The organism is Caldovatus sediminis (assembly GCF_014644455.1).
GTDB classification, from domain to species: Bacteria; Pseudomonadota; Alphaproteobacteria; order Acetobacterales; family Acetobacteraceae; genus Caldovatus; species Caldovatus sediminis.
In genome coordinates, this window is the sequence record NZ_BMKS01000017.1 from 1 (window position 1) to 54,931 (window position 54,931).

52 protein-coding genes and 2 pseudogenes (1 of these 54 cut by a window edge) are annotated in these 54,931 nt (G+C 76.1%); 32 read left to right on the plus strand and 22 right to left on the minus strand.

What is annotated here, in order from left to right; translation table 11 throughout:
* Nucleotides 1–43 precede the first annotated feature (43 nt).
* Complete coding sequence (gene badH, locus IEX99_RS19150; RefSeq protein WP_188903282.1) at nt 44–811, minus strand: 2-hydroxycyclohexanecarboxyl-CoA dehydrogenase; 768 nt, start codon at nt 809–811, stop codon at nt 44–46.
* 1,118 nt (nt 812–1,929) lie between these two features.
* On the opposite strand from badH, the gene IEX99_RS19155 reads away from it, so the two are divergent.
* On the plus strand, nt 1,930–3,603 hold the full coding sequence (locus IEX99_RS19155; RefSeq protein WP_229678149.1) for a thiamine pyrophosphate-binding protein: 1,674 nt from the start codon (nt 1,930–1,932) through the stop codon (nt 3,601–3,603).
* 37 nt (nt 3,604–3,640) lie between these two features.
* Here IEX99_RS19155 and IEX99_RS19160 read toward each other — a convergent pair whose 3' ends face one another.
* From IEX99_RS19160 to hemC, 4 genes are read right to left on the minus strand one after another with little or no spacing between them, the layout of a single operon-like run.
* Nucleotides 3,641–4,957, minus strand: a complete 1,317-nt coding sequence (locus IEX99_RS19160) for a heme biosynthesis HemY N-terminal domain-containing protein (RefSeq protein ID WP_188903287.1) — start codon at nt 4,955–4,957, stop codon at nt 3,641–3,643.
* Between the two features lie 6 nt (nt 4,958–4,963).
* Nucleotides 4,964–6,418: a coiled-coil domain-containing protein gene (locus tag IEX99_RS19165; RefSeq protein ID WP_188903289.1), complete on the minus strand. Its 1,455-nt coding sequence runs from the start codon at nt 6,416–6,418 to the stop codon at nt 4,964–4,966.
* Nucleotides 6,415–7,263, minus strand: a complete 849-nt coding sequence (locus IEX99_RS19170; protein WP_188903291.1) for a uroporphyrinogen-III synthase — start codon at nt 7,261–7,263, stop codon at nt 6,415–6,417. Before IEX99_RS19170 ends, IEX99_RS19165 begins: the two co-directional genes overlap by 4 nt.
* Nucleotides 7,260–8,321 (minus strand): hydroxymethylbilane synthase, encoded by a 1,062-nt coding sequence (gene hemC, locus IEX99_RS19175; protein ID WP_188903293.1) that lies wholly within the window; start codon nt 8,319–8,321, stop codon nt 7,260–7,262. Before hemC ends, IEX99_RS19170 begins: the two co-directional genes overlap by 4 nt.
* Before the next feature lie 44 nt (nt 8,322–8,365).
* Here hemC and tsaD point away from each other — a divergent pair, with 44 nt between their 5' ends.
* Nucleotides 8,366–9,475 (plus strand): tRNA (adenosine(37)-N6)-threonylcarbamoyltransferase complex transferase subunit TsaD, encoded by a 1,110-nt coding sequence (gene tsaD, locus IEX99_RS19180; RefSeq protein WP_188903295.1) that lies wholly within the window; start codon nt 8,366–8,368, stop codon nt 9,473–9,475.
* Nucleotides 9,476–10,206: 731 nt separating this feature from the next.
* On the opposite strand, the gene IEX99_RS19185 is transcribed toward tsaD, so the two are convergent.
* Nucleotides 10,207–11,163, minus strand: coding sequence for an FkbM family methyltransferase (locus IEX99_RS19185; RefSeq protein ID WP_188903297.1), 957 nt, complete (start codon nt 11,161–11,163; stop codon nt 10,207–10,209).
* Between the two features lie 136 nt (nt 11,164–11,299).
* On the opposite strand from IEX99_RS19185, the gene IEX99_RS19190 reads away from it, so the two are divergent.
* The 4 genes from IEX99_RS19190 (at nt 11,300) to IEX99_RS19205 (ending at nt 15,664) form a co-directional block, all read left to right on the plus strand.
* Entirely contained in the window at nt 11,300–12,130 is an 831-nt protein-coding gene (locus IEX99_RS19190; protein ID WP_188903416.1) for a 23S rRNA (adenine(2030)-N(6))-methyltransferase RlmJ, read from the plus strand.
* A 5-nt stretch (nt 12,131–12,135) separates the two neighbouring features.
* Nucleotides 12,136–13,140, plus strand: coding sequence for an NAD(P)H-dependent glycerol-3-phosphate dehydrogenase (locus IEX99_RS19195; protein WP_188903299.1), 1,005 nt, complete (start codon nt 12,136–12,138; stop codon nt 13,138–13,140).
* Nucleotides 13,141–13,364: 224 nt separating this feature from the next.
* Complete coding sequence (otsB, locus tag IEX99_RS19200) at nt 13,365–14,249, plus strand: trehalose-phosphatase (protein WP_188903301.1); 885 nt, start codon at nt 13,365–13,367, stop codon at nt 14,247–14,249.
* Nucleotides 14,246–15,664 (plus strand): alpha,alpha-trehalose-phosphate synthase (UDP-forming), encoded by a 1,419-nt coding sequence (locus IEX99_RS19205; RefSeq protein ID WP_188903303.1) that lies wholly within the window; start codon nt 14,246–14,248, stop codon nt 15,662–15,664. Before otsB ends, IEX99_RS19205 begins: the two co-directional genes overlap by 4 nt.
* A gap of 43 nt (nt 15,665–15,707) precedes the next feature.
* Here IEX99_RS19205 and IEX99_RS19210 read toward each other — a convergent pair whose 3' ends face one another.
* Nucleotides 15,708–16,334, minus strand: coding sequence for a glutathione S-transferase family protein (locus IEX99_RS19210; RefSeq protein WP_188903305.1), 627 nt, complete (start codon nt 16,332–16,334; stop codon nt 15,708–15,710).
* Between the two features lie 101 nt (nt 16,335–16,435).
* Here IEX99_RS19210 and IEX99_RS22585 point away from each other — a divergent pair, with 101 nt between their 5' ends.
* From IEX99_RS22585 to IEX99_RS19220, 3 genes are all read left to right on the plus strand, one after another.
* The gene (locus tag IEX99_RS22585) at nt 16,436–16,933 is read left to right on the plus strand and encodes a disulfide bond formation protein B (RefSeq protein WP_229678151.1); all 498 of its coding nucleotides are present in this window, start codon (nt 16,436–16,438) and stop codon (nt 16,931–16,933) included.
* Nucleotides 16,930–17,517 carry a demethoxyubiquinone hydroxylase family protein gene (locus IEX99_RS19215; RefSeq protein ID WP_229678152.1) on the plus strand — a complete coding sequence of 196 codons (588 nt, stop codon included), beginning with the start codon at nt 16,930–16,932 and terminating at the stop codon, nt 17,515–17,517. Before IEX99_RS22585 ends, IEX99_RS19215 begins: the two co-directional genes overlap by 4 nt.
* A gap of 91 nt (nt 17,518–17,608) precedes the next feature.
* Entirely contained in the window at nt 17,609–18,784 is a 1,176-nt protein-coding gene (locus IEX99_RS19220) for a 2OG-Fe(II) oxygenase (protein ID WP_188903309.1), read from the plus strand.
* A 102-nt stretch (nt 18,785–18,886) separates the two neighbouring features.
* On the opposite strand, the gene IEX99_RS19225 is transcribed toward IEX99_RS19220, so the two are convergent.
* A complete protein-coding gene (locus IEX99_RS19225; protein ID WP_188903311.1) occupies nt 18,887–19,318 on the minus strand; it encodes a DUF488 domain-containing protein in 432 nt (143 codons plus the stop codon).
* A 228-nt stretch (nt 19,319–19,546) separates the two neighbouring features.
* Here IEX99_RS19225 and IEX99_RS19230 point away from each other — a divergent pair, with 228 nt between their 5' ends.
* From IEX99_RS19230 to IEX99_RS19280, 11 genes are all read left to right on the plus strand, one after another.
* The gene (locus IEX99_RS19230) at nt 19,547–20,101 is read left to right on the plus strand and encodes a DUF2889 domain-containing protein (RefSeq protein WP_188903312.1); all 555 of its coding nucleotides are present in this window, start codon (nt 19,547–19,549) and stop codon (nt 20,099–20,101) included.
* A 130-nt stretch (nt 20,102–20,231) separates the two neighbouring features.
* Entirely contained in the window at nt 20,232–22,448 is a 2,217-nt protein-coding gene (gene uvrB, locus IEX99_RS19235) for an excinuclease ABC subunit UvrB (protein ID WP_188903314.1), read from the plus strand.
* Entirely contained in the window at nt 22,441–23,265 is an 825-nt protein-coding gene (locus tag IEX99_RS19240; RefSeq protein WP_188903316.1) for an SDR family oxidoreductase, read from the plus strand. Before uvrB ends, IEX99_RS19240 begins: the two co-directional genes overlap by 8 nt.
* Entirely contained in the window at nt 23,262–23,693 is a 432-nt protein-coding gene (folB, locus tag IEX99_RS19245; RefSeq protein ID WP_188903318.1) for a dihydroneopterin aldolase, read from the plus strand. The genes IEX99_RS19240 and folB overlap by 4 nt, the downstream gene beginning before the upstream one ends.
* A 306-nt stretch (nt 23,694–23,999) precedes the next feature.
* Nucleotides 24,000–25,913, plus strand: coding sequence for an excinuclease ABC subunit UvrC (gene uvrC, locus IEX99_RS19250; protein WP_188903320.1), 1,914 nt, complete (start codon nt 24,000–24,002; stop codon nt 25,911–25,913).
* Nucleotides 25,914–25,942: 29 nt separating this feature from the next.
* On the plus strand, nt 25,943–26,626 hold the full coding sequence (pgsA, locus tag IEX99_RS19255; RefSeq protein ID WP_188903322.1) for a CDP-diacylglycerol--glycerol-3-phosphate 3-phosphatidyltransferase: 684 nt from the start codon (nt 25,943–25,945) through the stop codon (nt 26,624–26,626).
* Between the two features lie 70 nt (nt 26,627–26,696).
* Complete coding sequence (locus IEX99_RS19260; RefSeq protein ID WP_188903324.1) at nt 26,697–27,389, plus strand: hypothetical protein; 693 nt, start codon at nt 26,697–26,699, stop codon at nt 27,387–27,389.
* An 82-nt stretch (nt 27,390–27,471) separates the two neighbouring features.
* The gene (gene moaD, locus IEX99_RS19265; RefSeq protein WP_188903326.1) at nt 27,472–27,723 is read left to right on the plus strand and encodes a molybdopterin converting factor subunit 1; all 252 of its coding nucleotides are present in this window, start codon (nt 27,472–27,474) and stop codon (nt 27,721–27,723) included.
* An 8-nt stretch (nt 27,724–27,731) separates the two neighbouring features.
* Nucleotides 27,732–28,232, plus strand: coding sequence for a molybdenum cofactor biosynthesis protein MoaE (locus IEX99_RS19270; RefSeq protein WP_188903328.1), 501 nt, complete (start codon nt 27,732–27,734; stop codon nt 28,230–28,232).
* A complete protein-coding gene (locus tag IEX99_RS19275) occupies nt 28,229–29,731 on the plus strand; it encodes a hypothetical protein (RefSeq protein ID WP_188903330.1) in 1,503 nt (500 codons plus the stop codon). Before IEX99_RS19270 ends, IEX99_RS19275 begins: the two co-directional genes overlap by 4 nt.
* Nucleotides 29,732–29,783: 52 nt before the next feature.
* Nucleotides 29,784–31,418: an AAA family ATPase gene (locus tag IEX99_RS19280; RefSeq protein WP_188903331.1), complete on the plus strand. Its 1,635-nt coding sequence runs from the start codon at nt 29,784–29,786 to the stop codon at nt 31,416–31,418.
* 407 nt (nt 31,419–31,825) lie between these two features.
* Here IEX99_RS19280 and IEX99_RS19285 read toward each other — a convergent pair whose 3' ends face one another.
* Nucleotides 31,826–32,002, minus strand: a complete 177-nt coding sequence (locus IEX99_RS19285) for a hypothetical protein (RefSeq protein ID WP_188903333.1) — start codon at nt 32,000–32,002, stop codon at nt 31,826–31,828.
* A gap of 119 nt (nt 32,003–32,121) precedes the next feature.
* On the opposite strand from IEX99_RS19285, the gene IEX99_RS19290 reads away from it, so the two are divergent.
* Both IEX99_RS19290 and IEX99_RS19295 read left to right on the plus strand, forming a co-directional pair.
* Nucleotides 32,122–32,736, plus strand: a complete 615-nt coding sequence (locus IEX99_RS19290) for a YncE family protein (RefSeq protein ID WP_188903335.1) — start codon at nt 32,122–32,124, stop codon at nt 32,734–32,736.
* Nucleotides 32,733–33,083, plus strand: a pseudogene (locus IEX99_RS19295) (YeeE/YedE family protein); the annotation flags it as partial. The gene IEX99_RS19290 and the pseudogene IEX99_RS19295, both read left to right, overlap by 4 nt.
* A gap of 195 nt (nt 33,084–33,278) precedes the next feature.
* On the opposite strand, the gene IEX99_RS19300 reads toward IEX99_RS19295, so the two are convergent.
* From IEX99_RS19300 to IEX99_RS19325, 6 genes are all read right to left on the minus strand, one after another.
* On the minus strand, nt 33,279–33,788 hold the full coding sequence (locus IEX99_RS19300; protein WP_188903337.1) for a F0F1 ATP synthase subunit B family protein: 510 nt from the start codon (nt 33,786–33,788) through the stop codon (nt 33,279–33,281).
* 4 nt (nt 33,789–33,792) lie between these two features.
* Nucleotides 33,793–34,392: a F0F1 ATP synthase subunit B family protein gene (locus IEX99_RS19305; RefSeq protein ID WP_188903339.1), complete on the minus strand. Its 600-nt coding sequence runs from the start codon at nt 34,390–34,392 to the stop codon at nt 33,793–33,795.
* Nucleotides 34,393–34,442: 50 nt separating this feature from the next.
* Nucleotides 34,443–34,667 (minus strand): ATP synthase subunit C family protein, encoded by a 225-nt coding sequence (locus IEX99_RS19310; protein ID WP_188903341.1) that lies wholly within the window; start codon nt 34,665–34,667, stop codon nt 34,443–34,445.
* 64 nt (nt 34,668–34,731) lie between these two features.
* Nucleotides 34,732–35,487 (minus strand): F0F1 ATP synthase subunit A, encoded by a 756-nt coding sequence (locus IEX99_RS19315; RefSeq protein ID WP_188903343.1) that lies wholly within the window; start codon nt 35,485–35,487, stop codon nt 34,732–34,734.
* A 58-nt stretch (nt 35,488–35,545) separates the two neighbouring features.
* Nucleotides 35,546–35,836 (minus strand): AtpZ/AtpI family protein, encoded by a 291-nt coding sequence (locus IEX99_RS19320; RefSeq protein WP_188903346.1) that lies wholly within the window; start codon nt 35,834–35,836, stop codon nt 35,546–35,548.
* Between the two features lie 69 nt (nt 35,837–35,905).
* Nucleotides 35,906–36,223 (minus strand): hypothetical protein, encoded by a 318-nt coding sequence (locus IEX99_RS19325; protein WP_188903348.1) that lies wholly within the window; start codon nt 36,221–36,223, stop codon nt 35,906–35,908.
* 567 nt (nt 36,224–36,790) lie between these two features.
* Between IEX99_RS19325 and IEX99_RS19330 the strand changes: the two genes are divergently transcribed.
* From IEX99_RS19330 to IEX99_RS19340, 3 genes are all read left to right on the plus strand, one after another.
* Nucleotides 36,791–37,528 (plus strand): MgtC/SapB family protein, encoded by a 738-nt coding sequence (locus tag IEX99_RS19330; protein ID WP_188903350.1) that lies wholly within the window; start codon nt 36,791–36,793, stop codon nt 37,526–37,528.
* A gap of 374 nt (nt 37,529–37,902) precedes the next feature.
* On the plus strand, nt 37,903–39,369 hold the full coding sequence (locus tag IEX99_RS19335) for an N-6 DNA methylase (protein WP_229678153.1): 1,467 nt from the start codon (nt 37,903–37,905) through the stop codon (nt 39,367–39,369).
* Nucleotides 39,370–39,400: 31 nt separating this feature from the next.
* The gene (locus tag IEX99_RS19340; RefSeq protein WP_229678154.1) at nt 39,401–40,294 is read left to right on the plus strand and encodes a hypothetical protein; all 894 of its coding nucleotides are present in this window, start codon (nt 39,401–39,403) and stop codon (nt 40,292–40,294) included.
* A 22-nt stretch (nt 40,295–40,316) separates the two neighbouring features.
* On the opposite strand, the gene IEX99_RS19345 is transcribed toward IEX99_RS19340, so the two are convergent.
* On the minus strand, nt 40,317–42,032 hold the full coding sequence (locus IEX99_RS19345; RefSeq protein ID WP_188903352.1) for an electron transfer flavoprotein-ubiquinone oxidoreductase: 1,716 nt from the start codon (nt 42,030–42,032) through the stop codon (nt 40,317–40,319).
* Nucleotides 42,033–42,154: 122 nt separating this feature from the next.
* On the opposite strand from IEX99_RS19345, the gene IEX99_RS19350 reads away from it, so the two are divergent.
* From IEX99_RS19350 to moaB, 3 genes are all read left to right on the plus strand, one after another.
* Nucleotides 42,155–43,027 (plus strand): uracil-DNA glycosylase, encoded by an 873-nt coding sequence (locus IEX99_RS19350; protein ID WP_188903354.1) that lies wholly within the window; start codon nt 42,155–42,157, stop codon nt 43,025–43,027.
* A 224-nt stretch (nt 43,028–43,251) separates the two neighbouring features.
* A complete protein-coding gene (locus IEX99_RS19355; protein ID WP_229678155.1) occupies nt 43,252–45,054 on the plus strand; it encodes a lytic transglycosylase domain-containing protein in 1,803 nt (600 codons plus the stop codon).
* 219 nt (nt 45,055–45,273) lie between these two features.
* Nucleotides 45,274–45,813: a molybdenum cofactor biosynthesis protein B gene (gene moaB, locus IEX99_RS19360; protein ID WP_188903358.1), complete on the plus strand. Its 540-nt coding sequence runs from the start codon at nt 45,274–45,276 to the stop codon at nt 45,811–45,813.
* 88 nt (nt 45,814–45,901) lie between these two features.
* Here moaB and IEX99_RS19365 read toward each other — a convergent pair whose 3' ends face one another.
* Nucleotides 45,902–46,303: a hypothetical protein gene (locus IEX99_RS19365; protein WP_188903360.1), complete on the minus strand. Its 402-nt coding sequence runs from the start codon at nt 46,301–46,303 to the stop codon at nt 45,902–45,904.
* A 634-nt stretch (nt 46,304–46,937) separates the two neighbouring features.
* On the opposite strand from IEX99_RS19365, the gene IEX99_RS19370 reads away from it, so the two are divergent.
* Nucleotides 46,938–48,272, plus strand: a complete 1,335-nt coding sequence (locus IEX99_RS19370; protein ID WP_188903362.1) for a hemolysin family protein — start codon at nt 46,938–46,940, stop codon at nt 48,270–48,272.
* Nucleotides 48,273–48,294: 22 nt separating this feature from the next.
* Here the strand turns inward: IEX99_RS19370 and IEX99_RS19375 are convergent, their stop codons facing one another.
* Together IEX99_RS19375 and IEX99_RS19380 are read right to left on the minus strand one after the other, a co-directional pair.
* Entirely contained in the window at nt 48,295–48,777 is a 483-nt protein-coding gene (locus IEX99_RS19375) for a YbhB/YbcL family Raf kinase inhibitor-like protein (RefSeq protein WP_229678156.1), read from the minus strand.
* A gap of 174 nt (nt 48,778–48,951) precedes the next feature.
* Nucleotides 48,952–49,236: a hypothetical protein gene (locus IEX99_RS19380; protein ID WP_188903364.1), complete on the minus strand. Its 285-nt coding sequence runs from the start codon at nt 49,234–49,236 to the stop codon at nt 48,952–48,954.
* 212 nt (nt 49,237–49,448) lie between these two features.
* On the opposite strand from IEX99_RS19380, the pseudogene IEX99_RS19385 reads away from it, so the two are divergent.
* Both IEX99_RS19385 and IEX99_RS19390 read left to right on the plus strand, forming a co-directional pair.
* A pseudogene (locus tag IEX99_RS19385) lies at nt 49,449–49,976 on the plus strand (YeeE/YedE thiosulfate transporter family protein); the annotation flags it as partial.
* A gap of 13 nt (nt 49,977–49,989) precedes the next feature.
* Nucleotides 49,990–50,613, plus strand: a complete 624-nt coding sequence (locus tag IEX99_RS19390) for a YeeE/YedE thiosulfate transporter family protein (RefSeq protein WP_188903368.1) — start codon at nt 49,990–49,992, stop codon at nt 50,611–50,613.
* A gap of 20 nt (nt 50,614–50,633) precedes the next feature.
* Here the strand turns inward: IEX99_RS19390 and IEX99_RS19395 are convergent, their stop codons facing one another.
* Complete coding sequence (locus tag IEX99_RS19395; protein ID WP_188903370.1) at nt 50,634–52,412, minus strand: sigma-70 family RNA polymerase sigma factor; 1,779 nt, start codon at nt 52,410–52,412, stop codon at nt 50,634–50,636.
* Nucleotides 52,413–52,716: 304 nt separating this feature from the next.
* Here IEX99_RS19395 and IEX99_RS19400 point away from each other — a divergent pair, with 304 nt between their 5' ends.
* On the plus strand, nt 52,717–53,382 hold the full coding sequence (locus IEX99_RS19400) for an SGNH/GDSL hydrolase family protein (protein WP_188903372.1): 666 nt from the start codon (nt 52,717–52,719) through the stop codon (nt 53,380–53,382).
* Nucleotides 53,383–53,385: 3 nt separating this feature from the next.
* On the opposite strand, the gene IEX99_RS19405 is transcribed toward IEX99_RS19400, so the two are convergent.
* A complete protein-coding gene (locus IEX99_RS19405) occupies nt 53,386–54,486 on the minus strand; it encodes a zinc-binding dehydrogenase (protein ID WP_188903374.1) in 1,101 nt (366 codons plus the stop codon).
* A gap of 46 nt (nt 54,487–54,532) precedes the next feature.
* A protein-coding gene (locus IEX99_RS19410; protein WP_188903376.1) for a THUMP domain-containing protein crosses the window boundary here: on the minus strand, nt 54,533–54,931 show its 3' portion. Its footprint extends 168 nt past the window's final position; 399 of the gene's 567 nt are visible here — the last part of the coding sequence; the start codon falls outside the window, past its right edge; it ends in the stop codon at nt 54,533–54,535.

Here is a 54,931-nt window from a genome sequence, read left to right on the forward strand (position 1 = left end):
TGGCGTCAAACAGGATGTCCTCGTAGGTCATGTCGCTGCTCCCTCAACCCACCATGGTCAGGCCGCCGGAGACGCTCAGCACCTGGCCGGTGATGTAGGCGGCGTCGTCGGAGGCGAAGAACAGGATGGCGCCGGGCAGGTCCTCGGGCGTGCCGATGCGGCCCATCGGCACGGCGCGGCGGAACGCCTCCTCCAGCTTCTCGGGGCTGCCCGCGCCCTGCTTGTAGCTCTCGAACAGCGTGGTCGCGGTCGGGCCCGGGCAGACCACGTTCACCGTGATGCCGTGCCGCGCATGCTCGCGCGCCAGCGTCTTGGAGAAGCCGACAAGCCCGGCCTTGCAGGCGGCATAGACCGCCTCGCCCGTGGAGCCGACGCGCGCGGCATCGGAGGCGATGTTGACGATCCGCCCCGCCTTGCGCGCGATCATCCCCGGCAGCACCGCGTGGTGCATGTTCAGCGCGCCGACCAGGTTGATGGCGATCAGCTTCTGCCATTCCTCCGGCGTGCTGTCCTTGAACAGGCGGAACACGTCCCAGCCGGCGTTGTTCACCAGCACGCCGACGGGGCCGAGCTCGGCTTCCGCCGCGGCGACCGCGGCAAGGACGCCCGCGTGGTCGGTGATGTCGCAGGCGAAGGCGCGCGCGGCGCCGGCGGCGGCGGCGATGGCGGCGGCGGTCGCCTCGGCGGCCGCGCGGTTGATGTCGAAGACGGCGACCTTCGCCCCCTCCTCGGCGAAGCGCCGGCAGGTCGCGCCGCCGATGCCGCCGCCGCCGCCGGTGACGATGACGACCTTGTCCTTGAGCCCGCGCATGGGTCCTCCGTGCGGATCGGTTCGCCGGACGGACGAGAGGGAGAGATGCTGGCCCGCCCGATATGGCAAATCCATGCCATAATCCGGGCCTGTATGTCAATACATTGATGGAGCGCCTGTGGACGAGCCGCTTCCGCACCGGCACTTCCCCACGCCCCGGAAGACGCGGCAGGCCGCTTCGGTGTCCCAATCGCCTGTTTTGCGCCCCCATCAGGCTTCCAACCCGAATGCACAAAACGGGGACAAGCGCCGTCAGCCGCTTCGGCGCGACGACGCAGCAATGGGCGGTGCCCGGGGCGCCTCCGCGTGCGGCCGCTCGCGATCAGGGCATGACCGTCAAGGGGCTGACCGCCTTCCTGATTGATGGTCAGCCGGCGGAACCTCACCGCGGTGCGGGACCGCCTTGAGGCAGCGGGTCTGGTCGAGCGGGTCCGCGGCTCGCGTGATAGCGGCCTCCGCCACGTCCGGCTGGCGCCAGAGGGCGAGAGGGTGTGGGCGGAGACGCGGGAAGGCATACGTGCGTGCTGCGCGGATGCTCTGACGGGCTTCTCGACCGAGGAGTGCGTGGTGCCGTTCCGCCTGTCCGACGGCTGCACGACGGCCTTGCGCGGATGTCCGGCCCCGAGGGAGACTGAAGTCGCGACAGGATCTTGGCCGGCAACTGATCCGGGAGCCCGCGGTCCCGGATCGGCGGTGCGGCGGCATGCCTGTGCCCTTCAGGAAGGGCTGCAAGCCCGCGTCGGCGGGGCCATGTGGGAATGCGGCGGTTGTCTCGTCCGTCTGTCCGGTTGATCAGGGCGCCATCTGAGGGACCGCTGCGTCGGGGGCCAGCCCGGAGGGAAGCGCGGCCCGGGCTCCCACCGCCGCACGATCGGCCCGCCCGGCGCGGCGACGACGAGTGGCGAAGGTTCGGATCCGGGTTCGCTCCCTTCGCCAGATCAACAGGTTGCGGGGTGTTGAGCGATGCCGAAGTTGGCCGCCTCCGCAGCCTGCCGCGGCCCCGTTTGTGGCCCTGCCGCACCGGTGCTGCTTGTCCGCCGTCAGGCCGGGTTGGATCTCGTGTCTTGACCGGGGCGCGCCCGGGGTGGAGCGAGGGATCGTAGATGCCGCCGCCCGTCTTGAGCCAACGGACCGCGAAGCCGCGCAGGGGGGCGGACGCGCTGCTCGATGCGCTGGGGCGTGACGGGGCGCGCCGTCCTGTCTTCACCCTTTCCGGCAACCACATCATGTCGGTCTTCGACGCGGCGATCGGCCGCGACGACCTGGCGCTGGCCCACATGCGCCACGAGGCCGCGGCGGTGCACGCGGCCGACGCCTGGGCCCGCCTGACGGGCGAGGTCGGCGTCGCCCTGGTCACCGCCGGGCAGGGCCACGCCAATGCCGCCGCCGCGCTCTGCACCGCGATGGGCGGGGAGACGCCGGTGCTCCTCCTCTCCGGCCATGCGGCGCTGTCGGAGCTCGGCCTCGGCGGGTTCCAGGAGATGCGGCAGGCCGACTATGCCGCCCCGGTGACCAAGGCCTCGTGGATGGTGCGCTCCGCCGCGGCGCTGCCGGGGGAGGTCGCGCGCGCCTCGCGCATCGCCCGCTCCGGCCGGCCGGGCCCCGTCCACCTCAGTCTGCCGGCCGACGTGCTGGAGGCGCCGGTGGACGCCGGCGCCATCGTCTGGCCCGCCGCCGAGGCCTTCGCCGCCGAGGAGATGCCCCTCGCCCCTCGCGCCGCCGCCGCGGTCCTCGCCGAGATCGCGGCGGCGGCGCGGCCGCTGCTCGTCGCCGGCCCGGCGCTCTGCACCAGCGCCGGGCGGCGCCTGCTCGGTACGCTGGAGACCGCGCTCGGCCTGCCCGTCCCCGGCATGGAGAGCCCGCGCGGCGTCAACGACCCCTCGCTCGGCGCCTTCGCCGAGGCGCTGGCCGAGGCCGATCTCGTCGTCCTGCTCGGCAAGCCGCTCGACTTCACGCTCCGCTTCGGCCGCGCCCCCGCGGTCGCGCCCGGCTGCCGCTGGATCGTGCTCGATCCCGATCCGGCGCTGCTCGCGCGTGCCGCCAGGGCGTTGGGCGAGCGGCTGGCCTTCGCGGCCCTCGCCGACGCCTCGGCGGCGGTGCGCGCGCTGGCCGCCGCGGCGGGGGCGACCGGCACCGCCGCGGCGCATGCCGGATGGGCGGCGGATCTGCGCACGGCCCTCGCGCACCGCCCCGCCGCCTGGGACGCCGTCGTTTCCGCCCCCGGCGCGCCGGTCCACCCGATCGGCCTGTGCCGCGCCCTGCAGCCCTTCCTCGACCGGCATCCGGATGCGGTCCTGGTCAGCGACGGAGGCGAGATCGGGCAGTGGGCGCAGGCGCTGCTGCGCGCGCCGCACCGGCTGATCAACGGCGTCGCCGGCGCGATCGGGCCCTCGATCCCCTTCGCCATCGGCGCGAAGCGCGCGCGGCCGGAGAGCCCGGTCCTCGCGGTGCTCGGCGACGGCACCTGCGGCTTCCACATGGCGGAATTCGACACCGCCTGCCGCCTGGGCCTGCCCTTCGTCGCGGTGGTGGGCAACGACTCGCGCTGGAACGCGGAGTACCAGATCCAGCTCCGCCAGTACGGCGCGAACCGGGCCGAGGGCTGCGCCCTGGCGCCGGCGACGCGCTACGACCTGGCCGCCGCCGCGCTCGGCGCGCACGGCGAGTTCGTCACCGGCATCGAGCAGCTGCCCGCGGCGCTGGAGCGTGCCTTCGCCAGCGGTAGGCCCGCCTGCGTCAACGTGCTAATCGAAGGCGCGCCGGCGCCGGTGGTGCGGCGCGGCGCGGCCTGATCCGGCAGGAGGCGGGCAGGCCGCGGCCGGTTTCCGCCTATTCCGCCGCTGCCCGCGCCTGCTCCGGCCCGGCGCCGCTGGCGGCGCCCGTCACCGCCGTTCCCGGGGCCGCCCAGACGATGTGCCCCACCGACTGGCAGGCGTCGCAGGCCGGCTCCCACGCCCGGTGCTCGGCACCGCAGCTGGTGCAGCGCCAGCGCGGCTCCGGCCGCGCGTTCGCCGCGTCGCGCAGCCAGCGCGCCTGGGCGGCGCGGCCCTCGGGGCTGTCGCCGTGCTCGGCCTCCTCCAGCTCGGCGAGCAGGAGGAAGGCGCGCCGATCGGCCGCGCCCGGGGTGGCGACCAGCGCCTCGAGCTCGCTCCGCGCGCGCCCCGTCAGGCCGGCGTCGAGCGCGGCGCGGGCCATCAGCAGCCGGCTCTCGGGATGGTCCGGATTGCGCCGGACCAGCTCCTCCGCGAGCTTCACCCTGGCGAGCGCGTCCTCGCCCTCCTCCAGATAGGCGCGGCCGATCTCGGGATGCGGCGCCAGCATCCAGGCCTGCTCCAGCGTGCCGCGCGCCCGCCGGGCGCTCCCCGCCGCGCGCAGCCGGCGGGCGTAGGAGAGCGCCGCCGGGGCGAAGCCCGGGTCGGCTGCGACCGCCGTGCGCTCCAGCTCCGCGGCCTTGGCCGGATCCGGCTCCTGTGCCGCCGCGGCGAGCGCCAGCACGGCGCGCGGCGCCTCCGGCGCACCCAGCGCCAGCGCCTCGCGCCAGTCGCGCGTCAGCAGGGCGAGCCGCGCCCGCTCCTCGCGAACCCAGGCCGCACCCGGCTGCACCGCCTCGGCCTCGCGCGCGAGGCGCTGCGCCGCCGCCCAGTCCTGCCGCGCCATCGCCTGGCGCAGCAGGCCGCGCAGGCCGAGGAAGCGCGCGCTGTCCTGGCGCGCGGCCAGCGCCCGGAACAGCTCCGCCGCCGCCTCCTCGCGCCCGGCGAGGCGCTCGGCCTCGGCGCCGAGCATCAGCGTCTGCGGCGTGTCGCCGAGGAGCTGGCGGGCGCGGCGCACCTCGATGCGCGCCTGCCCGGGCGTGCCGGCGGCGAGCGCGACCAGGGCGCGCGTCACCGCCGCGTCGCCCTCGATGCGCTGGCGTGCCGCGCGGCGGGCGCGCCGGCGCGCCGGCCAGCCGCGCAGCCAGGCGATCGTCCGCAGCAGCCCGTGCAGCAGCAGGAAGGCGAGCACGAGCAGCAGCAGGGCGATGGGGAAGCTCACCCCGATCCAGGTGTCGCCCACCCGGATCTCCACCATGCCGCCGAGATCGGCGAGCCAGAGCGCCAGCGCGACGCCGGCGGCGAGCAGGACGAGGAGGGCGAGGGCGCGGCGCATCGCGGCTCAGCCCGCCGAGGCCGTCGCGGCGTTGGCGAGCCGGCGCAGCGCGGCGCGCGCCTCGATCAGCGCCCGCGCCTGCTCCGCCCAGGGCCGCATCGCCTCCTGCGCCGCCGGCGGCAGCCGGCCGAGCGGCGCCAGGGCCGCCTCCAGGTCGCCGGCCTCGAGCGCCCGGCGCGAACGCTCGAGCTCGGCCGCGGCGGCGTCGCCCCACACCACCGTCTCGCCGCGGCGCACCGTCACTAGGCCGGAGAGCCGCGCAAGGGCGGAGTCGAGCACGCCGGCCTCGCCCTCGGGCGGTCGCGCTTCGCTCGCCTCGCGCGCGGCGCGGGCGTGCTGCTCGAAGCTCAGGCGCAGCGCCGCCTCGGTGGGAGGCGCGGCATCGGCGAAGCGGGCGAGGGGCTCCGGCGGCGGCTCGGGGCCGAGCGCGCGCAGCGCCGGGCCGAGCGGCTGGCCGGCATCGAGCCGCGCCCGCAGCGCGTCCAGCGCCGCGAGCCGCGCGGCGCGGCCCTCGATCGCGGCGAGCCGCCGCGCCTGCGCCTCGGCTTGCGCGGCGAGGCGCTCGGCGAGCGACCGCTCCAGCGCGGCCGCGCGCTGCTCCGCGGCCTGCCGCGCCTCGGCGGCGGTTCGCTCGGCCGCCATGGTGCGCTCGATCGCGGTGCGCTCCAGCGCGGCGAGGCGCTCGCCGAGGGTGCGGGCGAGCTGCTCGTTGCGCCGCGCTGCCTCCGCCTCCACCGCCTGGAGCCGGGCGGTCAGGGATTCCTGCCGCTCGAGGGCCCGCTCGGCGCGGCCGGAAAGCTGCTCGACCGCCTGGCGCAGCCCGGCGAGCGCCGCCGGGTCGGCGGCGGGCCGCGCCTCGAGGCCACGGACCGCGGCCTCGAGCCGGGCAAGGCGCTGCTCCAGCGGCGCGAGGTCGGGCGGCGGCGCCTCGGCGGGCGGCCGCTGCTGCAGGTCCTGCGCCTGCCGCTCCAGGGCATCGAGGCGCCGTTCCAGCGCCGCGAGGCCGCCCTGCGCGCGCTCCGCGGCGGCGCCAAGCCCGGCGAGGCGCTCGCCGAGCGCCGTCTCCATCCGTTCGAGACGCGCGCCGACCGCGGTCTCCAGCGCGGCGACGCGCCGGTTCACGTCCTCGGCCGCGGCCGCGGCCGCGGCGACGCGGTTCTCGGCATCGGAGGACGGGACCGGGGAGCGCCACAGCCAGATCACGGCGAGGACCAGCACCACGCCGGCCACCGCCAGCACCGCCAGCGCGGTCGGCTCGATGCCGCCGAAGCGCCCGGCCGCGAGGAAGCCCGGGGGCGGCGGGGGCGGCACCGCCGGCGCTCCCTCCGCGGCCTTCGCTCCCTGCGGCCCGCCGCTGGCGGTGTCCGGCGTGGCCGCGCCGCCGGTCGCCTCCGCCGGCGGCCGCTCCTGCGGCGCGGCGCCCGGCGCGGCGTTGGAGTCCTTCGGGGTCTGGTCGCTCATGCCACTCCTGCGCTTCCCGCGCCGCGCCGCGGCGCCTCGTCCACCCACTCCGCGTCCTCCGAGTCGCACGCCTGCTCCGCCGTCGCCGCCCGGCCGGGACGGGGGCCGAGCAGCGCCAGCAGCGAGTCCTGGTCCGGCCGCGCGGCGACGCGGACCCGGCGCCAGCCTCCCGGCGGGGCGGTCGCGTCCAGCGCCTCCGCCACCCGGGTGCTGATCGCCAGCGCCTCCATGCGCGCCACGGCGGTCGACAGCCCCGCCCGGCGCAGCAGCACCATGGCGGCGCCGACGGAGCGGGGCGAAAAGAACAGGGCGACGGCCACCTCGCCCGCGCCGAGCGCGGCGCGCGCCGGCTCCGGCAGGGTCCGTGCCGGCGCCGCGGCATACACCACTCGGCGCAGGACGCGAAAGCCCTGCCCCCGCAGCGCGCCGGCCAGCTCCTCGCCATAGCCCTCGCCGACGGCGAGCAGCAGCGGCCCCGCCGCGGGGTCGAGCCGGCGGGCGACCAGCGCGGCGAGCGAGACGGCAGTGCCCTCCGCCGCCGCGGCCACCGTGAACCCCCGGGCATGCGCCTCGGCCGCGGTCGCCGCGCCGACCGCGAACACCGGCGGCGCGGCGGGAAACGGCGTCAGCGCGCGGGCCGCGGCCCGGCTCGTGAGGATCAGCGCCTGGGCCGGGCGTCCGCTGAGCGCGCGGGCCACCCCGCGCGGCCGCGGCGCGAGCACGAGCGCCGGCGCCAGCACCGGCCGCCAGCCCAGCGCGGCCACCCGCGCCGCCGTCTCCTCGGCGCCCGGCTCCGGCCGCGTGACCAGCACCGCGTCGGGCGCGGGCGGCGGCAGCGCCGTCATGCGAAGATGTCCGCCGGCGAGTCCGCCCTCAGGCCCTCGCCGAGCGTCCGGCCGAGCCGCGCCGCGTCGGCGACCGCCCCGGTCAGGCTCCGCTTGAGCAGGAAGCTGCCGTCCGGTCGCGCCACCAGGCCGGTCAGGTGCAGCCGCCCGTCCGGCAGCAGCCGCGCGTGCCCGCCGATCGGCGTGCGGCAGGAGCCGTCCAGCGCGGCGAGCAGCGCGCGCTCGGCGGTGGAGACCGCGCGCGCCTCCGGGTCCTCGATGGCGGCAAGCAGCTCGCGCAGTTCGGTATCGTCGGCGCGCACGGTGACGCCGACGATGCCCTGGCCGGCGGCCGGCACCATCGCCTCCGCGTCGAGCACCAGCGCCGCCTCGGCCTCCAGCCCGAGCCGCCGCAGCCCGGCCAGCGCGAGCAGCGACGCCGCGTAGCGGTCCCCGGCGCGCACCTTGGCGAGCCGGGTCTGCACGTTGCCGCGGATCACCTCCACGCGGAGGTCCGGCCGCGCGTGCAGGATCTGCGCCTGGCGGCGGACCGAGGCGGTGCCGACGATCGCGCCCGCCGGGATCGCCCCCCAGGGATCGGCGGGGTCGGGCGTGGCGCCGGCGCAGGCGGGGCCGAGGATCAGCGCGTCCCGCGCGTCCTCCCGCTTGAGCGTGCAGGCGAGCACGATGCCGGGCGGCAGCTCGGTCTCGAGGTCCTTCAGGCTGTGCACGGCGAAGTCGATCCGGCGGTCGAGCAGCGCCTCGTGGATCTCCTTGGCGAACAGGCCCTTGCCGCCGAGATCGGCCAGCCTGCGGTCCTGGACGCGGTCGCCGGAGGTGGTGATGGCGTGCTCCTCGAAGGCCTGCGCCGCGCGCAGCACCGGGCAGAAGCCGCTGACCAGCCGGAGGAAGTAGCGCGTCTGCCACAGCGCCAGCGGCGAGCCCCGCGTGCCGACGCGGAGCGGCAGGCTGCGGCCGTGCGGGCGCACCCGCCCGCCAGGACGGCGCGGCTGCGCCGGGACATCCTGCGGGGGCTCGGGCTGCCGCCCGCGCACGGGGGGTGGATGGCCGGCCGACATGCCGGGGCCTATTAGAGCCGGCCCGGGACGGACGGAAGGTGGCGATGGCTGCGCAGGGCGCGGTGCTGGGCCTCGAATCGAGCTGCGACGAGACCGCCGCCGCGGTGCTGGCCGGCGACGGCACGGTGCTGGCCGAGGCGGTGCTCAGCCAGGAGCAGGAGCACGCCCGTTTCGGCGGCGTGGTGCCCGAGCTCGCCGCGCGCGCGCACCTCCGCCACCTGCCGCGCCTCGCCCGCGCCGTGATGGATCGCGCCGGCCTCGCGCCCGGCGACCTCGCGGCCGTGGCCGCGACCTCCGGCCCCGGCCTGATCGGCGGTCTGATCGTGGGCGCGAGCTTCGGCAAGGGGATCGCGATCGCCCGGGGGGTGCCGTTCGTCGCCGTGAACCACCTGGAGGCGCACGCGCTGACCGTGCGGCTGCCCGGCCTGATCGAGGGCGGGGCGCCGGAGTTCCCCTACCTGCTGCTGCTGGTCTCCGGCGGCCACTGCCAGTGCGTCGCGGTCGAGGAGGTGGGGCGCTACCGCCGGCTCGGCACCACGCTCGACGACGCGGTGGGCGAGGCCTTCGACAAGGTGGCGAAGCTGCTCGGCCTGCCCTGGCCGGGCGGCCCGCACCTGGAGCGGCTGGCGGCGCGGGGCGATCCGGCGCGCTTCGCCCTGCCGCGGCCGCTGCTCGGCCGGCCCGGCTGCGACTTCTCCTTCAGCGGGCTCAAGACCGCGGTGGCGCAGCTGGTCGCCAGGGGTGCCGCGGCGGACGCGCGGGGGAAGGCCGACCTCGCCGCCTCCTTCCAGGCCGCGGTGGCCGAGGTGCTGGCCGACCGCGCGGCGCACGCACTGGCGATGCTGCCCGAGGCGCGGGCCCTGGTCGTCGCCGGCGGCGTGGCGGCGAACGCGGCGGTGCGCGCGGCGCTAGCGGCGCAGGCCGAGGCCGCCCATGGGGGGAGGAAGGTCCGGCTGGTGGCCCCGCCGCTGCGGCTGTGCACGGACAACGCCGTGATGGTGGCCTGGGCGGGGATCGAACGGCTGCGCCTCGGGCTTGCGGACCCGCTCGATCACGCCCCCCGGCCGCGCTGGCCGCTCGACGAGATGCGGGGGCGGGGCGGGGCGGAAGCGGGGCGCGACGCGGCGCGGCCGCCTGGCCTGCGGCGCCGGTAGCAGCGGATACGCGGGCACGCCGAAGTAATGGCGGAGCGCCGGCGGCGGCGCGGCGCTGGCCGCCGCCGGTTCCGCCGGCCCGACCGGGAGCGGAACCACGACGCCGCGCGGGGCGGCGAGCGCGCCGAGGCCCGCCGCCCAGTCCTCCAGCTCGGCGCGCTGCGCGGCGTAGAGCGCCGCGCCGTAGGCCGGGTTCTCGCGGAACCGCAGCGCGTTCTGCGGGTCGGCGAGCATGCGGCCGACCGGGCCGGGCGGCCGCGCCGCGGCGTCGCGCCGCCGGCGCGCCGCCGCCTCCGGGTCGAGCGCGGCGAGGACGGCGAGAGCGCGCCGGGCCTCCGCCCCGAAGGCCAGCGCCAGGGCGTCGAGCACCGGCACCTCCCACCTCCGGCTCCCGCCATCGGCGTGCCTCGCCGCCGCGGCCGGGCGGCACCTCGTGGCAGAGCAGGGCGAGGTCGCGCGCCTCCGCGGCGAGGCGCTGCAGCATGTCGGGCGGCATGGTGGCGGAAGAGGGCTGCGCCCGCGCCGCGGTCGCGGCGAATACCGCCAGGGCCAGGGCGAGCAGCGGGCCGGACGGGGCCGCAACGCGCCCGCGCGGCCTCGTGCCGTCTCGCCGGGGACCGGTCCCGAGCATGTCGTCCTCGCGCGCCGATGCGGACGCCGCGGAGAGGTGGTGCACCGCGCCGCCCCCGCCAGGGGCGGCGCCCGGTCCGCCCCGGGGGCCGTTGCGGCGGTCAGGCCTCCGGCGCCTGGCGCGCCGCGACGATGTTCATCAGGCCCCCCTCCATCGCCCTGAGCTGGGACGCCTCCGTCGGCACCAGCCGCGAGTCCGCGCCGACGGTCCAGAACCGGAAGCCGAGGCCCTCGAGCAGCGCGATCGTCGCCTCCGCGCCCATGCCGGCGTCGCGCATCAGGCGGGGGGCGAATTCCAGCATCAGCCGCACCCCGGGCGATCGCTCCAGCAGGCCGCGCATGCCGAGGAGCGCGAAGCCCTCGTGCCCCTCGATGTCGAGCTTCACGGCATGCGGGACCGTCTCCGGCCTTCGGAACATCGCGTCGAGCGCGACCTTGCGCACCGTCGCCGCCCGCGGCGCGCCCTGCGGGGCCGGCTCCTCCGCGTCGTCGGGGGCGAGCCGCGCGCCGCCGGCGTGGGCGAAGCCGAACCGCAGCCGGGCCTCGCCCGCGCGGTCGCTCACCGCCACGCGGTGGACCCGCACGACCGAGGCGAAGCCGTTGAGCCGCACCGACTGCTCGACCAGGCGCGCATAGCGGGGATTGGGCTCGAAGGCGTGGACCCGCCCCGCCGGGCCGACCGCGGCGGCGGCGGCCAGCGTGTACACGCCGTGGTTGGCGCCGATGTCGAACACGGTGTCGCCGGGGCGGATCAGGCGGCGGAACGCGGCGAGGTACTCGGGCTCCCACACGCCGCTCATCATGAGGTGGGGCGCGATGTCGCGGCAGCGCGTATCCACCAGGATCATGTGCCCCGAGGCGCAGAGCGTGAGGGCGGTGCTGTCGTCGAGCGTCGCGCTCTGCGCCATGCGCACCGCCTCGATCCGTTCCGCGACCTGTTCGAGGCGGGCGGCGACGCCCTCGATCCGCCGTTCCAGCCGCTCGAGCGCGGCGGCCTGCCGCCTGGCCAGCGTCCGTCCGCCCGGCGCGGAAAGCCATCGTCGGAGCCTTGCGAGCACGCCCGCCCCTGTTCGGTCGCCGTCGCCGCGGACGCTAGGCGCGGGACCGCCGCGCGGCAAGGCCGCCGGGCGACGGGCGGCGATGCGCCCCGCACGGGTTGCGGCGCCCGGCGACGGCGGCTACCCGGCCCGCCCCGTGAACTACCGCCACGCCTTCCACGCCGGCAACTTTGCCGACTGCATGAAGCACGCGCTTCTGGTGCGGCTGCTGCACGCGCTGCGCCGCAAGGAGACGCCCTTCGCGGTGCTCGACACCCATGCCGGGCGCGGCGCCTACGACCTCTCCGCGCCGGAGGCGGAGCGCACCGGCGAGTGGCGCGGCGGCGTCGGCCGGCTGCTCGGCCTCGCCGATGCCGGGCCGCTCGCCGACTACGTCGCGCTCGTGCGGGCGCTCGGCGCGCCGGCGCGCTATCCCGGCTCGCCGGCGCTGGTCCGCGCGCTGCTGCGCCCGCAGGACCGCCTCGTCTGCGTCGAGCCGCATCCGGAGGACCACGCCGCCCTCGCCGCCCGCTTCCGCGGCGACCGCCAGGTCGCGGTGCACCGGCGCGACGGGTGGGAGGCGCTGCGCGCCCTCACCCCGCCGCCCGAAGGCCGCGGCCTGGTGCTGATGGACCCGCCCTTCGAGCAGGAGGGCGAGTTCGACCGCCTGGCCGCGTCCGTCGCCCTGCTGCGGCGCCGCTTCCGCGCCGGCATCCTCGCCGCCTGGTACCCGATCAAGCACCGCGCGCCCGTGCGCGCCTTCCATGCCGCCCTCGCGGCCGGCGGGGCGCGCGACCTGATCGCGGCGGAGCTCTGGCTGCGGGCGCCGACCGATCCGGCCCGGCTGAACGGCTGCGGGCTGGTGGTCGCGAACGCCCCCTTCCGCTTCGCGGAGGAATGCGGTCCGATGCTGGCGGCGATGCTCGCGGCGTTGGGCGCGCGCGACTCGGGCGAGGGCTGGGCGGTGACGCGGATCGTGGAGGAGTAGGCCGTATGCCGCAGCGCAACCATCCGCAGCGCCCGAAGCTGTGCGTGCTCGGCGCCGGCGCCTGGGGCACCGCGCTCGCCGTGCAGGCGGCGCGCGGCGGCAACCCGGTGTCGGTCTGGGCGCGCGACCCGGCGCGCGCGGCGGAGATCGAGGCGGCGCGGGAGAACGCCCGCTACCTGCCCGGCGCCCGCCTCGGCCCGCTGGTGCGGGTGACCGCCGACGCCGCCGAGGCGCTCGACCGCGCCGCCTTCGTGCTGGTCGCGGTGCCGACGCAATTCATGCGCACCGTGCTCGCCTCGCTGCCCGACACCGGCGCGCCGCTGATCGTCTGCGCCAAGGGGGTGGAGAAGGACACGCTCCTGCTGCCGCTCGAGATCGTCGCCGAGGCGCGGCCCGGCACGCCGGCGGCGGTGCTCTCCGGCCCCAACTTCGCGCACGAGATCGCGCGCGGCCTGCCGGCGGCGGCGGTGGTGGCGAGCCACGACGCGGCGCTGCGCAACCTCTGCGCCGACCTGCTGGCGACGCCCGGCTTCCGCCTCTACGGCGGCGACGACCCGATCGGCGTGCAGGTCGGCGGCGCGGCGAAGAACGTCATCGCCATCGCCGCCGGCGCGGTGATCGGCGCCGGGCTCGGCGAGAACGCGCGCGCGGCGCTGGTCACGCGCGGCCTCGCGGAGCTGTCGCGGCTGACGGTGGCGCTCGGCGGGCGTCAGGAGACGGCGGCGGGCCTGTCGGGCCTCGGCGACCTGCTGCTGACCACGACCGGCCCCGGCAGCCGCAACACCTCGCTCGGCGCGGAGCTCGCGCGCGGCGTCCCGCTGGAGAAGGCGATCGCGACGCGCGTCGGCGTGGCGGAGGGCGTGGAGACCGCGCCGGCCATCGTCGCGCGGGCCGAGCGGGCCGGGGTGGAGCTGCCGATCTGCGCCGCGGTGGCGGGCCTGCTCGCCGGCGAGGTGACGGTCGGCGACGCGATGGGCCGGCTGCTCGCGCGGCCGCGGCGCGACGAGTAGCGCGGGGACCGCGGCCGGGAGCGAAAGGTCGCGGGCGACGCGGCCCCAGGCCCGAAAGCGTGGATCGCCCGGTTCGAAGGCTGGTACAAGGCTCCGCCGGCTGTCGCCTCGGCCCGATCAGGGCGGGGAAAGCGGGCGTGCGGGCGCGAACCCCGTGCCCTTCCGCCGTGCTGTTCCGCGCCAAGTGACTGAACATCCCGTGAGCTGATCCTATCTTTTCCTTCATGTCCGTGCCGTCGTCCCTCCCCGAGCCGCCGCCCCTGCCGCCCAGGGCCGCCCTGTTCCTCGACTTCGACGGGACGCTGGTGGAGATCGCGCCGACGCCCGACGCGGTGCGGGTGCCGCCCGCGCTCCTGTCGGTGCTGGGTCGGCTCGCGCGCCGGCTGGACGGCGCGCTGGCGGTGGTGAGCGGGCGGCCGATGCGGGACCTCGACCGGTTCCTCCCCCTGCCGGTCGTGAAGGTCGGCGACCACGGGGCGGCGCTGCGGCTCGGGCCGGGCGCGCCGGTGATCGGGCCGCACCTGCCGCTGCCGCCGCCCGAATGGCGCGCCCGCGCCGCCGCGCTGGCCGAGCGGTTCCCCGGCGCCCTGCTCGAGGAGAAGGCGCACGGCTTCGTGCTGCACTACCGTCTCGCCGGCCCCGAGGCGGGGGAGGCGGCGCGCGAGCTGCTGTCGGCGCTGGTTGCCGAGCAGCCCGAGCGCTTCGCGCTGCTGGCCGCCCGCAAGGCGTGGGAGGTGCGCCCGCGCGGCGTCTCCAAGGCGAGCGCGGTGGCCGCGCTGATGACCCGCCCGCCCTTCGCCGGGCGCGTGCCGGTGTTCGTCGGCGACGACGCGACCGACGAGGAGGGCATGGCCGAGGCCCGCTCCGGCGGCGGGATCGGCCTGCGGCTGCAGGACGCGTTCGGCACGCCGGCCCGGCTGCGCGCCTGGCTCGCCGCGCATGCGGGGGAGGAGGCGGACGTCTCGGCTGCGACGGAGGAAAAGATGGACGAGGGACAGGCCCGACCCGCCACGGCGACGCGACGCCCCGCCGCGCCCCCGCGGCATGCGGCGCCTTCTCGGTCCGGCTCCGGCGCGGTGCCGCCGCGGCCGCAGGGGGCGCGGTCGTGACCAGGCGCGCCGCGGCGACGGCCGCGGAGCGGGGTCGCCGCCTGGTGATCGTCGCCAACCGCGTGCCGAACCCGCGCGAGCGCGCCGCCAGCGCGGGCGGCCTCGCCGTCGCGCTGCAGGAGGCGCTCGCCGAGCGCGAGGCGCTGTGGTTCGGATGGAGCGGGCAGATCGCCGAGGCCACCTCCACGCGGCCGCGGCTGGCCCGCCACGGGCGGCTCACCTACGCCACGCTCGACCTCGGCGAGGGCGACTTCCGCCGCTACTACCAGGGCTTCGCCAACGCCTCGCTGTGGCCGATGCTCCACTACCGGCTCGGCATCGCGCAGTTCGACCGCGAGGACTACGCCGGCTACCGCGCGGTGAACGCGGCCTTCGCCGCGGCGCTCGCGCCGCTGCTCAGGCCCGACGACACGGTCTGGGTGCACGACTTCCATCTCTTCCCGCTCGGCGCCGAGCTGCGGCGGGCCGGCGGCGCGGCGGCGCGGCGCCGGATCGGCTTCTTCCTCCACGTCCCCTTCCCGCCGCGCAGCGTCTTCTGCGCCCTGCCGCGCACCGAGGAGCTGCTCGCCGACCTCGCCGCCTACGACGTGATCGGCGTGCAGACCGAGGAGGACGCGGCGCATCTGCGCGAGGCGCTGACGCGCGGCGGCCATCCCGAGGCGGCGCGGCGCGTCGGCGCCTGGGCGGCTGGCATCGACGCGAAGGGCTTCGCCGCGATGGCCGAACGGGCGGCGCGCGGGCCGGAGGCGGCGCGCCTGCGCGCCTCGCTGGTCCGTCGGGCGCTGGTGATCGGCGTGGACCGGCTCGACTACACCAAGGGGCTGCCGCACCGGTTCACCGGCTACGGCCGGCTGCTCGCGGGCTTCGAGGGGCGGCACCTGAGCGCCGTCACCTACCTCCAGTTCGCTCCCGTCTCGCGCGCCGAGGTCGCGCAGTACCAGGCGCTGCGGCGCGAGCTGGACGAGCTGACCGGCCGGATCAACGGCCAGTACGCGGAGTTCGACTGGGTGCCGCTGCGCTACATCACCCGCGCGGTGGCGCGCACGACCCTCGCGGGCTTCATGCGCATCGCCCGGGTCGGGCTGGTCACGCCGCTGCGCGACGGGATGAACCTGGTCGCCAAGGAGTACGTCGCCGCGCAGGACCCGGAGGATCCGGGCGTGCTGGTGCTCTCCCGCTTCGCCGGCGCGGCGGGGGACCTCGAGGGCGCGCTGGTGGTCAATCCGCTCGACCCCGACGCGATCGCCGAGGCGCTCGACCGCGCGCTCAGCATGCCGGCGGCGGAGCGCATCGCGCGCTGGCGGCAGATGATGGACGCGGTGACCACCCACGACGCCACCGCCTGGTCACGCGGCTTCCTGGCCGCGCTCGAGGGCGGGGCCGCGCTGGCGGAGCCGGGAGGGAAGGCGGCGTAGCGCGCGGCCGGAGCCTCCGCTGCGGCCTCGCGGCCGCGGGCGCTCAGGCCATCGGCACCATCACGTGCCTGCGGTAGGCGGGCCGCTGCCCGAGGCGCTCGTACCAGCCGCGCAGGTTCTTCCGCTCCGCCCGCGCGACCGGCAGGTTGAACCAGCGGTGGGCCTGGATGCCGAGCGCGATGTCGGCGATCGTGAACGCCGCCCCCGCGATGAACTCGCGCCCGGCGAGCCGCGCATCCAGGATGCCCCACAGCTCCTCCGCGGCGTCCCTGGCCCTGGCCGCGGCCGCGAGGTCGCGGTCCTCCTCCGGCGTCCGCACATAGGTGAAGAACAGCGTCGTCATCGGCCCGGTCACGCGCGAGAGCTGCCAGTCCATCCAGCGCTCGACCTCCGCCCGCTCGCGCGGCGCGGCGGGGTAGAGCGCGGCGCCGCCGGGGCGCGTGTTGCACAGGTAGCGGAGGATGGTGTTGCTCTCCCACAGCGTGAAGCCGTCCTCCTCCTCGATGGTGGGGACGAGGGCGTTCGGGTTCTTCGCCAGGTAGTCCGGGTCCCGGGTGCGGCCGAAGGCGCCGCCGGCGTCGATGCGGTCGTAGGTCACGCCCAGCTCGTCGCAGAGCCAGAGCACCTTCATCACGTTGCTCGAGCTCGTCCGGCCCCAGATCGTCAGCATGGCGCGCCTCCCTCCTGCCGCTGCGGGGCCGTCACGGTAGGGGCGCCGCGGGGGGCGGGTCCAGTTGCGCCGGAGGCGGGGAGGGGCAATGTAGCCCCGCCATGGACCCTTCCGTCCCCACCGCCCTCCTGGTCGCCGCGCTCGCCGCCGCCGCGCCGCTCTTCGCGCAGGGCAGCGAGGACTGGTGGGGGCTCGCCCCCTGCGAGCTCTGCCTCTGGCAGCGCTGGCCCTACTGGGTCGCGGCGGGGCTCGCCCTGGGGGCGGCGCTGCTGGTCGGCCGGGCGCGGCGCGTGCTGCTCGGCCTCGCCGGGGTCGCCGTGCTCGCCTCGGGCGCGATCGCGGTGCTGCACGTCGGGGTGGAGCAGGACTGGTGGCCCTCGCCGCTGCCGGGATGCCAGGTGCCGACCGCCTCGGGCACCGCCCCGACGAGCGTCGAGGAGCTGATGCGCGGGCTTGCCGCGGCGCCGACCAAGCCCTGCGACGCGCCGACCTTCCTGATCGAGGGGGTGCCGATCTCCATGGCCGGCATGAACCTGCTCTACGCCCTCGGCCTCGGCGGCTTCACCCTGTTCCTCGCGGGGCGGAGGCCGCGCCGGTGAGCGCCGTGCCCGCGGGGGAGGGGGCCCCGCCGCGCGCCGCCACCGGCGAGCCCCGCCTGCCGGGCGACCCCACGCCCCGCGAGGTCGTGGCGCGCGCGATCCGCGTGGACCATGCGGGGGAATACGGCGCGAAGCGCATCTACGAGGGCCAGATCGCGGTGCTGCGCGGCACGCGCTGGGAGCCGATGCTGCGCCACATGCAGGCGCAGGAGCAGCACCACCTCGACACCTTCGCGCGCCTGATCGCCGAGCGGCGCGTGCGCCCGACCGCGCTGCTGCCGCTCTGGCACGTCGCCGGCTTCGCGCTCGGCGCGGCGACGGCGCTGCTGGGCCACCGCGCCGCCATGGCCTGCACCGTCGCCGTCGAGGAGGCGATAGACGAGCACTACCGCGCGCAGGAGGCCGCGCTCGGCGAGGACGAGGCGGCGCTCCGCGCCGACATCGCGCGCTTCCGCGCCGAGGAGCTGGAGCACCGCGACATCGGCCTCGCCCACGAGGCGGAGCGGGCGCCCGCCTACCGCCTGCTCTCGGCGGCGATCAGGGCCGGCTGCAGGGTCGCGATCCGGCTGAGCGAGCGGATCTGACCCGGCCGGCGCCGCCGTCCCCTTCGCTTCCGACGCCCGGGCGGGGTATCCTCGCCCGCGGGAGAGGCTCACGAGGGAGACCCGCAGCGCCATGGCGGAGACGCAGCAGCCCCCGCGCCTGACCCCGGGCGATCCCGCCCCCTGGTTCACCGCCGCGTGCGGCGCGAACCCGCACTACGTCTTCTCCTCCGTCGCCGGGCGCTACGTGGTGCTGTGCTTCCTGGCCTCGGCCGGGCGGCCGGAGGCGCGGCCGGCGCTCGCCGCCATCGCGGCGCACCGCGCGCTGTTCGACGACCGGCGCATCGCCCTGTTCTGCGTCACCCTCGACCCGGAGGACCGGCGCCAGGGCCGGCTGGTGCAGTCCCTGCCCGGCATCCGCCACTTCTGGGACTTCGACGGCGCGGTGAGCCGGCTCTACGGCGCCCTCATGCCGGCGCCGCCGCCCGAGCCGGACCGCATCGGCGACGGCGCCGGCGGCGGGGCGCGCGCGCTGTCCCGGCCGTTCTGGGTCGTGCTCGATCCGACGCTGCGGGTGCTGGCCGTGCGGCCGCTGGCCGAGGCGGAGGCGGTGATGCGCGACCTCGCCGCGCTGCCGCCGCCGGAGCGGCACGCCGGCGTCGCCGCGCCCTGGGCCCCGGTGCTGCTGGTGCCGCGGGTGTTCGAGCCGGAGTTCTGCCGCCACCTGATCGGCCTCTACGAGCGGCACGGCGGCCAGCCCTCGGGCTTCATGCGCGAGGTGGACGGCCGGACCGTGGCGGTGCACGACCCCGCCCACAAGCGCCGCGCCGACTACGTCATCGAGGACGAGGCGGCGAGGGCGGCGGCGCGGGCGCGCATCGTCCGGCGCCTGCTGCCGGAGATCGAGAAGGCCTTCCAGTTCCGCGCCACGCGCATGGAGCGCTACATCGTCGCCTGCTACGACGCGGCCGAGCAGGGCCACTTCGCCGCCCACCGCGACAACACCACGCGGGGCACGGCGCACCGCAGGTTCGCGGTGACGCTGAACCTCAACGCCGAGGAATACGAGGGCGGGGAGCTGCGGTTCCCGGAGTTCGGCACGCGCAGCTACCGCGCCCCGACCGGGGGCGCGGTGGTGTTCTCCTGCTCGCTGCTGCACGAGGCGCTGCCGGTGACCAAGGGGCGGCGCTACGTCTTCCTGCCCTTCCTCTACGACGAGGCGGGCGCGCGGCTCCGCGAGGCGAACAGCGCCTATCTGGGCGAGGGGGTCGGCGAATACCGCAGGGGCGGGGCCACGGCAGGCGCATAGAGCCGTTTTCGCCCGGCCGTGCCCGCTGCAACGGCTCCCGCTCGTCGTCTGCCGAGCAGATTCTTCGCGCTCCCGGCCGTTTCCAGCCGTCCGCGATCTGCCCTAGCGCCGGCGGCGCGCGCCTGGCGCGGGCGCAGGGGGCGCCGTGGCGTTGCCCGCCGCACCGCGGTGGCCCCCGTCCTCCAGCAGGACATCCCGGAGGACCACCGCCTCGTTGTGCGCCTCGTCCCGGGCCGCGAACAGCAGGGTGAGCGGACCCCGGCCGGCCAGCTCGTGCAGGGCGGCGAGAGCCTCGGGCCGGTGCTCGAGCTCCGCGCGGTACTTCTCGCGGAAGGCGGGCCAGCGGGAGGGCTCGTGCCCGAACCATCGGCGCAGCGCGGTGCTCGGCGCGACGTCCTTGAACCAGGCGGTCAGCGCGGCGCGCTCCTTGCTGATGCCGCGCGGCCACAGCCGATCCACCAGGATCCGCGCGCCGTCACCGGGCTCGGGAGGGTCGTAGATCCGCTTCAGCCGAATGTTCCGGCCGGCAACCATGGCAGCCACCCGTCACCGGCGGTCACCATAGATTCCGCCCGGGACACGGGTCAAAGGCGGCCGGCACGCTCCGCCGCGGGCGGCGCGCCGGGGTGCGGCGCGTGCCGCGCATGGCCGGTCAGGAACGGCCGCGCGCCGCGCGGTCTGGCCTTCCGCTCGCCCGGCTGGCATAGGGACGGTCACGCTGCGCCGCAGCACGTCACCGCAGCAGGCCGGACCCGTTCGCCCATGCCCCTGCCACCCGCCGCCGCGAGACGGCAGCTCCTGCACACCCGCAGCCTCGTCATGCGCGGCTACCAGCGCGAGGACGGGCTCTACGACATCGAGGGGCAGCTCACCGACACCAAGACCGAGCCCTTCGAGACCATGGACCGCGGCCCGGTCGCGCCGGGCGAGCCGCTGCACGGCATGTGGCTGCGCCTGACGGTGGACGAGGCGATGCTGATCCACGACGTCGAGGCGGTCTCGGACCACACGCCCTACGCCGTCTGCCCGGCGGCGGCGGCGAACTTCAAGCGCCTCGTCGGCCTGCGCATCGGCCCGGGCTTCACCCGCGCGGTGCGGGAGCGGGTGGGCGGCACGGCGGGCTGCACGCACCTGCGCGAGATGCTCGGCCAGCTCGCCACCGTCGCCTACCAGACCATCGGCGGGCGCAGCGGCAGCGGCAGCCCGGGGCTGGTGGACACCTGCCTCGCCTGGGCGGCGGACGGGCCGGTGGTGCGGGCGCGCTTCCCGGAGGCGGCGAAGGCGGCCGCCGCGGCGACGAAGCGGGCGGCGGAGTAGCGGCCGCTGGCCGCGGCGCCGGCCTGGCCGGCTCGACGGGACGCGGCGGCGGCCCCATCTTGGTCGTGACGCCGAACTGCCGCGGGGCCGGTGCCCCGACGCCGCCCTCCGCCGGATCGAACCGCCGCCGATGAACCTGCTCGCCGCGCCCCCGGTGCTGTTCTTCCCGCAGAAGCGCCCGCCGCCGCCCGCGGAGCGGCGGCTCAAGGTCGTTTCGCCCTTCGAGCCGAGCGGCGACCAGCCGCAGGCGATCCGCGAGCTGGTCGAGGGCCTCGCGCGCGGCGAGCGCGACCAGGTGCTGCTCGGCGTCACCGGCTCCGGCAAGACCTTCACCATGGCGAAGGTGATCGAGGCGGTGCAGCGCCCGACGCTGATCCTCGCCCCGAACAAGACCCTGGCCGCGCAGCTCTACGGCGAGATGAAGGCGTTCTTCCCGGAGAACGCGGTGGAGTACTTCGTCTCCTACTACGACTACTACCAGCCGGAGGCCTACGTCCCGCGCACCGACACCTACATCGAGAAGGACGCGCAGATCAACGAGCAGATCGACCGCATGCGCCACGCCGCGACGCAGGCGCTGCTCGAGCGCAGCGACGTGGTGATCGTCGCCTCCGTCTCCTGCATCTACGGCATCGGCTCGGTCGAGACCTACTCGCGCATGGTGGTGCGGCTCGCCAGGGGCGGGCGGATCGAGCGCGACGCGCTGGTGCGCGGCCTGGTCGAGCAGCAGTACCGGCGCAACGACGCCGCCTTCCAGCGCGGCACCTTCCGCATCCGCGGCGAGACGGTGGACGTCTGGCCCTCGCACCTCGAGGACCGCGCCTGGCGCGTCTCGCTCTTCGGCGACGAGATCGAGGCGCTGCGCGAGTTCGACCCGCTGACCGGCGAGGTCACCGCCGAGATGGCCTCCGTCGCCATCTACGCCAACAGCCACTACGTCACGCCGCGGCCGACGCTCCGGCAGGCGATCGCGCAGATCAAGGCGGAGCTGAAGCAGCGCCTCGCCGAGCTGGAGGCCGCGGGCAGGCTGCTCGAGGCGCAGCGGCTCGAGCAGCGCACCATGTTCGACATCGAGATGCTGGAGACGACCGGCTCCTGCAAGGGGATCGAGAACTACTCGCGCTACCTCACCGGCCGCAACCCCGGCGAGCCGCCGCCGACCCTGTTCGAGTACCTGCCGGAGAACGCGCTGCTGATCGTGGACGAGAGCCACGTCACCGTCCCCCAGCTCGGCGGCATGTTCCGCGGCGACTACAACCGCAAGAGCGTGCTCGCCGAGTACGGCTTCCGCCTGCCGAGCTGCGTGGACAACCGCCCGCTGCGCTTCGAGGAGTGGGACGCCTACCGCCCGGCGACGATCTTCGTCAGCGCCACGCCGGGTCCGTGGGAGCTGGAGCGCACCGGCGGCGCCTTCGCCGAGCAGGTGATCCGCCCCACGGGGCTGATAGACCCGGTCTGCGTCGTGCGCCCGGTCGAGGGCCAGGTGGACGACCTGCTCGCCGAGTGCCGCGATGTCGCCGCGAGGGGCGGGCGCGTCCTGGTCACGACCCTCACCAAGCGCATGGCCGAGGACCTGACCGAGTACATGGCCGAGGCGGGCATCAGGGTGCGCTACCTGCACTCGGACGTGGACACGCTGGAGCGGATCGAGATCATCCGCGACCTCCGCCTCGGCGTGTTCGACGTGCTGGTCGGGATCAACCTGCTGCGCGAGGGGCTCGACATCCCCGAATGCATGCTGGTCGCGATCCTCGACGCCGACAAGGAGGGCTTCCTGCGCTCCACGACCAGCCTGATCCAGACCATCGGCCGCGCCGCGCGCAACGCGGAGGGGCGGGTGATCCTCTACGCCGACACCATGACGGACTCGCTCCGCCGCGCGCTGGAGGAGACGAAGCGCCGCCGCGCCAAGCAGATGGCCTGGAACGAGGCGCACGGCATCACGCCGCAGACCATCAGGCGCCAGATCGCCGACGTGCTGCAGAGCGTCTACGAGCAGGACTACGTGACGGTCGAGGCGGTCGAGGACTCGGAGAGCGCGACCGAGTTCGTCGGCAAGGACCTGCGCGCGACGATCGCGGAGCTCGAGAAGCGCATGCGCGCCGCGGCGGCGGAGCTGGAGTTCGAGGAGGCGGCGCGGCTGCGCGACGAGATCAGGCGGCTGGAGGCGCTGGAGCTCGGCCTGGACGCGCCGCCGGCCGCGCGCCCGCGGGGCGGCGGCGCGCGGGACTGGCGGCCGCAGCCGCTCGGGCCGGGCGGCGGCGGCCACGAGCCGAGGCGGGGCCGGCAGCGGCCGGCGGCGCCGCAGCGCGCCGGCGGCGGGCGTGGCGGGCGCCGCCGTGGCTGAGCCGGCCCGCGCCGCCCCGGAGGGCGCCGCCGCGGCCTGGCCGGTCGCGGACTCGATCCCGCGCGCGGCGCTGGTCACGGGCGGCGCCCGGCGCCTCGGGCGGGCGATGGTGCGGGCGCTCGCCGAGGCGGGCTTCGACGTCGCCGTGCACTACGGCCGCAGCGCCGCGGAGGCCGAGGCGGCGGCGGCGGAGGTGCGCGCGCGCGGCCGCGCCGCCGTCGCCCTCGGCGCCGACCTCGCGCGGGAGGCGCAGACCGCGGCGCTGCTCGGGCGCGCCGCCGAGGCGCTCGGCGGCCCGATCGGCGTGCTGGTCAACAACGCCAGCGTCTTCGAGCGCGACGAGTGGCACGACGCGACGCGCGCGAGCTGGGACGCGCATCTCGAGCCGAACCTGCGCGCGCCCTTCGTGCTGACGCAGGCGTTCGCCCGCGCCCTGCCGGAGGCGGCGGAGGGCGTGGTGGTCAACATGCTCGACCAGCGGGTGTGGTCCGTCACGCCGCACTTCGTCTCCTACACCGTCTCCAAGGTGGGGCTCTGGGGGCTGACGCGGAGCCTCGCCCTCGCGCTCGCGCCGCGCATCCGGGTGAACGCGATCGGCCCCGGCCCCGCCCTGCCCTCGAAGCGGCAGACGCCGGAGCAGTTCGCGCGGCAATGCGCCTCCACGCCGCTGCGGCGCGGCACCTCGCCGGAGGAGGTGGCGCGGGCGCTGCGCGCGATCCTCGCCCTGCCCTCGATGACGGGGCAGATGATCGCGCTCGACGGCGGGCAGCACCTGCAGTGGTCGCCCTCGCGCGCCGCCGGGACGGTGCCGGAATGAGCGGCGACGCGGCGCGCGGCGAGGGCTTCGCGCCGGACGCGGCGCGCGGGCTGCGCCTCGTCTTCGTGCGCGGGCTCGAGGTGCGCGCGCGCCTCGGCGTGCATCCGCACGAGGAGCGCGCGCCGCAGCGCGTGCGCATCGCCATCGAGGCGGCGGTCGAGGACGACGCCGCGCCCGACGGCATCGGCGCCGATCGGCTCGCCCGCGTCGTGGACTACGGCCGGCTGGCGGAGACGGCGCGGCGCGCCGCGACCGAGGGGCATGTGCGGCTGGCCGAGACGCTGGCCGAGCGCATCGCCCTCGCCGTGCTGGCCGAGCAGCCGCGGGTGCGGGCGGTGCGGGTGACGGTCGAGAAGCCGGACGCCGTCGCCGACGCCGAGTCGGTCGGCGTCGCCGTCGAGCGGCAGCGGCGCCGGCAGCGACCTTAGGCGGCCCTGGAAGGGTTCGGCGCACGTTTTGTCCACCGCCGTCACGGCTGCGCGAGCCGCCCACGCCGCGTCAATCGCGAAGTTGCTCTTGACGCATGACGCGAGCGGCCCGCAGTCGTAACTTAACGGTATTTCAACGGCTTAAGGAGCTGGTACGGGTTTGCACAAAAACCGGGCAGTCAAATGTGACCGGCGTGTGACCGCCGCCGGAACCGGATTGGGCAATCTCCTTCCACAGAGTTTTCCACAGCTTTGGTGGACAAGCGCGGGCTTGAGCCGCGCCTTCCGGCGGCATAGGTCAGCGCCATGGCAGCGGTGAACGAATCGGGGACAGGCCGGCGCGACGCCGCGCCCGTCCTCGAAGGCATGCGGGTGATCGAGACCGCGCTTCCGACCCTGCCGCTCTCGCCGGGCGTCTATCGCATGCTCGATGCGCGCGGCGAGGCGCTCTATGTCGGCAAGGCGCGCGCCCTGCGCCGGCGGGTCGCCGCCTACACGCGGATCGGCCGCCTGCCCGAGCGCCTGCGCCGCATGGTGCACGAGACGCGCAGCCTGGAGGTGGTCACCACCGCCTCCGAGGCCGAGGCGCTGCTGCTCGAGGCCAACCTCATCAAGCGCCTGCGCCCGCGCTACAACATCGTGCTGCGGGACGACAAGTCCTACCCCTGGCTGGTGCTGACCGAGGACCACCCCTACCCGCAGATCGCCAAGCACCGCGGCGAGCGCCGCAAGGGCGCGAGCTACTTCGGCCCCTTCGCCTCGGCCTGGGCGGTGAACCAGACGCTGACCGCGCTGCAGCGCGTCTTCCTGCTGCGCTCCTGCCGCGACACGGTGTTCGAGAGCCGCGACCGGCCCTGCCTGCTCCACCAGATCCGGCGCTGCTCGGCGCCCTGCGTCGGGCGCATCGCGCGCGAGGACTACGCCGCGCTGGTGCGCGAGGCGAAGGAGTTCCTCTCCGGCGGCACGCCCTCCATCCAGCGGCGCCTGGCGCAGGAGATGGAGGAGGCGGCGGAGCGTCTCGAATTCGAGCGCGCCGCCGCGATCCGCGACCGCATCCGCGGCCTGACGCACGTGCAGGGGCGCGACCGGATCAACATGGAGGGCGTCGGCGACGCGGACGTGATCGCGCTGCACCAGCTCGCCGGCCAGTCCTGCGTGCAGGTCTTCTTCTTCCGCGGCGGCCGCAACAACGGCAACCGTCCGTTCTTCCTCAGCCACGCCAGGGCCGGGCAGCGCGAGGGCGAGGTCCTGCAGAGCTTCGTCGCCCAGCTCTACGACGACCTGGCGCCGCCGCCGCTCGTCCTGCTCAGCCACGAGCTGCCGGAGCAGGCGCTGGTCGCCGAGGCGCTCGCCACCCGCGCCGGCCGCAGGGTCGAGCTGCACCGGCCGCAGCGCGGCGACAAGCGCGCCGCCGTCGAGCACGCCCTGGCCAACGCGCGCGAGGCGCTGGAGCGCCGCCTGGCCGAGGGCACGGCGCAGGAGGCGCTGCTGCAGGGCGTGGCGAAGCTGTTCGACCTCCCCTCCGCGCCGGAGCGGATCGAGGTCTACGACAACAGCCACATCCAGGGCGCCAACGCCTACGGCGTGATGATCGCCGCCGGCCCGGCCGGCTTCCTCAAGCACGCCTACCGCAAGTTCGGCATCAGGGGCCCCGCGAGGCCGGGCGACGACTTCGCCATGATGCGCGAGGTGTTCGAGCGCCGCTTCGGCCGCGCCGCGAAGGAGGACCCGCTGCGCGAATCCGGCGCCTGGCCCGACCTCGTGCTGATTGATGGCGGCCTCGGCCAGCTCAACGCCGCGCGCGCGGTGCTGAACGAGCTCGGCTGCCACGACCTCCCGGTGGTCGCCATCGCGAAGGGCGCGGACCGCGACGCCGGGCGCGAATGGTTCCACCAGGCGGGACGCGCGCCCTTCCAGCTCCCGCCGCGCGATCCGGTTCTCTACTATCTGCAGCGCCTGCGCGACGAGGCGCACCGCTTCGCCGTCACCACGCACCGCGCCGGCCGCTCGAGATCGCTGGTGCGGAGCGAGCTCGACGAGGTGCCGGGCGTCGGCCCCGCGACCAAGCGCGCGCTGCTGAACCATTTCGGCTCGGTGCGCGCCGTCAAGCAGGCCGGCCTTGCCGATCTCGAGAACTGCCCCGGCGTCGGGGCGGCGCTGGCGCGGCGCATCCACGGGCATTTCCACCCCGGCGCCGTCGCCGCTAGAACCCCCGGCTGAACCGCACCCGAGCGCCGCCGGACAGCCCCGTGCCGACCGACCTTCCGAACCTGCTCACCCTCTCGCGCATCGCCGCGATCCCGCTCGTGGTGCTGTTCGCCTCGCTCGAGCGGCCCTGGGCGGACCTCGCCGCCTGCGTCGTCTTCTCCCTCGCCGCCATCACCGACTACTTCGACGGCAGGATCGCGCGGCAGCGCCGGCAGATCAGCTCCTTCGGGCGCATGCTCGACCCGATCGCCGACAAGCTGCTGGTCGGCGCGGCGCTGATGCTGCTCGCCGGGCACGGCCGGCTCTCGGACTACGGGCTGTATCCCGCGATCGTGATCCTGCTGCGCGAGATCCTGGTCTCGGGCCTGCGCGAGTTCCTCGCCGGCATCAGGCTCGGCCTGCCGGTGACGCGGCTGGCCAAGTGGAAGACGGGATTCCAGATGGGCGCGCTGGGCACGCTGCTCGCCGGCGACTCCGGGGCGGGGGTGATCTTCCTCGACGTCCTGCCCATCTCGCTCATCGGCGAGGCGATGCTGTGGACCGCGGCGGTGCTGACCCTGGCGACCGGTTGGGACTACCTCCAGGCCGGGCTGCGCCACGCGGCGGGCGAGCGCCATGCGGCGGCCGCGTCATCGGCGCACCATCCCGGCCCGGTCGAGGCGCTGCCCGCCGCCGGCGCGGCGCGCCCGGTCGAGGCCACCGATCCGCCCGCGGTGCGGCCTTGAGCGGCCCGGACCGGCGGCGCATGGTGCGGGGCGGCGGCGAGCCGGAGGGACCTGGGGGAGCGCGGGCGGCATGATCGGCGACGGCGGCAAGGGAATGGTGGCGGCGCTGGCGAGCGGCGATGCCGGAGCGCGACGACGCGCCGTCGCGGCCGGCGTCCTGGCGGCGTCCGCGCTGGCCCTGCCGGGCTGCGCGGCGCTCGACGTCACGCCCCCCTGGGCGCCCGTGGGCGCCCGCGTGGTGGACATGGACAGCCTGACGGTGCGGCGCGTCACCGGCGGCGGGGCCGCCGAGGTGCCCGTCCCGCCGCTGACCCCCGAGCCGGGCGACATATGGCCGCTCCAGGAGGCGCCGCGGGTCACCCTCGCCGATCCGGCTGACGCCCTGCGCGACATCCCGCCCTACCGGCCCGAGGGGATGCGCGCCGAGCCGCCTCCGCCTGCCGAGCAGCGACCCCCGCCCCCGGCGCGGCGCCCGGCGCGCCGCGGCAGCTCCTCGGCCCCGCCGCCACCGCCGGAGCCGAGAGCCGAGCTTCGCCTCCCGGCGCAGCCGCCGGCCCTGCCGGTGACGCCCCCTCCGGCGCGGGTCGAGGGGCGCGTCATCCCCTATCCGGGCGGCCAGGCGGTCACGACGGGCGGGACGGAGCAGTACCAGACCTTCGGTGAGCCCGGCACCGCCGGGGGCGGCGTCGCCGTCCCCGAAGGCCCGACGACGGTCCTGATCGGGCCCGACGGGCGGGTGCGGGTCGTGCCGACGCCGCGCTGAGCGGGCGCCGCCGGATGCCGCCGACCCCGCCCCGCCTCCCGACCCCGGCGCGACCGGTGCGCGGCGCGTGAGGGAGAGCCCGATGCGCGTGCTCTATTTCGCCTGGCTGCGGCAGAAGGTCGGCGTCGCCGAGGAGGAGGCCGCGCCGCCTGCGGACGTGCGCGACGTCGCGGGCCTGATCCGCTGGCTCGCCGCGCGCAGCCCCGGCCACGCCGCCGCCTTCGCCGATCCGCGCCAGGTGCGCGCGGCGGTGAACCAGGAATTCGCCACCCCCGACACGCCGGTCGCGCCGGGCGACGAGGTGGCGTTCTTCCCGCCGGTGACGGGAGGCTGAGACAGGCCATGGCGACGGTCCGGGTGCAGGAGGCGCTGTTCGACCTGGCGGCGGAGACCGCCGCGCTGACCGCCGGGCGCAGCGATGTCGGCGCCGTGGCGAGCTTCCTCGGCGTCTGCCGCGCCGACGACGGGCTCAGCGCGATGGTGCTCGAGCACTATCCGGCGATGACCGAGCGCGCGCTGCGGCGCATCGCGGCGGAGGCCGAGGCGCGCTGGCCGCTCACCGGCTGCACGGTGATCCACCGGGTCGGACGCATCCTGGCCGGCGAGCCGATCGTGCTGGTGCTGACCGCGAGCGCGCATCGCGCCGCGGCGCTCGAGAGCTGCGCCTTCCTGATCGACTGGCTCAAGACCCGCGCCCCGTTCTGGAAGTGCGAGGAATTCGCGGACGGCGAGCGGCGCTGGGTCGCGGCGCGCGCGGAGGACGAGGCGGCGGCGGCGCGCTGGGGCGGGGCGGGCGCGGATGCGCCGGCCCGCCGACGGGAACCGGAACGCGCGGCCGGATGATCGCGCCGCCCACGCGCTCGCGCGCGGGCGGCGTCCTCGCCGTGATCGCCGGCGCGGCGCTGCTGGTCTGGCCGGCCTTCCTCAACGGCTACCCGATCGTCTTCAGCGACACCGGGGCCTTCCTCGCGCAGACCCTCGTGCCGCTGATGATCTGGGACAAGCCCTACGTCTACGGGCCGTTCCTCCACCTGTTCCACCAGCGCCTCTCGCTCTGGGGACCGCTCGTCGCGCAGGGCCTGGTCCTGTCGCACCTGCTGTGGGTGACGCAGCGCGCGCTGCGCGGCACCGCCTCGCCCGCGGGCCACCTGGCGGTGACGGCCGGCCTCGCGGCGCTGACGAGCGCGCCCTGGACGGCGGCCTTCCTGATGCCGGACCTCTTCGCGCCGGTGACGGTGCTCGGCCTGTTCCTGCTCGGCCTGGCGCGCGACCGGCTCGGCCGCGGCGAGGCGTGGTATCTCGGCGCGCTCGCCACCCTCGCGATCGCCTCGCATCTCGCGCATCTCGTTGTCGCGGCGGGCGTGATCGCGGCCGTGTCCGTGCTGAGCCGGCGGGCGCGTCCGGCGCTGCGCGCCGTGGCGCCGCTCGGCGCGGCGCTGGCGCTGCTGCTCGCGAGCAACGCGATCGGGCATGGCCGGCTCGCGGTCTCGCCCTACGGCGCGACCTTCCTGCTGGCGCGGCTGCAGGACGACGGACCGGCGACGCGCACGCTGCGCGCGCTCTGCCCCGGCGCCGGCTGGCGGCTCTGCGGCTTCCTCGACCGCCTGCCGATGGATTCGGACGAGTTCCTGTGGTCGCCCGAAAGCCCGCTCTACCGCGAGCCGGACGGCACGCCGCTGCCGGGGGGCATGCCCGGCGGCGCGCGGATGGCGCCGGAGGCGCAGGCAATCCTGGCCGCGACGCTCCGGCGCGAGCCGCTCGGCGTGGCGGCGGCGATGCTGCGCAACACGCTGCGGCAGCTGCTCGCCGCGCGGGTCGGCGACACGCTGCACGACCGCTTCCTCGCCCTGATCCCCGGACGCGAGATCGCCGCGCATTTCCCGGCGCGCGAGCTGGCGGCCTACCGCGCGGGGGCGCAGAAGCGCGGCGTGCTGGAGGCGCGGGCGGCGCCCTTGCTCGCGCCGCACCTGCCGGTGCTGGTCCTGGCCGCCCTGCTGCTGCCGCTCGCCCTGTGGCGGGCGGCGCGGGCGGGGGAGGGGCTCCGGCTCGGGCTGCTGGCCTGCGTGCTGGCCGGGCTCCTCGCCAACGCCTTCGCCACGGGCGCGCTGAGCGGGCCGCACGACCGCTACCAGGCGCGCATCGTCTGGCTGCTGCCGCTTGCCGTCGGGCTGACGCTGTGGCCGGCGGCCGGGGAGGGGGGAGGGCGGGTCCGGGCGGCCGCGGCGCAGGAGGGGCGCGCGGGGTGCCCGGCTGGAACCGCCGGTGGAAACATGCGCCTGCGGAAAGGCGCGGCGGAGCGGGAGGAAGAGGGTTCCCTTCTTCTAGTATCCAGTATTCATTGATCGCATATTCGTGATCCGCCATCGCAGCCGACCGCGTAAGGGGGGCCCCGCCTTGCCCGACTCCCACTTCGCCGCCGACGCCACCCAGACACAGGGCGCCGCCCCGCCGCCCCCCGCCCCGTCCGGCGCGACGGGCCGGCGCGGCGCAGACCCGGCCGCCGACCCCGCATCCGCCGACCCCGCCCCGGCGACCGGCGACGCCGCCCTGCTCTTCGGCGCCGGGGACGACCAGCCGCCGCTCTGGCTCTGGCTCTCCATCGAGCCCGAGGAGGTGACGGCGCTCGAGCGCGCGCTGCTCGCCCACATCCGCTCGCCGCTCTTCCCCGCCCGCTTCGGCGAGCGCATCGCGGGGCCGGGCGACGACGCCGGCCTGCTCGACTTCGCCCGCCGCTTCGCTCCCGTCGCGCCGCGATTCGCGCACGGGCCGGACCTGGTCCTCGCCGCGCTGCGCGTGGTCGCCGAGCGCGGCGCCAGCCTCGCGACCGCCCGCGCCGCCGCGCTCGCCTGCGTCGAGGCGCTGCTGCTGCGCCTGCACGGCCAGGCCCGGGCCCTGGCGGGCGAGGGCGCCCAGGACGCGGAGCCGCGGCTGCGCCGCTTCGTCCTCGCCGCCCGCCTCGCCGCCGATCTCTGGGTGCGCTTCGTCCCTCCCGTGGAGAGCGGCCAGCCGCTGGCCGAGCGGCTGGCCCAGGCCGTCGGCATCGCCCTGGCCGGTCGCGGCGCGGCGGGAGCCGGCGCGCCAGGGGCCGAGGCCTCGGGACCGGCCACGGCGGCTGCCGAGCGCGCGGCGGAGGCGGGGCCGGACCCCGCAGGCGTCACCGTCCTCCAGCCCTTCGAGCCGCCCAACGACCGGGCGGAGTGGGACGCCTACCGTCCGCTCCAGGCGCCGCTGCCGCTGCGCCGGGTGCCGCGCGACGCCGCGGCCCGCCTCGCCGCGCTGGCGGAGAGCGCGCCCGGCTTCGCCGCGCCGCTCGCCGAGATCCGCCGCGCCCTCGCGCTCGCCGCCCATGCCGGGCGCGCGGCGCCGCGGCTGCGCCCGATCCTGCTCGTCGGCCCGCCTGGCGTCGGCAAGACCTGGTTCGCGCGGCGCGTGGCGCAGGCGCTTGATCTGCCCTTCTCCGCGCTCAACCTCGGCGGGGCCACCGACAACCGCAGCCTCGCCGGCACCGCGCGCGGCTGGTCCGGCGCCACCCCCGCCTGGCCGATCGCCGAGATCGCCCGGCTCGGCGCGCCCAACCCGGTCTTCTTCCTCGACGAGGTGGAGAAGGCCGGCGGCTCGCGCGACAGCAACGGCCGCGCCCACGACACGCTGCTCGCCATGGTCGAGCCCGAGAGCGCCGGCGCCTGGTTCGACGAGTGCCTGCGCACCACGGCCGACCTGCGCCACGTGCTGTGGATCCTGGCGGCGAACGAGACGCGCGGCATCCCGGCGCCGCTGCTCTCGCGCCTCTCCGTCCACCGGATCGAGCCGCCGCCGGCCAGCGCCTTCGCGGCGACGCTCGAGGGGCTGCGCGGCGCGGTGGCGGAGGACCTCGGCTGCGCCCCCGCCGACCTGCCCGAACTCGAGCCGGAGACCTTGGCAGCGCTCCGCCGGAGCTTCGCGGGGCACCGCAATCTCCGCCGCCTGCGCACGCAGCTCGAGGAGTGCCTCGGCCTCGCCGCCGAGGCGGCGCTCGCCGCCGCGCACTGACCGGCGCCGGTCGCGGCGGCGGCGTGCCCGACCCCTTCCTCGAGGGCGGGACGGTGCGCGCGGGCGCGATGCGGCGCGGCTCCATGGGTCCGGTCCAGGCGGAGGGGGGCGCCATGCGGGACGTTTGGCCTGCCCGCACGCCGGGATGGAGAATCCGACCGGCCCGCGCCGGCCAGCACGGGCGAAGGTCGGGAGGGAACGATGCGAATCCGGATCGCCGCCCTCGTGGCGGCACTCTGGCTGGCGCCCGCACCCGCGCCCGCGCAACCCTACGAGGTCTGGGCCCTCGACCAGGGCACCTCGACGCTCCACGTCTTCAACGACCGGCTCGAGGAAGTGGCGAAGCTCGACATGAGCGGCCACGGCGTGCGCGTGCCGCACATGATCGACTTCACGCCCGACGGCGCCTACGCGCTGATCGCGGCGACCGCCTCCGGCAACGTCGCGGTGGTCCGCGCCGCCGACCGCCAGGTGGTGGCCGTGCTGCAGACCGGCCCGGCGAGCCACGCGGCCACCGTGCGGCCGGACGGGCGCCAGGCGATCGTCGCGGTGATCGGCAGTCCACAGGTCGAGCGTGATGGCAAGCTCGTCGAGATCCTGATCGACCCGCACGCCGGCCGGTTCGAGATCGGGCGCAGCCTCGTCGTCGCGGACGCCCCCCCTGTTCCGGGAGAAGGCCGACCGGTTCCGGGACATCGGCGCGGTGTGCCAGCAGTACGCGGCGGACGGCCGCCGTGCGTACGTTACGCTCGGGCCCGCTCTCGCCAATGGCGGCCTCGTCGTGCTCGACACCGAGACCTTCCGGCTCGTCGCCGCCTATCCGCCGGACGAGCTGCGGGTGAACTGCGGCACGGTGCTGACGCGCGACGGCCGCCACATGCTCGTCAACGGAGGCGACCACGGCGTCGGCGTGTGGTACGCGATCGACACCGCCACGCGGGAGGTCGTGCACCGGGGCGAGAGCCGCGGCGAGGATGCCCACGGCGCCTGGGCCACGCCCGACGGGCGGGAGATCTGGATGGTGAACCGGGTGACCTCCAACGCCATCGTCATCGACCCGCGGACCTTCCGGATCGTCGCGGAGATCCCGAATGTCGGGCAGACTCCCGACATCGTCGCGATCTCGCCCGATTCGCGCTTCGCCTTCATCACGACGCGCGGCCCGAACCCGGTCTCGATGCCGCACATCGCGCGGGGCACCACGCCGGGATTCACCGTGGTCTCGATCCCGGAGCGGCGGGTCCTCCGCCACATCCAGCCCGCCCCCGGCAACGAGCGGAGCGACTTCCACGGGATCGGCGTTCGGGTGGTGCGATGACGATCGAGGGCTTCACGCCGGCGAGCGCGCTCCTCGGGGGCGCGCTCATCGGCCTCGCGGCGGCCGTGCTCCATGCCGCGACCGGCCGGATCGCCGGGATCAGCGGCATCGCCGGCGGCCTCCTGCGGCCCGGTGCCCTCCGGGGACGGGGGGCCGATGCCGCCTGGCGGCTGCTCTTCCTCGCCGGGCTCGTGCTCGGCGCCGGCCTTGCGGCGCTGCTCGGGGGCAGGCCGACGCTGCGCATCGAGGCGTCCTGGCCGCTCCTCGCGCTGGGTGGGCTGCTGGTCGGCTTCGGGACGCAGCTCGGCCGCGGCTGCACCAGCGGGCACGGCGTCTGCGGCATCGCCCGCCTCTCCGCCCCCGGACGCCGGCGCCGCCACCCGCGGCCCGGCTACGCTGTAGGGGGCGCGCCGGCAGCGCCCGGCGTGTCTCCCGAGCGAGCCCTGTCCGCGTCCCGGGATGCGGCGACGGCACGCGCCGGCACGCCGACGGGGCGGGACCCGCGCGTCCCCCGCGCTTGGCGTCTGGCCGACGCGGCGGCGTCAGGCTGCGCGCAGCGCCCGCGGCAGGTCGTTGATGGCGCGGTCCACGAGCGCCGCGTCGGCCTGGGCGTCGAGGCGCTCGGCGATGACGGCGCGCGCGGCGGCGGTGGCCACCTCGGCCGCCGTGTTGCGCACCTCGGCGAGCGCGCTGGCCTCGGCGGCGGCGATGCGGTCCATCGCCATGCGCTCGCGGCGCTTCGCCGCGGCCTCGGCCTCGGCGGCGATCTGCTCCGCGATGCGGTGGGCCTCGGCCTGGGCGCGGGCGAGCAGGGCCTCGGCTTCCGCCTGCGCGGCGCGGCGGTCGGCCTCGGCCTGGCGGCGCATCGCCTCGGCCTCCTCGCGCAGCCGCGCGGCCTCTTCCAGCTCCTCGCGCACCCGTTGGGCGCGGCCGTCGAGCATGGCGGTTACCCGTCGCCACGCCAGGCGGCCCACCAGCGCGATGAACAACACGAAGCTCGCCGCGACCCAGAATTTGGGGTCGAGCCAGAAGTGCTCGTATGTGTGCGGCATCGGCTTAGGCCTCCTGGCGGCGCGTGGCGAGCTCGCGGCCCACCGCCGCCTCCACCGCGTCCCGGTCGGCGCGGCCGATCAGGCGGGCGACCAGCGCCTCGGCGGTGTCGGTCGCGACCTGGCGCAGCGCGCCCATCGCGGCGTCGCGCGCCGCGGCGATGCGCGCCTCGGCCGCCGCGATCTGCTCGGCGAGGCGGGCGTTCAGCGCCTCGGCGCGCCGGTGCGCCTCTTCCTGCGCCTCCTGCAGCGCGCTGGCGACCGCGGCCTGGGCTTCCGTTCGTGCCCGCAGCGTCGCCTCGCGGTGCGCGGCGGCGGCGGCGTCCGCCTCGGCCTTGGCGGCGCGGGCGGCCTCGAGGTCGGCGGCGATGCGTCGCCGCCGCTCCTCCAGGATCTCGCCGACGCGCGGCAGCGCGTAGTTGGCCATCACGAAGTAGAGCAGCCCGAAGATCAGCAGCAGCCAGACGATCTGCGCGATCATCAGCGGATTGCCGAAGTCGAGCTGCGGCATGCCGCCCGACTGCGGCTCGGCGGCGAGCGCCGCCGTCCCGGGCGCGCCGAGCAGGCACGCCGGAACCGCCGCCGCGAGCCGGATCCACCGGGTCATCCCGGAAGCCCTCCGTTCGGGGAAGGGAAAGGGGGGTGGGGTCGCGCCGTTCAGGTGAACAGGATGAGGAAGGCGATGAGCAGCGCGAACAGCGCCACCGCCTCGGTCAGCGCGAAGCCCAGGATTCCGATCGGGAAGACGGCATCGCGGGCGCCCGGGTTGCGGGCCACGCTGTTCACCAGGGCGGAGAAGATGTTGCCGATGCCGATGCCGACGCCCGCCAGGGCGATGACGGCGAGGCCGGCCCCGAGGGCCTTCGCGGCGAGAACGTCCATGGAGACAGGTCCTTCCCTTGTCCTGTGGGTGGGGGTGGTCAGGCCGGCGCGGCGCGCCCGCTGCCTAGTGCAGGTGCACCGCGTCGTGCAGGTAGATGCTGGTCAGGATCGCGAACACGTAGGCCTGGAGGAAGGCCACGAGGAACTCGAAGCCGACCAGCGCGACGTTGATCGCGAGCGGCGCCGCGGCGCCGAGGAAGCCGAGGAAGCCCGCCGTCCCGAGCATCACCACGAAGGAGGCGAACACCTTCAGCATCACGTGCCCGGCGACCATGTTGGCGAACAGGCGCACCGAGAGGCTGATCGGGCGCGAGAGGTAGGAGATGATCTCGATCGGCACGACCAGGACGGCGAGCGCGGGGCTCAGCCCCTCCGGCTTGAAGTAGCCGAACCAGCGCCAGCCGTGGATCGCGATGCCCACCGCCGTGATCAGCACGAAGACGATCGCGGCGAGGGTGAAGGTGACGGCGATGTGGCTGGTGAAGGTGAAGGCGTAGGGCAGCAGGCCGAGCAGGTTGCCGAACAGGATGAACATGAACAGCGAGAACAGGAACGGGAAGAACCGCCGCCCCTCCTCGCCGATCTGTCCCACCGCCATGTCGTGCACGAACTCGTAGGCCGATTCCGCCAGCGCCTGCAGGCGGCCCGGGATGACCGCGCGGCCCGCCGTGCCCCACATCATGAGGGCGGTGATCAGCCCGACCGCGAGCAGCATGTGCGCGTTGGACTGGGTGAAGCCGACCGACGCCCCGACCACGCCCAGCACCGGCGTCAGCTCGAACTGGCTCAGCGCGTCGATCGCATTTCCCTCGGCGGCCAAGGCGGCATCCCCCGTGCGAAGGCGGCCGGGCGCGGGTCCCGGCGCGGAATTCCCGTGTTCAGCGCGGGCCGCGGCGGGGCATGAAGACGCGATAGACGTTCAGCACCCCGGCGGCCGCCCCCAGCACGACGAACAGCAGGAGGAGCCACGGGCCGGTGCCGAGCCAGCGATCGAGCGCCCAGCCGATCGCGAGTCCCACCACCAGGGCCGAGACCAGCTCGACCCCGACCCGGAAGCCGATCCCCCAGGCGCCGCCGGGAAGCCCGCCGCGCTCCTTCGGGGCGGCGTCCAGGCCCTGACGGGCCCGGGCTTCCTGCAGGCGCCGATCGAAGTCGTCCCGGTCTGCCACGCGCGTGCTCCTCCCGCCGGTCCCCCGGGCCGGAAGGCGTGCGGCTCCTACGGCCTCGCCCCCGGGGTGTCAAGGCGATGCGGGCTTCGGGCGCGCATCGCGCCGCGCGCCATCGCCTTCCGCGCCGCGCGCCGGGGCGGCCGCGAAGCCGCCCCACTGCCGCTCCCACGGGCGCGCGTGGGCGCCGCCGCGGGCGAGGAGCCCCGCGTGCGTGCCCCGCCTGGCGATGCGGCCCTCCTCCGGCACCGCCGGGCGGTCCATGCGCGCGACGGGGGAGAGGCGGTGCACGATCGCGATCACCGTCTTGCCGGCCATGAGGTCCGCGCGGTGCTCCTGGATCGCCGCCTCCACCCCCGAATCGAGCGCGCTGGTCGCCGCGTCCAGCACCGGGATCGGGGCGTCCTCGCGCAGCCAGCGCGCAATCGCGATCCACCGCCGCTGCAGCGGACGTTCGGGGATCGCGCGGTGCAGCAGAACCGTGTTCTGGATCGCGCCCCCGATCGCGGCGCGATCCCTGGGTCATCACGGCGATGTCCCGCCTTCCGGGCCGAAGAAGCGACGACCCGGCCGTTGAAGACCGCGATGACCAGGGCGGGCGGCGCGACCGCGAGGCCGGCGACGAACAGCGCCGCGAACAGCCCGCGCGCCTCACGCGCGAAGTGCCGGCAGGAGCCGGGCAGCGAACGCGGCGGCGGCCCGGCCGGCACCGGCGCGCCGGGCAGGCGCGAGGCGTGCGCCCCCCGGCCGCGCCACCGGCTCCATCCGGCGTTCGAAGAGGCGGAAGGGCACGGGGGCGGGGAAGGCGCTTCCGGCCGCGGCGTCAACGCCCGGACCGTGATGATGCCGCGGGTCCGGCGGTGCCCGCCCACCCGAATGCCGCCACGCCCCCGTTGTGCCCCGTTGTGCGGCCGGGGAGGCGGGCCGCATCGTTCCGCCCCGGGCTGGGAGGGCGCGATGGCGATCGGCCTTGGCGAGAGCGCGGTGAACCTGCTGGCGGCGGCCGGGCTCGGCGCCGCGATCGGCGTCGAGCGGCAATGGCGCCAGCGCCTCGCGGGGCTGCGCACCAACGCCCTCGTCGCGCTCGGCGCGGCCGGCTTCGTCGTCTCCTCGCAGCTCGTGCCGGGGGAGGTGAGCCCGACCCGCGTCGCGGCGCAGATCGTCTCCGGCATCGGCTTCCTCGGCGCCGGCGTGATCTTCCGGGAGGGCGCCGACGTGAAGGGGCTGAACACCGCGGCGACGCTGTGGTGCGCGGCGGGCGTCGGCATGCTCGCGGGCTTCGGCGCGCTGCTGCACGCCTCGCTGCTCGCCGCCCTCGTGCTCGCGGTGCACCTGCTGCTCCGTCCGCTGGTGCGGGCGCTGAAGCGGCGCATCGCGCCGGCCGCCTCGCGGCGGGACGAGGCGGCGGAGGCGGAGCAGCGCTACGCCGTCTCCATCGTCTGCCGCGCGGCCGAGGCGGCGCGGGTGCGCGCGGCCCTGGTGCAGGACGTCGCCGCCTCCGCCGCCCCCGCCCTCCGCCTGACGCGGCTCGAGAGCGCTGTGATCCGCGACACCAACAGCGTCGAGGTCCAGGCCGGCCTCGCCGCGCCGGCGCGCGCCGATGCGGCGCTGGAGCGCGTCGTCGGGCGCCTCGGCCTCGATCCCGGGGTGACCGCGGTGCGCTGGCGGGCGGAGGCGGAGACGGCGACGGACTGAACGATCCTGGGCAACGAGCGGCGCCTCTTGTGCAATTGGCGCGTGCAATTGGCGTGGCTGATTGCGTCGAGGCGGGCAGACCAGGAGGGTGGCCAGGCGCCACCAGCCGCGCCTCGGCTCCGGGCACCATAGGGGCGGGACGCGAAAACCGTCCGGAAAGGCCGCTGCCCGCGGTCTCCGCGCGGCTGCGCATCCGAACTTGAGTTGCCGGCGGACGCCGGGCAGCCTTCCAGGCGATGCGCCATCATTCGGCCGATTCGCGGGACTCCGACATGGCCATGCGGGCCCAGGACTGCAGCCGCTCTCCGACGGACCCCGTGCCATTGTCCACATCCCGCCTGCCAAGTGTCTCCGCGGGAGCACAAGCGCGCTCCGTGCCGCTTGTCCGAACGGACGCGAAGGAGGCCGGCGCGTACTTCACCCCGCCGGCCGTCGTGGAGACGTTGATCCGCTGGGCGGTGCGGTCGCCTGGCGACCGGCTCCTCGATCCGTCCTGTGGAGATGGCCGGTTCCTCGCGCAGCACGGCAACAGCGTCGGGGTCGAGCCGCATGCAGCAACCGTTCAGGCGGCGCTGGCAAGCGCTCCGGGCGCCGTGGTCCATCACGAGGACTTCTTCAGTTGGGCGGCGCGGACCGCGGACCGGTTCGACTGCGCCGCCGGCAATCCTCCGTTCATCCGCTACCAGCGTTTCAAGGGCTCCGTCCGATCCGGCGCCTTGGCGCTCTGCGCCCGCCTGGGCGCTACATTCTCTGGTCTGAGCTCCTCCTGGGCCCCATTCCTGGTCGCCACGGCCGGGCTGCTGAAGCCGGGTGGTCGCCTCGCCTTTGTGGTGCCGGCTGAAATCGGCCATGCGCCCTACAGCGCTCCGCTCATTGAGTACCTGGTCCGGCGATTCGACCGCGTGCAGATCGTCGCCTTCCGCGAGAAGCTCTTTCCCGATCTCAGCGAGGATTGCTGGCTCCTGTACGCCGATGGCTTCGGCGGCAGCACATCGGAGATCCGCTTTACCGCCTTGCCGCGATTCCGCCCCATGTCCACCCCGCCGCGGCAATTCGTCCGCGTGCCTGTGGACGAGTGGCGCGGCATCTGGCAGCGGAGGCTCCGCCCCTTCGTGCTCGCGGACGCCGCCCGCGCGCTCTACCGCAGGGCCAGCGCCGCCTCGTGGGCGCGCCGCCTGGGCGACATTGCCGCGGTCGGCATCGGCTACGTCACGGGCGACAACGCATTCTTCCACCTTCGCCCGTCCGACGCCGAGCGGTGGCGAATCCCCGCGGAATTCCTGCTCCCGTCGGTGCGGACCGCACGGGCTCTCCCCGCGGACGCTCTTGATGAGGACACCGTGGACCGATGGCGCGCCGCGGACGAGCCGATCCTGCTGCTCCGTCTCCCGAAGACCCGCGACCTGCCTGCCGCCGTGCATCGCTACCTCGAAAGCGAAGCAGGCCGCCGGGCCCGCGAGGCGTACAAGTGCCGGACGCGGGATCCCTGGTTCAGCGTTCCCGATGTGCAGGTTCCAGACCTGTTCCTCAGCTACATGTCCGGCGTCCAGCCGAACCTGGTCGCCAATCTGGCGCGCTGCACCTGCACGAACGCGGTGCACAGCGTCCGCCTGAAGAACGGCATGACCGCCGCGGGATTGCTGGCCCTTTGGGACCAACCGCTCGTAAGGCTCAGCTGCGAGATCGAGGGCCATCCGCTCGGCGGCGGAATGCTCAAGCTCGAGCCCGGCGAGGCGGCGCGCGTGATCGTGCCTGACCCCCACCAGGCGGCGAGCCTGGATGCCGAGGTGATCGAGGAGGCGGTCAGGACCATGCGCGCCTGGCGGCACTATGACGACTGATCGGGAGCGAGCGGGCGACGCCGAGGGGAGGGTGTGCGCCTGGATCTCCCGCGCCGAAGCCCTGCGGCATTTCGCGACCTGTGACGGACCGACCCGGAGCCAGCAGCACATCAAGCCCTTGCATTGGTACGTCGCCTCCCGCCTGGTGCTGGAAGGCGGCTTCCTCCCCGACGACATTGCCCCGCGGCCGCCCTTCCGCGTCGAGCGCGGCAGGCGCGAACTGCTGCTCCACTACGACGAGACGCAAGCGACTGGCGAGGAGCGGACCGTCCTCGGTGGCCTGAAGACGAAGAACGTGGATGTGGTGATCGCGCGGCCAACCATTGGTCCCGCGCTGGCGGTCTCCTGCAAGGGCATGACCGGTGCGCTGCGGAACCTCACCAATCGGATGGAGGAGCTGATCGGCGAGTGCACCAACCTGCACATCACCTACCCCGCGCTGGTCTTCGGGTTCCTCTTCGTGGTCCGCGCGAATCGCCGCGACGAAAGCGCGGCTGCGGAAGTGGCGAGCGGCGCGCGGCGGATGGCGGCGAACGACGTGGCGTTCCAGGCCGACGGCGGCCCTGTGGCCTCCCTCGTACGGTTCCACAATGCGCTGTGCGAGATCACCGGGCGACGCGGAATCCGCGACGATGTCAGCCGCTATGAGGCCGTCTCGCTCTTGGCGGTAGAAGCCGGGGCACGGGCCGGCGCGATCTCGCCGGAATTCCCCACGCCCGATAGCCCGCTCCGCATCGAGCGGTTCTTCGAAACCCTGTATCGTCGCTACGATGAACGCTTCGTATTCGGTGCGCCCGACCTGAAGGCCAGGACCGCCCGTCCCGGCTGGTCGCCGGATTCCCCCTGCCTGAGGGACCCAAGGCTGAGCGCCTGGATCGCGGAGAGGCCCGGAATCGAGATCCGGCTCTCCAGCGACCTCGGCTGACGACGGAGCGCCGCCGCCTCCGCTACATCCCGCCGATGTAGTTCGGCCCCCCGCCGCCCTCCGGCGTGCGCCACTCGATGTTCTGCGTCGGGTCCTTGATGTCGCAGGTCTTGCAGTGCACGCAGTTCTGCGCGTTGATCACCAGCCGCACGCCGCCGTTCCCCGCCTCGGCCGCGGCGCCGGGCACCTGGTCGGCCTGCGCATCCGGCGTGCCCTTCAGCTCGCGCTCCGCCTCGGGGCCGACCGCCTCGTACACCGCGGCCGGGCAGTAGCGGCTCTCCGGGCTGCGGTAGCGGTCCCAGTTCACCGGCTTCCAGCGCGACGGGTCCCTGAGCACCAGGTGCGAGGGCTGGTCCTCCTCGTGGTTGGTGTTGGAGAGATAGACCGAGGACAGCCGGTCGAAGGTGAGCACGCCGTCCGGCTTCGGGTACACGATGCGCTTCGCCCGGGAGGCGTCGCGCAGCGTCTCGTGGTCGGCGTGGTGGCGCCAGGTCCAGGGCGCGCCGCCGCGCAGCACGTAGGCGTCCACCGCCGACCAGGCCATCGCGCCCCACAGGCCGAACTTGGCGAAGGCCGGGCGGATGTTGCGCACCGCGCGCAGCTCCGACCACACCCAGCTCGCCCTGAGCCTCTCGGGATAGGCGTCGAGCACCGCGGGCGGCGCCCCGGCCTTCAGCGCCTCCGCCACCGCCTCCGCCGCGACCATCCCGGACTTCATGCTGGTGTGCGTGCCCTTGATCTTGGGCACGTTGAGGAAGCCGGCGCAGTCGCCGATCAGCGCCCCGCCGGGGAAGACGAGCTTCGGGATCGCCTGGAAGCCGCCCTCGTTCAGCGCCCGCGCGCCGTAGGCGATGCGCTTGCCGCCCTCCAGCACCTTCCGCACCTCGGGATGCGTCTTGAAGCGCTGGAACTCCTCGAAGGGCGAGAGCCAGGGGTTCCGATAGTCGAGCCCGACGACGAAGCCGATCGAGACCAGGTTCTCGCCCAGCATGTAGAGCCAGGAGCCGCCATAGGTGTCGCCGGAGAGCGGCCAGCCGACGGAATGCCAGACCAGGCCGGGCCGGTGCTTCTCCTTCGGGATCTCCCACAGCTCCTTGATGCCGAGGCCGTAGGTCTGCGGCGCCACGCCCTCGCGCAGGTTGTAGCGCTCCATCAGCTTGCCGGAGAGCGAGCCGCGGCAGCCCTCGGCGAACAGGGTGTAGCGGGCGCGCAGCTCCATGCCCGGCTGGTAGTTCGGGCCCCTGGTGCCGTCCTTGCGGATCCCCATCACCCCGGCGACGACGCCCTTCACCGCGCCGTCCTCGACGATCGTCTCGGAGGCGGCGAAGCCCGGGTAGATCTCGACGCCGAGCGCCTCCGCCTTGGCGCCGAGCCAGCGGCAGACATTGCCGAGCGAGACGATGTAGTTGCCGTGGTTGTTCATCGGCGGCGGCGTCGGCAGGCGGAAGGCCCGCCTCGCGGTGAGGAACATGAACCGGTCCTCGCGGGCCGGCGTCGCCAGGGCCGGCGGGTCCTCGCGCCAGTCGGGGAGCAGCTCGTCGAGCGCGCGCGGCTCCAGCACCGCGCCGGAGAGGATGTGGGCGCCGATCTCGCTGCCCTTCTCGACCAGGCAGACCGCGGCGTCCGGCGCGAGCTGCTTGAGGCGGATCGCGGCGGAGAGACCCGCCGGGCCGCCGCCCACGATCAGCACGTCGAACTCCATGGACTCGCGCTGTTCGGTCGCGTCCGCCTCGGCCATGCCTGCCGTCCCCTCGCTCGCGGTGTTGCGTTCCGTTTAGCCTCGGTCCGTGCGGCGCGGAACCCCGGGGCGCCCCGCACCGCCCCTTGCGCCGGGCTCGCCCGCGCGCCGATATCGCCGGCATGGACGGCGAGGACCGCGCGGCGCTGCTCGCCGCGCTGCGGCTGCAGCTCGAATGGGGTGCGGACGAGGCGCTGGTGGAGGCGCCGGCGGACCGCGCCGCCACGGCGCCCGACCCTGAGGGGGCACGGGCGCGCCCGGCGCGGACCGCCGGGCCGCGGGCGCTCGGCGTGCCGCCCGGCGTGCTCGCCGCCGCGCCGCCCGGCGTGCTCGCTGCCGCGCCGCCGGGCGCCGCCGCCGTCCCCCGCGCCCCGCCGCCCGCCGCGACCCGCGCCGCCGAGGCCGCCGCCGCCGCGCGGAGCCTGGAGGAACTGCGCGCGGCGATCGCGAACTTCGCCGATTCGCCGCTGCGCGAGACCGCGACCAACCTGGTCTTCGCCGACGGCGTGCCGGACAGCGGGCTGATGTTCATCGGCGAGGCCCCGGGCGCCGAGGAGGACCGGCTGGGCAAGCCCTTCGTCGGCCAGTCCGGCCGGCTGCTCGACCGGATGCTCGCGAGCATCGGGCTCGACCGGCGGCGCAACGTCTACATCACCAACATCCTGCCCTGGCGCCCGCCGGGGAACCGCACGCCGACCGACGGCGAGATCACGCTGTTCCTGCCCTTCGTGCTGCGCCACATCGCGCTCGTCCGCCCGCACCACCTCGTGCTGCTGGGCGGCGTGGCGGCGAAGGCGCTGCTCCGCTCGCGCGAGGGGATCACCCGCCTGCGCGGGCGCTGGCACGCGGTGCCGGTGGAGGGGCTGGACCGGCCGGTGCCGGCGCTGGCGACGCTGCATCCTGCCTATCTGCTGCGCAACCCGGCGGCCAAGCGCGAGGCCTGGGCCGACCTCCTGCTGCTGCGCCGGACCCTCGAAGCCGAGGGCCGATTGTAACGATGCCGGATTTGTGATCGCAGAACGGCTGCCAAGCCTTTGATTCGCCGTGAAACGTATTAAAAACGGGACAGCGCCGCACGTTTCGGGGTTGCCAGGGGCGTTAGTCCGCCGCTAACGGCGGGGTCGCCATGCGAGCGATCTGCCCCATGGCCCGCCGCGCCCTCTGGGGCGCACTCCTGTGTGCCCTGGGGCTCGGATCGCAGCCCGCCGGCGCACAGCCCGTGCGGGCCGGCCCCCAGACCGCCACGCCGACGGCAACCGAGCTCAGTCTTAGCCTCGGCCGCCCCGCGACTCCCGGCGCGGCCGCCGGCGGGACGCACGCGATCGGGCTGCCGCGGCCGCTCGCCCCGTCCCAGGCGGCGCGCCTGCGGCGGATCTTCGATCTCCAGGCCGCCGGCGCGATGGAGGCCGCGGCGCGCGAGGCGGAGCTGCTCGAGGACCGCCGCCTGATCGGCCACGTGCTCGCCGACCGTTTCCTGCGCGCGCCCGAGGCCGCCGCGCCTGCCGCGCTGCGCGCCTGGCTTGCCGCCCATGGCGACCACCCGGACGCGCCGGCGATCCACGCCCTGCTCGCCCGGCGCCTGCCGCGCGGCGCCGCCCTGCCCCCGGTTCCGCGCCCGGTCGAGGGCGCGCTCGATGCCGACGCCGAGGTGGTGGTGCCGGAGGAGCGCCCGCCGATGGCCGCCCGCGCGGTGCGCCGCAACCCCGCGCTCGACCGCACCGTGCGCGAGCTGGCGCGCGCCGGGGAGGAGCAGCGCGCGCTCGCGCAGATCGCCCGCGCGCGCGGCATGACCCCGGCCTACGCCGCGCTGCTCAAGGCCGACATCGCGCTGACCCTGTTCCAGCAGGGCCGCGACGAGGCGGCCTTCCGCCTCGCCTCCGAGGCGGCGCGGCGCCGCGCCGCCGCGCGGGCCGCCGCCGGCGAGCCGGGCTTCGTCGCCGGCCTCGCCGCCTGGGGGATGGGCCGCCACGAGTTGGCGCTGCCCTATTTCGAGACCGCCGCGCGCGCGGAGGACGCGACCGCGGCGCTGCGCTCGGCCGCCGCCTTCTGGGCGGCGCGCGCCGCGGTCCGGGCGCGGAAGCCGCAGCTCTACGTCCCCTGGATGACGCGCGCGGCGCAGGAGCCGCGCACCTTCTACGGCCTGGTCGCGCGGCGCGCCCTCGGCCTCGCCCCCGGCCTCGCCTGGGAGAGCGACCTGGCCGGCGAGGCGGAGGGCGAGGCGCTGGCCGAGACCGCCGGCGGCTGGCGCGCGCTCGCGCTGCTGCAGATCGGCCAGACGGCGCGGGCGGAGGCCGAGCTGCGCCAGCTCTGGCCGCTCGCCGAGGACAACCCGCCGCTCGCGCGCGCCATGCTGCTCGCCGCCGCGCAGGCGGGAATGACGCATCTCGGCGCGCAGCTCGCCGCCCTGGCGCAGAGCGCCGACGGCAGGCCGCGCGACTTCGCGCGCTTCCCGCTGCCGCGTCTCGACCCGCCGGACGGGTTCCGCATCGATCCCGCGCTGCTCTACGCCATCGCGCGCCAGGAATCGAACTTCAACCCGCGCGCCGTCTCGCCTGCCGGGGCGCGCGGGCTGATGCAGATCATGCCGGCGACCGCGAGCTACGTCGCCCGCGATCCCAGTCTGCGCAACGGGAACGGCGCGCAGCGGCTGCACGACCCCGGGCTCAGCCTGGAGCTCGGCCAGCGCTACCTGCTCTACCTCGCGCGGCACGAGACGGTGGGGGACGACCTGATCCGCCTGCTTGCCGCCTACAACGCCGGGCCCGGCAACCTATCGCGCTGGCTGCCGTCGAACGGGCACCGCGACGACCCGTTCCTGTTCATCGAGTCCCTGCCGGTTCCGGAGACGCGGGTCTATGTCCGGCGGGTGCTGGCGCATTCCTGGATCTACGCCTCGCGCCTCGGCCTGCCGGCGCCGAGCCTCGATGCGCTGGCCGCGGGGCAGTTCCCCCGCTTCGCGGGGCCGGAAGAGGTCGAGGCGATGCTCCGGCAGAGCCCGCGCCGGGTCGCGGCGGAGCGGTGAGGGGACGCGGGCGGCGCCGCGCGCCCTCCGCTGCCTGCGCGTCGGCCCGGCAGCCCGGCCGCGGTCGGGCTGGTCCCGGCGAGGAAGATGGGCGGGTCCGCCCCGGCCTCGCGGCGCCGGGTGCGGGATGGCGCGCGTGCCGCCGCGGCCTTAGATCTTCCTCCGAGCGCCGCCGGGTCCGGCCGTCCCGCCCGGCGCCGCGCGGGAGACGCCACGCGCATGCCGATCGACGAGAGCCTCCCCTTCCTCCCCGTGAACATCGCCGTCCTCACGGTGAGCGACACGCGCGACATGAGCACGGACCGCTCCGGCCAGACCCTGCAGGAGCGCATCGAGGCCGCCGGCCACCGCTGCGTCGCGCGGGAGATCGTCCGGGACGAGGCGGACGCCATCGAGGCGGTGCTGCGCCGCTGGATCGCCGACCCCGAGGTGGACTGCGGCATCGCCACCGGCGGCACCGGCGTCACCGGCCGCGACGTCACGCCCGAGGCCTTCCGGCGCGTGCTGGACAAGGAGATCGAGGGCTTCGGCGAGCTGTTCCGGATGCTGAGCTATCGCAAGATCGGCACCAGCACGATGCAGTCGCGCGCGCTCGGCGGCGTCGCCGGCGGCACCTACCTGTTCGCCCTGCCGGGCTCGACGGGCGCGTGCAAGGACGCCTGGGACGACATCCTCGTCTTCCAGCTCGATTCCCGGCACCGGCCCTGCAACCTGGTGGAGCTGATGCCGCGGCTGCGGGAGCACCTGAAGCCGGGCTGAGGCGCGTCACGCCGCGATCGCCTCCCGCGGCTCCCCCGCGCCAGCCGCGCCTCGCTCCCCGGCGGTGGGGGCGCCGGGCGCGCCGGCGTTACGCCTCCGCCGCCCGCGCGGCGCGGCGCAGCACGGCGCAGAGCCGCGAGAAGGCGAGCCAGTAGGCGCCATGCCCTGCCGGCGACGGCGGCACCGTTGCCGCCGCTGCGCGCGCGGGCGCGAAGGAGGGCTCGCCACGGCGCAGCAGGGTGAGCCGCGCCTCGAACCGGCCGCGCATGTTCTCGAGGAACGCGCCGTTGGCGACGAGGTACTGCTCCAGCATCTCGCTCGCCAATTCGATCTCGATCAGCGCCTGGCCCTCGACCGTGAAGGCCTTCAGCGCCCGGGTGTCCTCCGCCAGCGCGAGGTGGATGCGCCTCAGCTCCGACAGGTGGCGCGCGAGCGCCTGCCGCGCCTCGCGCGCGCGGTCGGCGAGTGGCGTGTCGGCGGTCGTCGTCATGGCGGCGTTTCCTCCCACCGCGCCGGAGACTGCCGGGCAATGGTGAAGGCGAAGCTAAGAGCCTGACCCAAAACGGGTTGCTGCGGATCGGGACGGGCGATCCCGTTTGTGCCGCCCTGGGTGGAGGCGGCGCGATGTGGATGGGGGCGGATCGTGGTCGGCACCGACGGGCATCGGACCAGCATCCGAGCGGCCTGACGGATGCGGAGTGGCCCGGGCTGGAGCGGCTGATCTTGCCTGCGAAGCCGGGCGGGCGGCCGCGGGCGACCGACATGCGCGCGGCGGCGGACGCGCTGTTCTGCCTGCGCGCCCTGGCGCAGGCGGGCCCGGCGCAGCGTCGCATCGTCCCGGCCTGGACCGCCACCGCCTGCGTCCGGCAGTCCGCCGCGGCCGCGCACGGGGGCGGGTCGGGACCGACCGGCGCGGGAACGGCGTCGCCAGACGCCGCGCCGCGCGGCATCGCGGCCCGAAGCCCGCCCGGCGGCCGGCCCTCGCGGCGGGCGGGGCGCCGGCAGACGGGCGCCGGCGGTCGGCGCCGGGCGGTCGGCCCGCGCCGCCATCCGCGCTAGGCTGGGGCCGATGGCAGCGGGCGGCAGGCGCGGCGCGTCCGCGACGGTCGCCGCCGGGGAAGCCCATGCTCGAGCTCGCGATCGTCCTCGTCCTCATCCTGCTGAACGGCCTCTTCGCCCTTTCGGAGCTGGCGCTCGTCGCGGCCCGCCGGCCGCGGCTGCGCGCTCTGGCCGAGGAGGGCCGGCCCGGCGCGCGCGCGGCGCTGGCGCTGACCGACGACCCGGCCCGCTTCCTCTCCACCGTGCAGATCGGGATCACCCTGGTCGGCATCCTTGCCGGCGCCTTCTCGGGCGCCGCCCTCGGGGGATACCTCGCCGCCATCCTGGCCGGGCTAGGCCTGCCGCGCGGCCTCGCCGACCTCCTCGGCTTCGGGCTGGTGGTGCTCGCCGTCACCTACCTCTCGATCGTGGTCGGCGAGCTCGTGCCGAAGCGTCTGGCATTGCGCAACGCCGAGCGCGTCGCCTGCCTCGTCGCCCCGGTCATGACGGTGGTCTCGCGCGTCGCCACGCCCGCCGCCTGGCTGCTCGACGCCTCGGGCGACCTGATCTTCCGCCTGTTCGGCCACAGCGCCGAGGAGCCGGAGGAGCGCGTCACCGAGGAGGACGTGCGCCAGCTCGTCGCCGAGGCGGAGCGGTCCGGCGCCATCGAGGCGGTCGAGCGGCGCATGATCGCGGGCGTGCTGCGTCTCGGCGAGCGGTCGGTGCGCGCCGTGATGACCCCGCGCGGCGAGGTGCACTGGATCGACGCCACGGCGGGCGTGGAGGCCGCCCGCGAGGTCGCGCTGCGCTCCCCGCACTCGCGCCTGCCGGTCGGCGACGGCTCGGCCGACGCGCTCCTGGGCGTGATCCGGTCGCGCGACCTGCTCGCCGCGCTGCTGCGCGGGGAGCAGCCGGACCTGCGGGCGCTCGCCCAGCAGGCCCCAGCGGTGCCGGACACGGCCGACGCGCTCGACGTGCTGGCGACCCTGCGCGAGGCCGCGGTGCCGATGGCGCTGGTGCACGACGAGTATGGGAACTTCGAGGGCGTGGTCACGCCGACCGACCTCACCGAGGCGATCGTCGGCGCCTTCCGCGCCGACCTCGGCGAGGAGGAGCCGAAGGCCGTCCGGCGCGAGGACGGCTCCTGGCTGCTCGCGGGCTGGATGCCGGCCGACGAGATGGCCGAGCGGTTCGGCCTCCGGCTGCCGGAGGAGCGGCCATACCACACGGTGGCCGGCTTCGTGCTGGGCGCGCTTGGCCGTCTGCCGCAGGTGGGCGACGCGGCGGTCGCCCAGGGCTGGCGCTTCGAGGTCGTCGACATGGACGGCCGCCGCATCGACAAGGTGCTCGTCGCCCCGGCCGGGGCGGTGCTGGCGCCCGCCGCGCCGCACCGGGCGGGCAGCGGACCCGCCCGGGCGTGAGCCGCGGCGACGGCGCGCCGCCTCAGCCGCCGGCGCTCCGGCCATAGCGGCCGACCAGCTCGGCGCCGGCGATCACGTGCGGATGCGCCGCCGCGATCACCTCCGCGCAGGTCGGCGCCGGCGCCGTGACGTCGGCCCCGAGCGGCCGGCGCAGCGCGAGCAGGCGGAAGCGGTAGCGGTGGGGCGGATCGCCGCGCGGCGGACACGGCCCGCCGTAGCCGACGCGGCGGAAGTCGTTCACCGCCTGGCGGAACGGCCGCTCCCCTTCCGGCGAGCCCGCCCCCTCCGGCAGCCCGATCAGGGAAGGCGGGAGGTCGAAGGCGACCCAGTGGCGGAACACGCTCCGCGGCGCGTCCGGATCCTCGCACAGCACGAGCAGGGCGCCCGCCTCCCGCGGCACGCCCGACCAGGCAAGGGGCGGCGAGACGTTGCGCCCGTCGCAGGTGTAGGTCCTGGGAATGGTTCCGCCATTGGGAAAGGCGGGGCTCGACAGCGTCATCGTCATCCTGCGGTCCTCCCACGCCGCGCCGCGCGGCACGGCGGCAACGCTAGGGAGCGCGGGCCGCGGCGCGCCTGATCTGCGTCAAGCGCCGGGCGAGGGCCGCCTCCGGCCGGCGTCTCGCGCACCGTTGAACGGCGCGCGGCGCGGCGGCGCCGGGGGAGGGGGCCGCAGGCCCGATCAGGCGTCCTCGGTGTCGGGCTGCGCGAGGTCCTGCGGACCCCGCACCGAGTCGGCGTCCGCGGCCGGCGGCGGTGGCGTGCGGGCGAGGATCTCCGGGCGCACCGCGCGGTCCTCGGCGACGCGCCAGCCGGCCTCCTCGTAACGGGCGATCATTTCCTCGTGCCGGTCGGAGCCGTAAGTGGCGATCGCCCGGCCCTCGGCGTCGAGGACGTCGGTGCCGCGATCGTCGGTGACGATGCGGAGGCGGCCCCCGTCGGGCCGATGCAGTTCGGTCTGGCGCATCCCCTCTCCCTCCGCGGCGGCAGGCGCCGCCGCCTGGCGCGGCTGGCCGGGGCGGCGTCCGCTCCGGAGGGGGCCGCGCACGCCCTCGCTGCCCGACCCGCAGGCTATGGTGCGGGCCGCGGGGGCCCCTTGACCGGCATCAATGCGGGCCGCGGGCCGGCTTCGATCATCCGCGCGCCGGCCGGGAGACCGATCCCCCGGCCGGGCGAAGGGAGATCACGAGCATGGCGCGCCTCACCGACAAGGCCTGGTCGCCCTACCTGGCGGGGGCGGCGATCGGGCTGCTGCAGATCCCTGCCTTCCTCCTCCTCGGCACGGCGCTCGGCACCTCCTCCTCCTACGTCACGGTCGCGGCCGCGGCGGCCGAGGTGTTCGATCCCGGCATCCGCGCCATCCGCTACGCCGCGGCGCATCTCGATGGCGCCAAGAACTGGTGGCAGGTCGCGCTGGTCGTCGGCATCGCGCTCGGCGCGCTGCTCTCCGCCTCGCTCTCCGGGACGCGGCGGCGGGGCATCGCGCCGGTCTGGCGGCGCGCGACCGGGCTCGGCCCCGGCGGGCGCTTCGGCATGGCCTTCGTCGGCGGCTTCGTGATGCTGCTCGGCGCGCGCATCGCCGACGGCTGCACCACCGGCCACGGCCTGTCCGGCATGGCGCAGCTCGCGATCGGCTCCTTCATCGCCGTCGCCGCCATGTTCGCCGGCGGCATCGCCACGGCGATGCTGCTCCGTCCGGTGCGCTGAGGGAGGAGACGCCATGAGCGTGCTCAACGCCGTCCTGCTCGGCCTCGCGATGGGGATCGTCTTCGGCTTCCTGCTGGAGAAGAGCCGCGTGTTCGAGCCCGCGGTGATCCTCGGCCAGTTCCAGCTCCGCAACTTCATCATGCTGCGGGTGTTCCTCGCCGGCGTGGCGATGGGCCTCGTGGTGCTGGCGGCGCTGACCGGGTTCGGCCTCGCCAGGCTGGCGCCGAAGGCGACGCTGCCGGTGGCGGACGCGGTCGGGGGCCTGATCCTCGGCGCCGGCATCGCCCTCGCCGGCGCCTGCCCGGGCACGGTGCTGGCGCAGATCGGCGCCGGCTACCGCGACCCCTGGTTCACCCTCGCCGGCGGGCTGCTCGGGGCGCTGGCCTTCACCTATGCCGAGCCCGCGCTCGCGCCCTGGATCGGCGCCGCGGGCCAGGGCCGGCTGACGCTCGACATGCTGCTCGGCGTGCCGTTCTGGGTCTTGGCGCTGGTCGTCGCGGCGGTGCTCGCCCTCGTCCTCCGGGCGATGGAGAGCTGGCGCCCCTGGCGCGCCGAGCTGGGCGAGGCCGCGGACGGCCTCCTGCCGCCCGCGGCGCCCGCGCCGCCCGCCGCGGGGCGGCCGCTGCCGGCGGAGTGAGACGGCCGGCCGGCAGCGCCTCAGCCCTCGAGGAAGCTCCGCAGCATGCGGCCGTGGGGCGACTTCCTCAGCTTGGCGAGCGCCTTCGCCTCGATCTGGCGGATGCGCTCGCGCGTCACGCCGAACTGCCGGCCGACCTCCTCGAGCGTGTGCTCGGCGCCGGTGCCGACGCCGAAGCGCATGCGCAGGATCCGCTCCTCGCGCGGCGTCAGGTCGGACAGGACGCGGCCCGCCGCCTCCCGCAGCCCGGCGAGCGCGACGGCCTCGAAGGGCATGACGGCGTCGCGGTCCTCGACGAGGTCGCCGATCCGCCCGTCCTCCTCCTCGCCGCCGGCGATCGGCGCGTCGAGGCTGAGCGGCTCCCGCGCCAGGCGCTGCGCCGCCTCGACCTTCTCGAGCGGCATGCCGAGCTTCGCGGCGAGCTCCTCCGGCGTCGGCTCGCGGCCCGAGACCTGCGCGGCGCGCCGGCGGGCGCGCGCGATCTGGCCGGCGGTCTCGCCCATGTGCACCGGGATGCGGATGGTCCGGCCCTGGTCCGCGATGGCGCGCGTCATCGCCTGGCGGATCCACCAGCTCGCATAGGTCGCGAACTTGAAGCCGCGGCGCCAGTCGAACTTCTCGACCGCGCGCATCAGGCCGATGTTGCCCTCCTGGATCAGGTCGCCGAGCGCCAGGCCGCGGCCGTGCAGCCGGCGGGCGAGGTACACGACCAGGCGCAGGTTGGCGCGGGTCAGCGCCTCCTTCGCCTGCCGCATCTCGCGCTCGCCGCGCGCGACCTCCGCGTGCACGCGCCGCAGCGCCGCGGCCGGAAGGCCCGTCTCGGCCTCGAGCGCGGCGATACCGGCGCGCACCTCGGCGAGGCCGGCCCGCAGCTCCCGCAGCGCGGCGGCGTCCCTGCCCTTCCGCGCCGCCGCGCGCGCAAGGCGCCCGGCACCGGGCTCGCTGCCGTCCCAGAGGCGCAGGAACGCCTCGCGCGCGATCCCGGCCGCCTCGGCGAGCCGCAGCGCGCGCCCGTCCAGCGCGGCCAGGCGGCGGTGCGCCGCCTTCACGCGGCCGGCCAGCTCCTCGATGCGCGCCGGTCGCAGGCGGAGGTCGCGGACCATGCCGCCGAGCGCGCGCAGCTCCGCCGCGCGCGCCGCGCCGCGCAGCTCGCGCAGCCGCCCGTGCGCGGCGAGGAGCGCGTCGAGCGCAGCCAGGGTTTCGGGCTTCAGCCGCGCCTCGAGCGTCGTCTGCGGCGCCCCGTCGCCGCCCTCCTCGGCGGCGTCCGCGGCCGCGGAGAGCTCGACCGCGGCGGCCTCCAGCTCGATCAGCTCGCGCAGCGGGGTGCGGCCGGCGGCAAGCGCCTCGCGCCACCCGGCGAGGACGGCGAAGGTCGTCGGGCTCGCGCACAGCCCCGCCAGCATCGCGTCGCGACCGGCCTCGATCCGCTGCGCGATGGCGATTTCCTCCTCGCGCGCCAGCGGCCGCGCGTCCCCCATGTCGCGCAGGAACATGCGCACGGGATCGTCGGCGCGGGCGGCGGCGGGCGCCTCGGCCGCCGCTCCCGCCGCAGCCTCCGCGGCGCGCTCGGCCGGGGCCGGAGCGTGTCCGTTGCCGTCGCGGAACGCCTGCCGCTCCGCGCAGGCCGGATCGGCCGGAAGCAGGGTCTCCAGCTCGTCCAGGGCGGTCGCCGGCTCGACGGCCTCGCCCTCGCGGTCGGCCAGCGCCGCGAGCAGGTCCGAGGGGCGCCGCAGCTCGTGCGGCGTTCCTGCCTCAGTCTCGTCGCGCCCGACCACCTCGTATGCAATCATTGCGTCCATCTGCAGACTCGCTCGTCCTCATCGTCGAAAACCTCTAGGGAACCGCCATGTCTCGGTTCACGCGCCGGCCGCGCGCCAGGCCGCCACGGGACCGCGCCCGGAGCCCGCAGGCACGGACCGGGAACTCCACCGACTGCGAGGGAGGGGGCGCGGCGACGTGGCGGCGCGTGCGTCATATGGGGATTCGGGCGCCCCGCGGCCACTCCTGGCGCGCGGCGGGCGGAGGAATCCGCGGCATTCGCCCGCGCGGGCGCCGGCCATCGGGGCGGGCCTTCCGCGCGCGGCCGGCCGGATGGAGCACGTCATGGGCCACGTCGTCCTGCTCGGCGATTCCACCTTCGACAACGCCTCCCACCTCGGCCACGGCGAGCCCGACGTCGTGGCGCAGCTCCGCGCACGCCTGCCGGCCGCCGCGGGCTGGCGCGCGACGCTGCGCGCGGTGGACGGCGCCGTGACCGACGAGGTCGGCCTCCAGCTCGACCGCCTGCCGCCCGATGCGAGCCACCTCGTCGTCAGCGTGGGCGGCAACGACGCCCTCGGCCACGCGGAGGTCCTCGGGGAGGAAGTGCGCACGGTGGCGGAGGCGCTCGCCCGGATCGCCGGCATCGGGGCGCGGTTCCGGCGCCGCTACCGCGCGATGCTCGGGGCGGTGCTCGCGCGCGGGCTGCCGACCGCGGTCTGCACCATCTACGACGCGCGCCTGCCCGATCCGCGGCAGCGCGCGCTGGCGGCGGCCGCCCTGACCGCGTTCAACGACGTCATCACCCGCGAGGCCTTCGCCCGCGGCCTGCCGCTGATCGACCTGCGCCTGGTCTGCGACCGGGACGAGGACTACGCCAACCCGATCGAGCCCTCCGCGCGGGGCGGCGAGAAGATCGCGGCGGCGATCGCCGACCTTCTCGCGCGCCACGACTTCGCCCGCCGCCGCTCCGAGGTGTTCGGGGGGGAAGGCGGCGACGGTCGCGGGTGACGTTCAGCCCATCAGCAGGATCGGCTTGACCGCCATGCCGCTGACCAGGTCCTCGGCCGCGCGGTTCACCTCCTCGAGCGGGTACGTGCGGATGATCGGGTCCACCGGGAAGCGGTCCTGCCGGCGGAATTCCAGCAGCCGGGGAACGAGCACCGCAGGGGCGCAGCCGCCGAACAGGCTGCCGCGCACCGTGCGGCCGAGGAGCAGCCGCGTCAGGCCGAGCGTCGCCTCCGCGTCCTGCGGCCCCATCGCGGCGAGAGCGCAGACGCCGCCCGGCGCCAGGCACTCCACCGCCTGCCGCACCACGGCCGGTGCGCCGGTGGTGTCCAGCGAGAAGTCGGCGCCGGCGCCGGTGAGGTCGCGGATCGCCCCGACCGGCTCCAGCCCGTCGGGGTCCACGGTCATGGTCGCCCCGAAGGATTCCGCCAGCGCCAGCCGGCTGGCCTTGATGTCCACCGCGACGATCGGATGGCAGCCGGCGAGCCGCGCCGCGAGGACCGCGCCGAGCCCCGCCGCCCCGGCGCCGAAGATCGCGATCGAGTCGCCGGGGCGCGGGCGCAGCGTCCCGATGACCGCGCCGGCGCCGATCTGCACGTCGCCGCCGAGCGCCGCCAGGACCGGCCAGGGCGCCTCCTCCGCCACGCGCACGAGGTTCTCCTCGCGCGCCAGGGCGTGGGTGGCGAAGGAGGACTGGCCGAAGAACGCCCCGGCGACCGGCGTCCCGTCGAGGCGGCGGAGCGGCGAGGAGCCGTCGCGCCGGACGCCGGAGAAGTTGATCTCGAACACGTCCGGACCGTAGGGCCACCCCGCCGGAGCCGCGCCCGGCCCCCGCTCGCCGGCGAGGAAGGTGAGCACGACCCGATCGCCCGGCGCGACGCCGCCCACGCCGGCGCCGACGCGCTCGACCCGGCCCGCCGCCTCCCGCCCCGGCACCGCCGGCAGCGGGGTGAGGAGCTCGCCATCGCGGACGCGCAGGTCGAGATGGCTTACCCCGGCGGCATGGATGCGCACGAGCACCTCGCCGTCGCGCGGGTCGCCGAGGTCGAGCTCCTCAATCGCGAAGGGCTCCCCCGCCCGCTGCGCGACCGCCGCCTTGACCCGCATGGCTCGTCTCCCTTGCCTGCCCTTCCCGGCCCCGCCCCGCGCCGGCTCATGCGATCCCGAGGAAGGGGAAGGCCCGGCGCTCCTCGCGCGACCACAGCGACATACCCGCCCGGCCGCCGACGGTTTCGACCTGGATCGCGCAATCGGGGTCCTCGAGGTCCACGCGCGCCGGCGTGCCGGCGGCCTCGAGCGCGGCCAGCACGGCGTCGGCCAGGGCGCGCTCCTCCGCATGGGCGGAGAGGGCACCCTTCAGGCCGCGGCGGCGCACCCGCACCAGGAGGCTCCGCCCGGCCAGCCGCGGCAGCCAGCCGAGCGCCACCTCCCGCGCCCGCGCCTCGAACTCGGCGGGATCGCGGAAGTCGAAGGCGCGATCGGCGGGCACGACGTGCGAGACGAAGTTGCGCAGGCCCGGCGCCTCGGCGAGGGCCGCCGCGAACTCGGCGAG

Excerpts from the sequence above, each read along its gene's own strand:
- badH (WP_188903282.1), bottom strand. The coding sequence starts at position 811 with ATGCGCGGGCTCAAGGACAAGGTCGTCATCGTCACCGGCGGCGGCGGC.
- IEX99_RS19160 (WP_188903287.1), bottom strand. The coding sequence starts at position 4,957 with ATGCGCCGCGCCCTCGCCCTCCTCGTCCTGCTCGCCGCCGGCGTCGCG.
- IEX99_RS19165 (WP_188903289.1), bottom strand. The coding sequence starts at position 6,418 with ATGAGCGACCAGACCCCGAAGGACTCCAACGCCGCGCCGGGCGCCGCG.
- IEX99_RS19170 (WP_188903291.1), bottom strand. The coding sequence starts at position 7,263 with ATGACGGCGCTGCCGCCGCCCGCGCCCGACGCGGTGCTGGTCACGCGG.
- hemC (WP_188903293.1), bottom strand. The coding sequence starts at position 8,321 with ATGTCGGCCGGCCATCCACCCCCCGTGCGCGGGCGGCAGCCCGAGCCC.
- tsaD (WP_188903295.1), top strand. The coding sequence starts at position 8,366 with ATGGCTGCGCAGGGCGCGGTGCTGGGCCTCGAATCGAGCTGCGACGAG.
- IEX99_RS19195 (WP_188903299.1), top strand. The coding sequence starts at position 12,136 with ATGCCGCAGCGCAACCATCCGCAGCGCCCGAAGCTGTGCGTGCTCGGC.
- otsB (WP_188903301.1), top strand. The coding sequence starts at position 13,365 with ATGTCCGTGCCGTCGTCCCTCCCCGAGCCGCCGCCCCTGCCGCCCAGG.
- IEX99_RS19210 (WP_188903305.1), bottom strand. The coding sequence starts at position 16,334 with ATGCTGACGATCTGGGGCCGGACGAGCTCGAGCAACGTGATGAAGGTG.
- IEX99_RS22585 (WP_229678151.1), top strand. The coding sequence starts at position 16,436 with ATGGACCCTTCCGTCCCCACCGCCCTCCTGGTCGCCGCGCTCGCCGCC.
- IEX99_RS19220 (WP_188903309.1), top strand. The coding sequence starts at position 17,609 with ATGGCGGAGACGCAGCAGCCCCCGCGCCTGACCCCGGGCGATCCCGCC.
- IEX99_RS19225 (WP_188903311.1), bottom strand. The coding sequence starts at position 19,318 with ATGGTTGCCGGCCGGAACATTCGGCTGAAGCGGATCTACGACCCTCCC.
- IEX99_RS19230 (WP_188903312.1), top strand. The coding sequence starts at position 19,547 with ATGCCCCTGCCACCCGCCGCCGCGAGACGGCAGCTCCTGCACACCCGC.
- uvrB (WP_188903314.1), top strand. The coding sequence starts at position 20,232 with ATGAACCTGCTCGCCGCGCCCCCGGTGCTGTTCTTCCCGCAGAAGCGC.
- folB (WP_188903318.1), top strand. The coding sequence starts at position 23,262 with ATGAGCGGCGACGCGGCGCGCGGCGAGGGCTTCGCGCCGGACGCGGCG.
- uvrC (WP_188903320.1), top strand. The coding sequence starts at position 24,000 with ATGGCAGCGGTGAACGAATCGGGGACAGGCCGGCGCGACGCCGCGCCC.
- IEX99_RS19260 (WP_188903324.1), top strand. The coding sequence starts at position 26,697 with ATGATCGGCGACGGCGGCAAGGGAATGGTGGCGGCGCTGGCGAGCGGC.
- moaD (WP_188903326.1), top strand. The coding sequence starts at position 27,472 with ATGCGCGTGCTCTATTTCGCCTGGCTGCGGCAGAAGGTCGGCGTCGCC.
- IEX99_RS19270 (WP_188903328.1), top strand. The coding sequence starts at position 27,732 with ATGGCGACGGTCCGGGTGCAGGAGGCGCTGTTCGACCTGGCGGCGGAG.
- IEX99_RS19275 (WP_188903330.1), top strand. The coding sequence starts at position 28,229 with ATGATCGCGCCGCCCACGCGCTCGCGCGCGGGCGGCGTCCTCGCCGTG.
- IEX99_RS19300 (WP_188903337.1), bottom strand. The coding sequence starts at position 33,788 with ATGCCGCACACATACGAGCACTTCTGGCTCGACCCCAAATTCTGGGTC.
- IEX99_RS19305 (WP_188903339.1), bottom strand. The coding sequence starts at position 34,392 with ATGACCCGGTGGATCCGGCTCGCGGCGGCGGTTCCGGCGTGCCTGCTC.
- IEX99_RS19310 (WP_188903341.1), bottom strand. The coding sequence starts at position 34,667 with ATGGACGTTCTCGCCGCGAAGGCCCTCGGGGCCGGCCTCGCCGTCATC.
- IEX99_RS19330 (WP_188903350.1), top strand. The coding sequence starts at position 36,791 with ATGGCGATCGGCCTTGGCGAGAGCGCGGTGAACCTGCTGGCGGCGGCC.
- IEX99_RS19345 (WP_188903352.1), bottom strand. The coding sequence starts at position 42,032 with ATGGCCGAGGCGGACGCGACCGAACAGCGCGAGTCCATGGAGTTCGAC.
- IEX99_RS19350 (WP_188903354.1), top strand. The coding sequence starts at position 42,155 with ATGGACGGCGAGGACCGCGCGGCGCTGCTCGCCGCGCTGCGGCTGCAG.
- moaB (WP_188903358.1), top strand. The coding sequence starts at position 45,274 with ATGCCGATCGACGAGAGCCTCCCCTTCCTCCCCGTGAACATCGCCGTC.
- IEX99_RS19365 (WP_188903360.1), bottom strand. The coding sequence starts at position 46,303 with ATGACGACGACCGCCGACACGCCACTCGCCGACCGCGCGCGCGAGGCG.
- IEX99_RS19370 (WP_188903362.1), top strand. The coding sequence starts at position 46,938 with ATGCTCGAGCTCGCGATCGTCCTCGTCCTCATCCTGCTGAACGGCCTC.
- IEX99_RS19375 (WP_229678156.1), bottom strand. The coding sequence starts at position 48,777 with ATGACGATGACGCTGTCGAGCCCCGCCTTTCCCAATGGCGGAACCATT.
- IEX99_RS19380 (WP_188903364.1), bottom strand. The coding sequence starts at position 49,236 with ATGCGCCAGACCGAACTGCATCGGCCCGACGGGGGCCGCCTCCGCATC.
- IEX99_RS19390 (WP_188903368.1), top strand. The coding sequence starts at position 49,990 with ATGAGCGTGCTCAACGCCGTCCTGCTCGGCCTCGCGATGGGGATCGTC.
- IEX99_RS19395 (WP_188903370.1), bottom strand. The coding sequence starts at position 52,412 with ATGGACGCAATGATTGCATACGAGGTGGTCGGGCGCGACGAGACTGAG.
- IEX99_RS19400 (WP_188903372.1), top strand. The coding sequence starts at position 52,717 with ATGGGCCACGTCGTCCTGCTCGGCGATTCCACCTTCGACAACGCCTCC.
- IEX99_RS19405 (WP_188903374.1), bottom strand. The coding sequence starts at position 54,486 with ATGCGGGTCAAGGCGGCGGTCGCGCAGCGGGCGGGGGAGCCCTTCGCG.